This is a genomic window from Microlunatus speluncae, from assembly GCF_009299835.1.
In the GTDB taxonomy this organism is placed as follows: Bacteria; Actinomycetota; Actinomycetes; order Propionibacteriales; family Propionibacteriaceae; genus Microlunatus; species Microlunatus speluncae.
This window is the reverse complement of the sequence record NZ_VKCZ01000013.1, coordinates 1-55554: the sequence shown is the minus strand read 5'-3', so window position 1 is coordinate 55554 and position 55554 is coordinate 1. Positions and strand designations below refer to the sequence as shown.

The window sequence follows — 55554 nt, the reverse complement described above, 5'->3', positions numbered from 1 at the left end:
AGAAGGCCGACGAGGCCAAGATCACCGAGTGCCTGCGCATCCTCGACTTCCTCTCCGCGCCGTTCAGCAGCCAGGAGAACTTCCTGCGCACGTACGGCGTCGAGGGCGCCGATCACACCATCGACGGCGAGCGCCCGGTGCTCACCGAGCGAGGCGAGGCGGAGACCACCAGCCTGTCGCTGCGGTTCGTCGCCGGCGGTCCGGACGTGCTGTTCGCGTCCAACGGCGACCAGACCATGGTCAGGAAGATGCACGACTACCAGAAGGCAGTCTCCGATCACCGGCTCGACAACCCGGTCGCCGGTGTCTACGCCGAATCGGCCGCCAAGATGGCCAGCGTCGAGCAGAAGATCACCGACACCGTCAACGATGTCGTCGTCGGCCGGAAGAACGTCAGCGAACTCGCCGGGCTCGCCGACACCTGGCGCAAGGGCGGCGGCGACAAGCTCCGCGACGAGTATCAGGCAGCCCTGGCAGTGCGGTGACCGGCCGGTTGATCACCGCGACCGCGCCGGGTCAGGTGCGTCCGTTGGCGCGGAGCACAGAGACTGCTCGTACGGTCTCGTAGCCGGACCACTCGAGCTCGGCCGCGGGGGAGTAGCTGGCGAAGTCGACCCGCCAGCCGCCGTCCTCGTGCTGTGCCGCCGCCAGCCGATCAAGATCGGCGTTGATCACGGCGTCGGAGAAGAGCCGTCGCGCCGGCCGCCCGGGCAGTGGGGCGAAGATCAGCGGCCGGATGGCCTCGTCCGGCGAGCCGCCGGCGACCGGCACCACACCGTCCTCCGGAAGGTAGCGGCCGAGCCGCTCCAACAGGGCCGCCGCCTCGGCCGGCCGGCTGTCGCTCAGCGCATCCAGGAACTGGATCGTGAACGCCAGCGCGATCGCGTGCGGGGCGGCGTCCAGCTTCTCGATCTCACCCAGGCAGTACGCGATCGCCCGCTCGATCCAGGCATGATCGGCGACGGCGCGATCATGGACCGCGACCCGCAGTGCCACCCCGACGACGAAAGCCGTGCTGTGCAAGGTGGATTCGGTCGGGTCGGCCTCGACCCAGAACGGCGCGGATCCACGGCCGTCGGCGACCGGGAGGGCGAACGGCAGCCCGCCGTCCGGCAGAGTGACCGACTCCAGCCAGTCGCACAGCTGCGCCGACCGCGGCGTCGTCACCGCCCCGAGTTCGGCCAGCACCTCGAAGGCGTGCAGGGCGCCGCCGGGCTGGCTCTCCGGAGCCCGCAGGTCCGGCTCGAGCCCCCAGCCGTAGCCGCCGTCGGGGTTGCGGTAGCCGTCGAGCGCGGCGAGCACGGCATCCGTCGACCCCCGGCCGAGCAGCAGCTCGAACCGCCGCCGGTCCAGTAGCCGGCCGTGCCGGGTGAGAAAGGATTCGGCCTCGAACAGATCGATGGACATGACTCCAGCCTGGCGCGCCGGAGCCGCCCTGTCATGAACAGATCGGTCAGGAACGGCTCGACTCAGGTCCGGCCGGCCTGGGTGTCGGCCACCGAACGCCGGGCCAGCGGCGGGGTCAGCCGCTCGGCGATCTTGGTCAGGCTGTCGGTCAGCGGCCCCAGGTCCTCCGCGCCCAGGGCGTCGAAGATCAACCGCCGGACCTGCCGCACGTGCCCCGGTGCCGCGTCCTCGATCTTGGTCAGCCCGGCGTCGGTCAGGCTGGCCAGGGTGCCGCGGCCGTCCACCTCGGACGGCGATCGGCGGACCCAGCCGCGCCCCTCGAGCCGCTTGACCACATGCGACATCCGGGACGGGGAGGAGTTGGTCCGGGCGGCGAGCTCGCCCATGGTCAGCGTCCGGTCCCGGCTCTCCGACAGCATCGCCAGCACGTAGTAGTCGATCATCCGCAGCCCGGATTCCTTGCTCAGCAGGGAATCAAGGGTGCCCTCGAGCCTCATCGAGATGTTCATCAGCGCGATCCAGCAATCCTGCTCGCACTCGTCCAGCCACGGCACCGACCCCATGCACCGTGACGATACCCCGAGCGCTACCGCAACGTGCGGTGAACAGCCGCGAGCTCGAGGTAGTGCTTGGCGTTGCCGATCACCTTCTCCACCTCGGCGTCGGTCAGCTCTCGCCGCACCTTGCCGGGCACGCCGGCGACCAGCGAACGCGGTGGGACGATCGTGCCCTCCAGCACCACGGCCCCGGCCGCGACCAGCGAATGCCGGCCGATCACCGCGCCGTTCAGCACGGTCGCGTTCATGCCGATCAAGGTCTCGTCCTCGAGGGTGCAGCCGTGCACCACGGCGGCGTGGCCGACGCTGACTCCGGCACCGATGATCGCCGGGAAGCCGGTGTCGGTGTGCACCACGACGTTGTCCTGCAGATTGCTGCCCGCCCCGAGCCTGATCGCGGCCATGTCGCCGCGCAGCACCGCACCGTAGAACACGCTGGCCTCGGCCTCCAGCGTCACCTCGCCGACCACCGTCGCGTTGGGTGCGACCCAGGCATCGGGATCGAGCTGCGGGGACTTGTCGCCGTAGGCGAGGATCAGCGGACCGGACATGGTGCCCAGGTTAGTGCCGGTCCGGGGACGCTCTCACGCCCCCGGCCCGGACACACCCTCCCTAGACCTGGATCACCGGGGCGATCGTCTTGGTCTTCGCCCCCTCGTACGCGGCGAGGATGATGCCGAGGGCCTCGATCCCCTCCTTCTCGGTGTGCAGCGGCCGGGTCTTGTTGATCAAGGAATCGGCGAAGTGGCCGATCTCGGCGGTGAAGGTGTCGACCTCCTCGAACTCCTCGGTCTTCGACTCGCCGGAGCGCAGCGTGTACGACAGCTCCGACTTGGTCCCGTACAGGGAGCCGAGCTCGCCGACCACCGAGAACCGCTCGGTGACCGACGCCGGGGTGTACGCCCAGCTGGTCACCAGCTGGCCGACGACGCCGTTGTCGAACCTGATCAACACCTGCGCGGAGTCCTCGCCCTCGGCGAAGGTCAGTCGGTGCGTCGACAGCATCGCGGTCGCCTCGACCGGGACGCCGCCGGCCAGGTGCAGCATCAGGTAGGTCGGGTGGTAGCCGGTGTCGATCAGCTCGCCGCCGCCGCTGGTCTTGCTGCTGGCCCGCCAGCCCATGTTGGCCGGGTCGAAGTTGTTGTAGAAGCTGTCGGTGGTCCGGACCTCGTACACCTTGCCGAGGGCGCCGGACTCGATCAGCTCCTTCGCCTTCGCCACGGCGGGCATGAAGAGCTGGTTGTGACCGCTCATCAAGGTGACCCCGGCGGAGGAGACCGCGTCCAGCACCTGACGCGCCTCGTCGGCGTTCAGGCAGAGCGGCTTCTCACACAGGATGTGCTTGCCGGCTCCGGCCGCGGTGAGGATCGCGTCGGCGTGCAGATGGTGCGGCAGGCAGATGTCCACCGCGTCGATGTCGGCCGAGTTGATCATGTCGTGGTAGTCGGCGAACGATTCGGCGCCGAGCTCCTCGGCCCGCTTGGCCAGGGTCTCCGGCACGGCGTCGGCGACCGCCGTGATCTTGATCTTGTCGCTGTGGGTGGCATAGCCGCGGATGTGAGCGGAGGCGATGCCGCCGGCCCCGATCAGGCCGACCTTGATCGTGCTCATGTGATGAACGCTCCTCGGTGAGATCAGTGAGAGTAGGAAACGGAGTTGCCGCTCGCGGCCGCCTCGTTGGCGGCGACGACCAACCGGGTCAGCTCGACGGCCCGGGCCAGGTTGTCGTCGGCCCGCGTCCCGTTGCGGATGTGGTCGACCCACTGGCCGTAGGCGTCCTGGCTGTGCTCGGGCACCTCGTGGCTGGTCCAGTCCCGGCCGGCGGAGACCCGGACGACGTTCTCGGCGTCGTTGTAGATCAGCGCGCCCTCGGTGCCGAACAGCTCGATGCTGAACGGGGTCCGGCTGGCGAAGCCGGCCTCGATCACACCGATCCGCTGGTTCGGATAGCCGACGGTGACCACGGCATGATCATCGACCGGCCGCTTGGTGATCGACCGGTAGGTGGCGCTGACCGTGTCCGGATCGTCGCCGAGGAACAGCTGGGTCAGGTAGACCGGGTGGCAACCGAGGTCGGTCAGCGCGCCGCCGATCGCCGTCGCCGGATCGTAGAACCGCTCCGGCAGCCAGTTGGCGACGGCCCCGTCGTGGGACAGCCGGACCCGGCCGTAGGTCAGCTCGCCCAACGCGCCGGTGGCGAGGATCTCACTGATCTTCGCGGTGTAGCCGTGGTAGAGCCGGGGCAGCGAGACGATCAACTTCACGTTGTTCTCGTCGGCGGCCGCGATGATCTCCTCCGCCTCGGCCACGGTCGGCGCGAGCAACTTCTCGGTGAAGATGTGCTTGCCCGCCCGCGCCGCGGCGACCATCACGTCGCGATGCCGGGTGGTCTCGGTGGTGACGGTGACGGCGTCGATGTCGTCCCTGGCCAGGAGTGCGTCAAGATCATCAGTGAACTCGACGCCGAAGTCCTTCGCGCCGGCCGAGCCGCGCTCGGTGTCGTCGTCGTACACGGCGACGAGTTCGGTGTCAGGATGATTCTGGGTGGAGCGGGAGTAGTCGCCGGCGTGCACGTGCCAGAAGCTCAGCACGGCGACTCTGAGGGGGTTGGCCACGATCGGTTGACCTCGTCTCTGTCGGTCTTGTCAGAACATAGTGTCGACAAACTCCAAGTGTTGGAGTAATTTCACCGTAACGGTCGCTGCTGCGGAACGCACGCCCGTGATCAGGTAGTGGACGCTCTGCGGTCACAGCCGCCTCTGGAGAGGAATTCGATGTCGAATCGGACGGATGTCGTGACGCCCACGGTCGCGCCCGGAACCGGGCCGGGTGACTCGGCGGCCGGTTCGGTCGCCCCCCGGTCACGAAGATCGTGGAGCGCCCGGGACAAGCGCAACCTCCGGCTCGGGCTGACGTTCATCGCCCCCTGGTTGATCGGCGTGACCGTCTTCGTGGCCTATCCGCTGATCTATTCGATCATCATCAGCATGACCCGCTACTCGGGCATGCTGGCGCCGCTCTTCGTCGGGTTCGGCAACTATGTGACGATCTTCACGGATCCGTTGATCAGGACCGCCTCGTTCAACACCCTCTTCTACGCCGGCCTGGCGGTGCCGATCGGACTGGTGGTCGCGATCTTGCTGGCACTGGCGATGAACCGCAACGTGCGCGAGGTCGCGGTCTATCGCACCGCGCTCTACATCCCTTCCCTGGTCCCGGCGTTCGCGCTGAGCTTCATCTTCGTGGTCTTCGTCAACCCGCAGTTCGGCCTGTTCAGCCTGCTCAACAACGCGTTGGGCCGGGAGAGCGTCAACCTGCTGGGCGAGCCGATCTCGGCCAAGGTCGTGATCGTGTTGATGTTGCAATTGGGGGCCGGCAACGCGGCGCTGATCTTCCTGGCCGGGCTGAACAACATCCCGAAGACGTTGTACGAGGCGGCCCGGGTCGACGGGGCCGGGCCCTTCCGGCAGTTCTGGTCGATCACCCTGCCGCTGCTCAGCCCGGCGATCTTGTTCAACCTGATCACCGGCATCTCGGGCGCGCTGCAGGTGTTCACCGAGGCCTACGTCCTGACCAACGGCACCGGCGCGCCCGACAACGGAACCCTGTTCTACATGATGTACCTGTACCAGAACGCCTTCCGCTACGCCTCGCTCGGTTACGCCTCGGCGATGGCCGTGGTGCTGTTCCTGGTCGGGATGCTGCTGGCCGGTCTCGTGTACTGGCTGTCTCGACGATTCGTCAACTACGACACGGCTTCGGGCTGAGAGGAGAGCAGAGATGACGCTGACGACTCAGACCGGTCCCGCGTACGACGAGGGCCGGGAGATCAAGCAGGGCAAGGAACAGACCGGGCTGGCCAAGGACGGCAGCCGGCAACGCTGGTACAGCTCGGTGGTCGCGCGGGTGTTGATGATCGCGATGAGCTGCCTGTTCCTGTTGCCGCTCTACTGGATGATCATCTCGGCGCTGAAGGGCGAGGCCGAACTGGCCCAGTATCCGCCGACGTTCTTCCCGACCGAGCTGCGCTGGGAGAACTTCGTCGACGCGGTGAACGCGATGCCGTTCGCCCGGTTCTTCGTCAACACGGCGGCGATCACGGTGATGTCCGTGGTGTTCTCCGTGGTGTCCAGCTTCATCGTCGCGTACGGCTTCGGCTGCCTGGAGTGGCGCGGCCGGGACAAGGTCTTCTACATCGTGATCGCGACGATGTTCCTGCCGTTCCCGGTGACACTGATCCCGATGTTCGACCTGTACGCCAACCTGGGCTGGGTCAACACCTGGGCGCCGCTGGTGGTGCCGCATCTCTTCGCCGGCGCCTTCTACACGTTCCTGTTGCGGCAGTTCCTGCTGCAGATCCCGCGGGACATGCTGAACGCGGCCCGGGTGGACGGTGCGGGGGAGTGGAAGATCGCGTGGCGGCTCGTCTTCCCGAACGCGCTGCCGGCCCTCACCGCGGTCGCGATCTTCGCCGCCGTCGGCGCCTGGAACGACTTCATGGGGCCGTTGATCTATCTGCAGGACGAGAACGTGCAGACCCTGTCGATCGGCATGCAGAGCTTCCGCCAGACGGAGTCCGAAGACATCCAGTTCAACCAGCTGATGGCCGCCTCGTTCCTGGTGATCGTGCCGCTGGTGATCTTGTTCTTCGTCTTCCAGCGCTACTTCATCCGCGGCATCTCGCTCGGAGGGTTCAAGTGATCGCGACGGCGAACAGACGGATCAGCACCCACGGATCAGGAGGTAGGCGATGAAGCGGCGAGGATTCCTGACCGGGGCGGCCGCGGCCGGTCTGGCCGTGGCCGGCGGCAGCACGCTGTCGGGCTGCACCCGACCGGAACGGGGCGAGAACGAGCTCGTCGTCTGGGGGGTCGGCGGCAGCACCCGCGAGTACGAGGCCGAGGTCGTCGCGGCGTTCCAGAAGGAACACCCGGAGATCAAGATCACGGTGAACAACGTGCCCTCGACCGGCACCGGCGACGCCACCCAGGTGATCACCGCGGTCCGGGCCGGGACCGCCCCCGACCTGTGGTGGATGGACCGCTTCAGCGGCGCGCAGTATGCCGCGCTCGGCCTGCTCGAGCCGATCGACGACCTGATCGAACGCTACGAGGACAGCGACATCCGCGAACAGTACCTGCCGTTCGCGATGAACGAGCTGCGGCTGAACGGCCAGACGTTCGGCCTGCCGACGTCGACCGACACCCGGGTGCTGTACTTCAACAAGAAGGTGCTGCGCGACAACGGGATCGACCTGGACGAGCTGGATCCGGCCAACGGCGCGCCGACGGTGGCCCGGCTGGACGAGCTGAGCGACCAGTTGATCAAGACCGACAACCGGGGCAACTACACCCAGCTCGGGCTGATCCCGTGGGCGGACCAGGGCTCCGGCTACCTGTACGCGCTGGGCAACGGGGCCAGCTTCTTCGACGACGCGACCTGCGGCGTCGACCTGACCGCCAAGCCGACGCTGGACGCGTACGTCTATCTGAACGACTGGACCCGGGAGAAGGACTACAACCGGGTCGACGCGTTCAAGGCCACCTACGAGCCGCCGAACCATCCGCCGGCCCAGACCTCGTTCCTGGGTGGGCAGCAGGGGTTCGTGATCCAGACCAACAACTACCGGACCTCGGTGGAGAAGTACGCGCCGGACCTGGAGCTGGGTTACACCAACCTGCCGGTGTTCGACCCGGCCGACCCGATCTACACCTGGTCCGGCGGATTCTCGCTGGTGATGCCGAAGGGATCGTCGAAATCCAAGGCAGCCTGGGAGTTCATGAAGTTCTACGCCGGCCGGCAGGGCCAGTCGATCATGATCCCGCAGACCGGCGAACTGCCGACCTATCGCGATCTGCTCGGTGATCAGGCCTTCGCCGACGCCTCGTTCTTCATCGATCAGCTGGCCTACTCGACCTCGCGGCCGCCGTTCCCGGTGAGCCAGGTCTGGTGGGAGGCGATGTTTGCCGCCCAGGAGAGCATCAAGCTCGGCTCGGCCTCGCCGGTCGAGGCGCTGCAGGTGGCGCAGGCCCGGGTGGCGCCGCAGATGGATCTCTACTGCCCGTTCCGGATGCCGGAGGGCTTCGGCAAGACCGGCATCTGATCGGCAGGGAATAGTTCGCGGCGCCGCGGCGTCCTACTCTGCTGTGCCCCGTGCTCGGCCGGACGGCCCAGCGGGTTCCACGGAGAGGATGATCATGCGCGCAGTCACGTATTCCGCTTACGGCACGGACAATTCCGGGCTCGAGGTGACCGAGGTCGACCGACCGAAGCTGGCCCCGGGATCGGTGTTGATCGAGGTCCGGGCGGCCGGCGTCAACCCGGTCGACTGGAAGGTGATGGCGGGCGGGCTCGATCCGCTGATCGAGACGGTCTTCCCGGTGATCCCCGGCTGGGACGTGGCCGGCACCGTGGTCGAGGTCGGCCTGGACACGCCGGAATTCGCGGTCGGCGACGAGGTGCTGGCCTACGCCCGTAAGGAAACCCTGCACGCCGGGACCTTCGCCGAGCTGGTCGCGGTGCCGGCCGACTACGTGGCCCGCAAGCCGGCCGGGCTGAGCTGGGAAGAGGCGGCCGGCCTGCCGCTGGCCGGCGGTACCGCGCTGCGCACCTTGGACCGGGTCGGGCTGAGCGAGGGCGAGACCGTACTCATCCACGGCGCCGCCGGTGGCGTCGGCAGCCTGGCCGTGCAGATCGCCGTGGCCCGGGGTGCCCGGGTGATCGGCACCGCCTCGCAGCGCAATCACGACTTCCTGGCCGGCCTCGGCGCCGAGCCGGTCGAGTACGGCGACGGCCTGGCCGACCGGGTGCGTGCCCTGGCCCCGGACGGGGTGGATGCGGTGGCGGACCTGGTCGGCGGCCAGTTGACCACGACCCTGGCCGTCCTCAAGGACGGCGGTCGGCACGCCTCCATCGCCGACGGCTCGGTCGGCGAGCACGGCGGCTCCGTGGTCTGGGTCCGCCCCGACGGCGCCGAAACCGCCCGCCTGGCCGAGCTGGCAGAAGCCGGCCGGCTCAAGGTCGAGATCGCCGGCACCTTCACCCTCGACCGGGTCGGCGAAGCCTTCGACCTCAGCCGCGCCGGCCACACCCGCGGCAAGCTGATCATCGTCCCGTAACCCCACCCCAACCCCGACTTGTCAGACGTAGACCACGTCATAGCGTGGTCTACGTCTGACAAGTCGGGGGTTAGGCGGGGGCGAAGGGGGGACGGGGGTCGAAGCGGGAGGAGAGGTGGCCGGCGCTGCGCCAGAGGCGGGCGACCAGGTCGTGATCTTCATCGGTGATCAGGTTGCCCATCACCCTCAGGGCGATCGTCATCAGGAAACGCGAGCGCATCCCGATCGGGCCGAGCCGTGCCAGCAGTCCGGGGACGGTGATCAGGCCGGCCAGCCGACGGGCGATCGAGAACGGCTTGCCGTAGTGATCACGGAGCAGTGCGGGCCAGGCCCGGTCAAGATCATTGCCGGCGGCCAACAGGTCGGCGATGAACCGTCCGGTCTCCAGGCCGTAGTCGATGCCCTCACCGTTCAACGGATTCACGCAGGCGGCGGCATCGCCGATCAGGGCCCAGTTCGGCCCGGCGACGCCGGACACCGCGCCGCCCATCGGCAGCATCGCCGACCGCGGCTCGGCCAGCTTGTCGCCGAGTTGCCACTCGTCCCGGCGCTGCCGGGCGTAGAACTCCATCAGCGGCTTGAGCTGGACGTTCGCCGGGTGCTTGGCGGTGGCCAGGGTGCCGACGCCGAGATTCACCCGTCCGTTGCCCAGCGGGAAGATCCAGCCGTAGCCGGACAGCAACTCGCCTTGCTCGCCGCGCAACTCGAGGTGGGAGGAGATCCAGTCGTCGTCCCGCCCGGTGTCCAGATAGCTGCGGCCGGCGACGCCGTACGCGGTCTCCCGGTGCCAGGTCCGGCCGAGGATCCGGCCGAGGGGAGACCGTACGCCATCGGCGACCACCAGCCGGCGGCATCGGATCGCCAACCGGCTCCGGTCCGACCGGCTGAAGATCACCTCGGTCACCCGGTCGCCGGCCCGGCCGACCTCGACCGCGCGGGCATCGTCCACCGGGGTCGCTCCGGCGGTCAGCGCGGTCTGCCGAATCCGGTCGTCCAGTTCGGTCCGGGCCACGGCCGATCCGAACGCCGGCAGCGAACCACCGGGCCACGGCAACTCCAGCACCTGCCCGAAGCCGTGTGCGCGGAGGCCCCGGTTGGTGACCCGGGCGCGGGACCAGTCGCCCAGCCCGAGCCGGTCCAGTTCGGCCATCGCCCGCGGCGTCAGGCCGTCGCCGCAGGCCTTGTCCCGCGGAAAGACGGCCGCGTCGGCGAGCACCACGTCGAGGCCGTGTCGGGCGGCCCAGGCCGCCGCCGCCGATCCGGCAGGCCCGGCACCGACGACCAGCACATCGGTCTCGGTCGGCTCGGTCACGAATCGATTGTGCCAGCCGTTCTCCGCCGTCCCGAATCCGGACGCCGGCCCCGGCGGCCGACAGCCTCGGTACTAGGATCGTGATCATGGCGATGCGTGCGTTTTCGACGCTGGGGTGTTCCGGGGCGACCCTGCCGGAGGTGATCACGCTGGCCGCCGAGTCGGGGTGCAGCGGAGTGGAACTGCGGTCCGCGATCGACGAAGTGGTGCATACCGGCCTCGCCGGTGATCATCGCGCGGCGATGCGGGAGGAGCTGGCGGCGGCGGGGCTGCATGTGCTGACAGTGGCTTCCTACGTGCGGATCTGCGGCGAGGAGGAGATGGACGATGATCTTGCCGCGCACCTTCGGTTGGCGGCCGATCTCGGCGCCGACGGAGTCCGGGTCTTCCCGGGCGATCCCGACCGCGACGGTGCCGGCGGGCTGACGCCGGGCGAGTTGAAGGCCCTGGATCGGCTCGAGCCTGGCGCCGAGTTGGCCCGCGAGCTGGGCGTCTCGATCTTCGTCGAACTGCACGATTCCCATTCGGCCGGCGCCCGGCTGGCGCGGCTGATGCGCGCCGTCGACGAGCGGCTCGGCGATCATCCGGTCCGGGTGATCTGGGACGCTGCCCACTCCTGGCGGGCCGGTGAATCCCCGGCCGAGAGCGTCGACCTGCTCCGGCCCTGGATCGCGTACGTCCAGGTCAAGGACACCGATTCGCGCGACGGTTTCCGGCCGGTGTTCCCGGGCACCGGTGACTATCCGGTCGCCTCGCTGATGGCCGTGATGGACCCGTCCTGGGCCCAGTCACTGGAGTGGGAGCGGAAGTGGCATCCCGAGCTCGCTCCGCTGGCCGAGGCGCTGCCGGCGACCTGGGCCTGGCTCGACGCGGCTTCATGACCGGCCGGCCCGGCTTCGAGAGCGCGGCTGCCGATCTTCCGGCCGCGCGGTCCTTTCCCTGGCCGGCCGACGGCCTGCTCTACGGCGGCGACTACAACCCGGAGCAGTGGCCCGAGGAGGTCTGGGCCGAGGATCTGCGGCTGATGACCGAGGCCGGGGTCAACACGGTCAGCCTCGGCATCTTCGCCTGGGGGCTGCTCGAGGTCGACCAGGACCGGTTCGAGTTCGGCTGGCTGGACCGGGTGCTGGACGGGCTGCACGGCGCCGGGATCGCGGCCGCCCTGGCGACGCCGACCGCCGGACCGCCGACGTGGCTGCTGCGTCGCTATCCGGAGGTGCTGACGGTCGACGCGCACGGCCGGCGCAACGGCCCCGGCGCCCGGCTCGGCTGGTGTCCCAGCTCGGCCGTCTTCCGCGACCGGGCGACCAAGATCATCGAGGCTCTTGCCGGCCGGTACGGTGATCATCCGGCGCTCGGGCTGTGGCACGTCAGCAACGAGATCGGCAACGAGAACGCGCGCTGCTACTGCGACGAATCCGAGCGGGCCTTCCAGGGTTGGCTGGAGCGACGGTACGGCAGCGTCGAGAAGCTCAACCAGGCTTGGGGAACGGCCTTCTGGGGCCACCACTTCCGGGAGTTCGCCGAAGTGCCGCTGCCGCGGGCGATCAGCGGCCACCACAACCCGGGCCTGGTGCTGGACTTCCACCGCTTCAGCTCCGACGAGTTGCTCGAGCACTACCGGTTCGAACGGGACCTGCTGCGCGGGCTGACGCCGGACGTGCCGATCACCACCAACTTCATGGTCAAGCCGACCATGGCGCCGGTCGACTACGCCGCCTGGGCGCAGGAGGTCGATCTGGTCGCCAATGATCACTACACGACCGCGGCCGACCCGGACCGGCACTGGTCGCTGGCGATGTCGGCCGACCAGGCCCGCGGCGTCGGCCGGGGCCGGCCCTGGCTGTTGATGGAGCACTCGACCAGCGCGGTGAACTGGCAGCCGCGCAACCGGGCCAAGGAGCCGGGCGAGTTGCTGCGGGACAGCCTGACCCACATCGCCCGCGGCGCCGACGGCGCGATGTTCTTCCAGTGGCGGCAGTCGACCGCCGGGGCCGAGCAGTTCCACTCGGCGATGGTGCCGCACGCCGGCACGGACTCGAAGGTCTGGCGCGAGGTGACCCGGCTGGGGGAGCACCTGGGCGCCCTGGCCGAGCTGCGCGGCAGCACGGTCGAGCCGGCGTCGGTCGCGATCCTGACCGACTATGCATCGCAGTGGGCGCTGACCTCCTGGGGCAAGCCGACCGTCGAGCTCGATCCGCTCGACCTGCCGACCACGCTGCACCGGCTCTGCACCCGGCGGCACCGGCAGGTCGACGTGATCGGTCCGGACGCCGACCTGGCCGGCTACCGGGTGATCATCGTGCCGATGCTGTATCTGGCCTACGACACCCTGGCCGAGCGGCTCACCGCCGCCGCCGAGGCCGGCGCGCACGTCCTGATCACGTACTTCTCCGGGATCACGGACCAGGCCGGTCGGGTGATCACCGGCGGCTATCCGGGCGCCTACCGGGAGCTGCTCGGTGTCCGCAGCGAGGAGCTGCATCCCTTGCTGGCGGGCGAAACCCGGCGACTGGACAACGGCTGGAGTGTGTCCTCCTGGACCGAGCACGTCCACCTGACCGGGGCGACCGCGATCGCCGAATACGCCGACGGCCCGCTGGCCGGGACCCCGGCCCTGACCCGCCGCGCCGTCGGCGCCGGCAGCGCCACCTATCTCGCCACCCGGCCGGCCGATGATCACCTGCAGGTGCTGGTGGACGAGTTGCTCACGCTGGCCGGCGCCGCCCCCGTGGCCGAGGCCGAGGATGATCTTCAGGTCGTCCGACGCCGCATCGGTGACCAGGGCTATCTGTTCGTGATCAACCACGCCGACGCGGCACGCACCGTGACGTCGTCCGGCCTCGACCTGCTGACCGGCCAGCCCCATATCGGCACCATCTCCGTCCCGGCCGGTGGTGTGGTCGTGATCAAGGAAACGAATGTCTGACGCCGGCAGGTTCGTTCCCTAGGCCTGTCGAAGTGCAGGCCAGATGGTGCCTCTGTTTCGGCCTGACGGCCGGAAAGGCGCGCCAAGGACGGGCAGGTCATGGCCGTCGGTGGACTTTGCGGCCGGGCGCCGGTGTGGGTGTCTTTCCCAGGCAACGCTATGACTCGCCCGTCGGCAGGCATCGAGCGGACAGTTTGGGCACTCGAGGCCGAAACTGTGCCCAAAGTGACCACTCGACGGTCGTGGTGTCGCGAAAGCTCTTCGTGCGGGGCGAAACCGGCCATTGCCACGTGGAAACGTCCCGCACGAAGAGCTTTCGCGACAACCAGCCAGGTGCACCCAGCGAGTGGGCCTGAGCCGACAGAGTTCGGTCGCTTGGGGCCAGCCGGCGACTTTCGCCGCCCAACACCGGCGCCCGGCCGCACGACTCAATGGACCGCCGTGACCCGCCCGTCCTTGGCGCGTCTTTCCGGCCGCCAGGTCGCAACCCGACGGGGGCACCCAGGTGGCCGGCCCTTCGACAGGCTCAGGGAACGATCACCCTCCCTCCGACCGGTCGGCCGCGGCCAGCCGCCCGGCCCGAACCGAAGTCGCCACACCACAGATCCAAGATCATCGGTGGACCCGGGCAGGGGACGGAGGCTCAGACGGTCTTGACCAGGCCGCCGTCGATCACCAGTTCGGCGCCGATGGTGCTGCCGGAACGGGGGGAGCAGAGGAGGGCGATCGAGTCGGCGATCTCCTCGGGCCGGGCCAGGCGGCCGGTGGTCAGGGCCATCGACTGCGGCGCGAGCTGGTCGATCACTGTGTCCCGCGACTGCCCGGTCTGCTCGGCGAGCACGTCGGCGGCGCCGCCGGGATCGGTCCACCACGGGGTGAGCACCGGGCCGGGGGTGACGGTGTTGACCCGGATGCCCTGCGGGCCGAACTCCTCGGCCAGGGCCTGGGTCAGGTTCCGCATCGCCGCCTTGGCCGCCCCGTAGTCGACGTTGATCGCCGACGGGACCACGGCATGGGTCGAGGCCACGTTGACGATCGCCCCGCCGCCACCGCGGAGCATGATCGGGATCGCGTCCCGGCACAGCCGGACCACCGAGAGCAGGTTGAATTCGATCATGCCCAGCCAGTCGGCATCGGTTCGATCAAGGAAGCCGAAGACGGGCATGCTGGTCCCCGGCGGCGGGCCGCCGGCGTTGTTGATCACGGCGTCGATCCGGCCGTACTCACGTTCCGCGGCGGCGACGACCTCGGCCGGTCCGTCCGGCTGGGCCAGATCTGCGGCCACGTGGGTGACGCGGGGTCCGAGCCGGTCCAGGTCGGCGTTGCGGCTGCGGGACACGGCGACGACCCGGGCGCCTTCGTCGACCAGGCGGGCGACGGTGGCCAGGCCGATGCCCTTCGAGGCGCCGGTGACGATGATGATCTTGTCGGTCAGTTGGAGATCCATACCCGGCAGACGCCGCGGGACGACGAAATGTGAGCCCATACCTCCGAAACCTTGACGAAATCGATTTCAGCTGATTCGATGGCTGAAGTTGATCAAGAAGCCAGTGCAGGAACTCGGAAGGGAAGGATCGGCGGTGTCCCCCGTGACGCGGACGACCGGCTTCACCACCAACCGACCATCGATCACCCGCCGGCGTGCCCTCGGGCTGCTCGGCGGAGCCGCGGCCGGCACCGGATTGACCGCCTGCTCGCCGGGCGGTCCGGGTGGCGACGAGGTCCAGTTCATGTACTACGGGGACGCGCAGTCGCTGCCCCGCTATCAGAAGCTGTTCGCCGACTTCAATCAGATCCATCCGGAGATCAAACTCAAGGCGTCCAACGTGCCGGCCGACAACTGGGCGGCCTTCGCCAACGCGATCACCACCCGGATCGCCGGCGGCCTCTCGCCGGACGTGGTCGACATCGCGACCGAGGGCCAGCGGATCTTTGCCAGCAAGGGATTGCTGGAACCGCTCGATCCCTACATCGAGCGGGACAAGGCGGAGATCGACGACTTCTTCGCCGATCTCAATCCGTCGCTGAAGGAATACAACCTGCGCTACGGCTCGGCCGAAGGCACGACCACCTACTTCATGCCCGGCGGCTTCAACACGATGGCGCTCTACGTCAACCTCGACACCTTCCGCAAGGCCGGTCTCGAGCCGCCGGACGACGACTGGACCTGGGACGACTTCCGGGCCGCCGGCATCGCCCTGCGGGATCGGCTGGACGCCTTCCTGGTGCCGGTGTCCGAGGCCTACTTCGTCAGCGTGATGCCCTGGCTGACCACCAACGGCGCGTCGACGTTCAACGGGGACTGGACCGTGCCGACCTTCGACAGTGAGCCGGCGATCGAGGCCGCGCGGTTCGCCAAGGCGCTGATCGACGACGGCCTCAGCCCCAAGCCCGGTGGCGAGTTCGACGCCCCGACCCAGCTGGCCCGGGGCAAACTGGCCTGTCTGCCGGCCGGTCGCTGGGTGCTCAGCCAGCTCCAGGACCTGGACATCATCAAGTCGCTGCGGATCCTGCCCTGGCCCCAGCGGGTCGGCCGCGGCACGCCGGTCGGCTGGGACGCCTTCCCGATCATGAAGGAGTCGCGGAAGAAGGAGCAGGCCTGGACCTTCATCAAGTTCCTGGTCTCCCGGCAGTGCAACAGCTTCTTCGCCACCGGCTCGAGCGTGCCGCCGCGACTGTCCGGCGCGACCAGTGCCGAATATCTGGAGAACGCGCCGGAGGGCAGCAAGCTGTTCTTCGAATCGATGGAGTACGCGACGCCGATCCCGTCACCCAACCGCGGGCCGGAGGCGCAGACGATCATCGAGGAAGCCTGGCTGAGCGTCGTCAGCGGCACCCGGGACGTCGTCGACGGGCTCAAGAGCGCCAACGAGCGACTGCGGGGGTTGCTGTGACCGCGATCGGCTCGGCCGCCCGAGCCACGACCGAGGTCCGTCCCGCCGCCCGCGGTGGGCGAGGCCGGAGTCGCTGGCTCGGCTGGGTCTTCGTCAGCCCGGCCCTGCTCTGGTTCCTGATCTTCATAGCCGGCCCGTTCGTCGTGGCGATCGGCTACAGCTTCTTCAACTGGGATCTGATCACGCCGGCCACGTTTGCCGGCGGCGGCAACTACGCCCAGCTGTTCGGCGATCCGATGGTGTGGCGGGCGTTCGGCACCACCTTCCTGTTCGCCTTCGCCTCGGTGGTGACCCACATCATCGGCGGCCTGCTGCTGGCGCTGCTGGCCAACCGGCAGATGAACAGACTCGTCTCCGGCTTCTTCCGCGCCGCGATCTTCTTCCCGTTCCTGATCTCCTGGGCCGCCGTGTCGCTGCTCTGGCGCTACGTGCTCGACCCCGAGTTCGGCTACGTGACGTACTACCTGAACCAGCTCGGAATCACGCCACCGCTGTGGTTCGTCGATCCGGCCTGGGCCCTGCCCGGGATCATCGGCATCGACTTCTGGCACACCATCGGCTACACCTTCGTGATCATGCTGGCCGGGCTGCAGACCGTGCCGGCCCAGCTGACCGAGGCGGCCCGGGTCGACGGTGCCACCCGCTGGCAGGTGTTCTGGAACGTCACCGTGCCGATGATGTCGCCGACCCTGTTCTTCGCCACCGTGATCACCTTCATCGGAGCCTTCCAGATCTTCGACCCGATGAAGATCATCACCAACGGCGGCCCGGACAACTCGACCAAGTCGATCGTGATGTATCTCTACGAGCAGGGCTTCCAGGCCTTCCAGGTCGGCTACGCCTCGGCGATCGCGCTGCTCGTCTTCGTGGTGATCATGCTGGTCACCGCGCTCCAGTTCTGGCTCTCCCGACGCTGGGTGTACGAATCATGACCACCACCGCCTCCACCGCTGCTCCGAGCGCCGGCCGGTCCCGGCGCCGGATCGGCCGGGCCCTGATCAGCCTGCTGCTGGTCCTGCTCGGGCTGATCATGGTCGCGCCGCTGATCTGGCTGGTGGTGACCAGCCTGACCGAGCCGTCGCACGCCTTCGCGCTGCCGCCGAACTGGCTGCCGATCCCGTTCTCCACCGCCAACTACGAGGCGATCGACGACCTGGTGCCGCTGGGCCGGATGGTGCTGAACTCGGTGCTGGTCGCGGCGGCGAGCATCAGCCTGTCGCTGTTGTTCTCGGTGCTGGCGGCGTACGGGTTCTCCCGGTTGCCGTTCCGGGGCAGCCGCGGCCTGATGCTGGTGCTGCTCAGCGCCCTGATGGTCCCGGTGCAGCTGACGATCATCCCGGTCTTCGTGCTGATGCGCGGGCTGGCCCTGGTCGACGACATCGCGGCGCTCTGGCTGCCGACCTTGATCAACGTGTTCCAGATCTTCTTCCTCCGCCAATACTTCAACTCGATCCCGCGGGAGCTGGACGAGGCGGCCCGGGTGGACGGTGCCGGCCACCTGTGGATCCTGTTCCGGATGATCGTGCCGCTGTCCTCGCCGGCGATCGCGGCGCTGGCGATCCTGGCCTTCGAGGCGTCCTGGAACAACTTCTTCGGCGCGCTGATCTTCCTCTCGTCGCCGGAGAACATGACCCTGCCGGTCGGCCTGGTGCTGCTCTCCGACGTGCGCGGCGGCGTCTCGGCGGCGGTGATCTTCGCCGCGATCACCGTCGTCACCCTGCCGGTGCTGATCTTCTTCATCATCTTCCAGAACAAGTTCGTCTCCTCGATCGCCACGGTCGGCATCCGCGGATGAGCCCGGGAGCTTCGATCCCTGAGCCCGTCGAAGGGCGGGCCCGATCGTTGCCTCCGGCCGACGCCGCAGGGGCCCGCGCCACCGCGACGGCCGATTCGCGGCTGCTGGTGCTGCTGCGGCGGGCCGTCTTCGGCGGCTGGCGCGCCCTGCCGGCCCTCGCCGTCGGCACCGCGCTGGTCGGCGCGGCCCAGACCCTGACGATGATCCTGGCTCCCGGCCTGAGCCCGCTCACCCTGGTCGCGATCCTCGTCCTGATCGCTCCGACGGCCGGCCTGGTGGTGCGCGCGGCCGCCCGTACCGTCGCGGGGGAGGAGCCCACGATCGCCGAGCTCTTCCGGTCGGCGCCGCGGGCGATCGGGCGCAGCGTCGCGGTGGCGGCGGTGCCGGTCGGCTTCCTGGCCCTGTTGCTGGCCGCCCGCGAGGTCTGGCAGCGGACCGGTCAGCCGCTGGTCGTGATCCCGTACGGGCTCTGCGGTGCGGCCGTGCTGATCACCCTGCTGACCGTCGTGACCACGCTGCCGCTGAGCCTGCGCCGGACGGACCTGCGGCTGCGGAGGCTCTGGCCGGCGGCCCTGGCGGCGACCGCGCGAAACCCGCTGCCGCCGATCGGAGCGCTCGCCGTCGGCACCATCGGGCACTGGCTCGCGGTGACGCTCTATGCGCCGCTGTGGTGGTTGGTGCCGCTGCCGGTGGCCCTTCTGGCCTCGGTCGCCTCGGCCCTGCTGACCGATCCGGCCGGTGACGAGGACGGGGACTGACGGGCAGGCCGCCCGACGGGGTTCCGCCGACGCCACGTCCGTCGTAGCCTTGTGTGACCTAGCTCACTCACGAGGAGGCCGGCGATGCGTGTATCTGACATTCTGCGGGGCAAGGGATCGGTGGTGGCCACGATCAGGCCGTCCGCGACCGTGGCCGACCTGCTCGGCCGACTGGCCGAGCACAACATCGGCGCGATGGTGGTGCTGGCACCCGAGGGCATGGTGGGCATCGTTTCGGAGCGCGACGTGGTCCGACGGCTGCACGAAGCGGGCGCCGAACTGCTCGACCGGCCGGTGTCGGAGATCATGTCCACCGACGTGGCCAGCTGCGGGCCGGACGATGGCGTGGACCGGCTGAATTCGATCATGACCGAGCGCCGGATCCGGCACCTGCCGGTGCTCAAGGACGACCGGCTGGTCGGCATCGTCAGCATCGGCGACGTGGTCAAGGTCCGGATGCGCGAGCTCGAGGACAGCACCGAGCAGCTCGAGGCCTACATCAGCCACGGCTGACCCGGTGCCGCCTCGGCGGTCGGATCAGTGCAGCACCTTGAGGCCGACCACACAGGCCACGATGCCGAGGATCAGCAGCAGCTTGATCACGGAGAACGGCTCGGTGCCGGTGATCATGGCGTAACCGACGGTGAGTGACGCGCCGATGCCGACCCAGACGGCGTACGCGGTGCCGGTCGGCAGTTCGCGCATTGCGAAGGCCAGGCCGATCATCGACAGCACCAGGCCGACCACGAAGGTGATCGACGGAATGGGTTTGGAGAAGCCTTCGGATTTACCGAGTGCGGTAGCCCAGACGGCTTCGAGGACTCCCGAGATGATCAGAATGATCCACGACATGACAGGCTTTCTTGCGTCGTCTTGTCGCTGGCCGGGTACGACGCACCTCGTCCGGTGCCAGTCAGGCACCTCCAGATTCTCACACCCCCGAACCCCGATCAAATCCGCGCGCCGTCGGCGGCCGGCCAGGGATTCACCCCGCTCGGGAACGGGTTTCCCCCGGTCGGGTGAGGCGACGAGCCCTCCGGCCGGGCGAGGGTCGAGGCATGGCTTCTTCCACACGTCCGGCCCGGCCGGTGGCCGGAATCGGGGCGTTGATCATGATCGCGGTCGGCGGCTGGTGGCTGCTGGCGCCGGCCCAGATCCCGTTCGTCGGCCTGGCCCAGTTGCGGATCAGCGCCCTGCTGCCGAACGACCAGGCCGGATGGCCGTTGCTGCTGGGCGGCATCGCCGGCCTGGTGCTGGTGGCGGTGCTGTCGCGGCTGCCGGTCGTGGTCGGCCAGGTCGCGTCGGCGATGATCGGGATCGGCGTGTTCGCCGCGTACCAGGGCAACGGCACCCTGTCGGCGATCGGCTACGGTCTCGCGGTCTGCGTACCGCTGTTGATCTTGGTCGGGCTCGTCGTCGGCCTGATCAGGATCAGCTGGCTGCGGCTGCCGTTGATCTTGATCACGGTAGCGGTCGCGATCGTCGGAATCCTTGCCGGATATGCGAATCCGGCGACCTGGCAGCGACTGTTGGACAACCTGGCCAAGGTGTTCGGCGGCCCGATCGTGTTCGGCGTGCTGCTCACCCTGGCGGTCTGTTGCGCCTGGCTCTGGCTCGCGGTCACGATCAACCCGGCTCCGTTCAGCCGGCTGTTGGGCTGGGTCACCGCGCACCGGCGGCCGATCACGATCGCCGCCGCCTGCTGTTTCCTGCCGTACGCCGTGATCCGGCTGCTCTGGCTGGCCGGCATCGCGCTGGACGGTCCGCTGTTCGGCGTCGGCGGGCTCGACGGTCCGACCGGGCTCGACCTCGGCACCCGGCTCTGGGGCGCCAGCCTGGGCGTCGCCTCGATCCTCGGCGGGGTGGCGGTGCTCGGGCTGATCCTCCGCTGGGGCGAGACCTTCCCGCGCTGGTTCCCGTTCGTCGGTGACCGCCGGGTGCCGATCCTGCTGGCCGTCGTCCCCGGAACGCTGGCCGGGCTCGCGTTCCTGGCCATGCTGCCGAAGGCGATGACCGAGCTGGTGCAGGAGTTTCCGCGCAGCCTGCTGACCGCCTGGGTGCTGCCGTTCCCGATCTGGGGCCCGTTGTTGATCATGGCCGTGGCCGGCTACCTGGGGCACCGGCTGGCGCAGGACCGGGTCACGCGGGCTGCAGCAGGACGGCCGCGGTAGCGCTCGCCGCCCGGCCCTCGCCCTCCGGCCCGATCCCGTCGTTCGACCGGGCCTTGACCGACACCTGGCCGGGATCGATCCCGAGCGCCCCGGCGAGGTTGAGCTTCATCGCGTCCAGGTGCGGTCGGAGCCGGATCGTCCCGAGCACCACGAAGCTGTCGACCGACGTGACCCGGTAGCCGGCCGCGGCCACCACCGCGGCGAACTCGGCGACGAAGTCGAGGCTGCGCGCATCGTCAGCCGCGGGATCGTCCTCGGGATAGTGCGTCCCGAGATCCCCGTCGGCCAACGCCCCGGCCATCGCGTCCACCAGCGCGTGGCACAGGACGTCCCCGTCGGAATGCGTGTCGAATCCGACCTCGGCCCCGATCTCCACCCCGCCCAGCACCAACCGACACCCCGACACCAACCGATGGATGTCATACCCGAGCCCGATCCGCACCACCCGACCCTAAACCCCGCCGCCGACCGGGAGAGTGGGGCGGTGAACTCGGAAATCCGGTGCGAGGGCTGGTCGGACGGACCACAATGGGCGCGTGCCAGAGCTGATTCGCCCGCTGGAGCGGGTACACCGGTCGTTCGTCGCGGCGATGGAGGAGTTCCGGGCCGAGGGGCGCGGGGCGGCGGACGACCTCTCCATGGTCGGCAGCGAGATCCGCGGTCATGCCGACCGCTGGTCCGATCCGGCCGCTTTCGCCGGCTTCGTGGCGACGTTGCTGGCGGACGCCGAGGAGGAGGCGCCGCGACCCGCCGGCTACGTGCCGGGGACGACGCTCTGGTACGTCGACGGCGACGACTATCTGGGCCGGCTGGCGATCCGGCACCGGCTGACGCCGAAGCTGCTCGAGGTCGGCGGCCACATCGGCTACGACGTCCGCCCCTCGGCCCGGCGGCGCGGCCACGCGACGGCGATGCTCAAGGCCGCGCTGCCGCTGGCGTACGAACTCGGCATCGACTCGGCCCTCGTCACCTGCGACGAGGACAACCTCGCCTCGGCCAAGGTGATCGAACACAACGGCGGGGTGTACGAGGACTCCCGGTCCGGCAAGCGGCGCTACTGGGTGTCGACCAGCCCGTGAGCCGGGCCTGTCGGTCGCCGCTGGCATGATGCCCGGATGATCAAGACCCTCGCTGTCCAGGGTTATCGCTCGCTGCGCGATGTGGTGATCGGCTTCGGCAATCTGACCGTGATCACCGGCGCGAACGGCACGGGGAAATCCAATCTGTACCGGGCGATCCGGCTGTTGGCCGACGCCGGCCGCGGGGAGCTGATCGGCAGCCTGGCCCGCGCCGGTGGGCTCGACTCGGTGCGCTGGGCGGGCCCGGAGACGGTCAGCGCAACGATGCGCGGGGGCCGGGCGCCGATCCAGGGCACGCGGCGCACCGGCCCGGTCCGGCTGCGGCTCGGCGTTTCCGGCGACGGCTTCGGGTACGCGGTCGATCTCGGCCTGCCGACGCCGGCGGAGGCGGGCCGGTTTCCGCTGGACCCGCGGATCAAGGCCGAGGCGATCTGGTCCGGTCCGCTGCTCCGGCCGGCGGCGACGTTGATCGACCGGGCCGGCGGGCTGGCGCGGACTCGGGAAGGCCGCTCCTGGGCCCAACTGTCCTCGTCACTGGGCGGATCGGATTCGGTGCTGGCCGAGCTCGCCGGGGCGTCGCCGGAGATCGGCGCGCTCCGCGAGCGGCTGCGCGACTGGCGCTGCTACGACCAGCTCCGGACCGACCCGGGGGCCCCGGCGCGGGCCGAGCGGATCGCCACCCGGACGCCGATCCTGGCCCACGACGGCTCCGATGTCGCGGCGGCGCTGGCCACGATCGAGGAGATCGGCGACGCGGCCCAGCTGGCGCGGACGATCGCCGAGGCGTTCGACGGGTCAGAGCTGGAGTTCGGCGACAGCGGCGCCGGCCTGTCGCTGCGGCTGCGGCAGCCGGGGATGCTGCGGCCGCTGACCGCCGCCGAGTTGTCCGACGGCACGCTGCGCTATCTCATCCTGGTCGCCGCCCTGCTGACGCCGCGGCCACCGGAGCTGCTGGTGCTGAACGAGCCGGAGTCCAGCCTGCATCCCGACCTCTATCCGAGCCTGGCCCGACTGATCGTGGCGGCGGCCCGGTCGACGCAGGTGATCATCGTCAGCCACGCGGCCGACCTGGTGCAGCGGATCGAGCGGGCCGAGGCCGACGACCTGGTCCGGATCGAGTTGATCAAGGAATTCGGTGAGACCGTGATCAACGGCCAGGGCCGGCTGGACCGGCCGGCCTGGAACTGGCCGAGCCGGTGATCAGGCTCGACCGGTGACCCGGCCCACGGCCAACTGAAACAGATAGGCCTTCGTCACCCGACCGTCGTAATGATCATCGATCAGCGATCGGATGCAGCCGAGCAGCCCGTTCCGCTGCTCGTCGGGCGTGGCCAGATGATCCGAATACGTCAGCAGCAGATCGAGGTATTCCTCTGTGTGGTAAGGAATCTCGCGTACGCTGCGGCCGGTGCCGACCGGCTCGAAGAAGCCGCCGGGAGTCAGGTCGAAGTCATCGGCGACCGCCGCCGCCGGGGTCAGCCGGAACCCCGGCCGGGTGTTCTCCGGCTGCCACCGCTCGTAGCAGCGCTGTGCGTCGATGAAGAACCGGCTGCTGCCGCCCTCGACGTGGCCGGTGTTGATGATCGCCAGGGATCCGCTGGGCCGCAGCGCCGCCGCCGTCCTGGCGAACCGGATCGCCGGGTCGATCCAGTGGAACGACGTCGCCGCGACCACCGCCGCGAACGGCTCGGCCGGCAACGGCCAACTCTCGAAGGCGCCGGTGATCACTTCGACCTCGGGCAGGTTGCTCCGGGTCAGGGCCGCGAGCTCGGCCGACAACTCGACCGCGGTCACCGCATAGCCGCGTTCCAGCAGCGACCGGGTCAACTGTCCGGTGCCGCAGCCGATCTCCAGCACCCGATCACCGGGGGAGAGGGCGGCCAGCTCGGCCAGCCGATCGAGGATCGCGGGCGGGTAGCCCGGCCGGACCCGGTCGTACCGCTCGCCCGCTGTCGCGAAGGTCTGGCGGAGTCGCTCCCGGTCGGCGTCTGATCGCATCCGGCCACCCTAATGTCGTGGGTCAGCGAGCGAACGGGAAGATCGCCGAGGTCCAGCCGAGGTAGCGGCCGAGGTCCTCGTGGTCGATGACGCCGATCCGGCCGTTGACGCCCGGGCCGATCACCTCACCGTCGCCGAGACCACTGCGGACGGTGATCGTTTCGCCGACCCGGAACCAGGCCAGTGCCCCCCGGGGCGGCGCCCCGTCGGACAGCAGATCATGACCGCGGAACCAGTCGAAGGCTTCGGAGCAGTGTCGCCAACCGGCCTCGCCGGCATAGCCGAACGCCAGCCGCTGGAACCGCAGCGCCCAACCCTCCCAGGCACTGCTGCCGATCCGGTCGAGCTGCCAGCGCAGCGCTTCCTCGACCGAACGTGGCGTTGTTTCGGTGATCATCACCGCGCTCCCCCGATCTCTCCTTGGGCAGGTTGGCTGGTTGCTCGGCGCCCCGCAGAGCAATTCCCCTGAGCTTCCCGCATGATGCCTAACCTGGACCGGAGCCGTACATTTCCCGCATATCTCGGTGACCCGCGACGGCCCCGGAGGAGACTATCGGGAAGCGGCCTCGGCCGCGATCTCCTGCAGCCGCCGTTCGACCCGCTCGGCTTCCGCGAGCATCCCGCAGACCTGCCACTGCCGGGCGCTGCGGCGGAGCAGCCGGCCCGCCTCGGCCCGTCGGCCGGCCTGCAGGCTCACCTGGCCGAGAGATTCCAGGATGAGCGCCTGATCGTCCAGTTCGCCGGCCCGCTCGGCCGAGGCGAGCGCGCGGTTCAGTTCGCGGCGGGCACCGGCCAGGTCGCCGGCCTTGGTCAGCACGATGCCGAGGTCGACCCGCAGCTGCGTCGCGCAGCGATCGTCGCTCAGCGAGTCGAAGATCGCCAGCGCCTCCTTCATCGCGGCCAGCCGGGCCGACAGGTCGTTCCGGGCGTTGTGCACCCCGGCCAGCCGCCGGAGCAGCGTCGCGACCCGGTGCCGGTCGCCGACCTTCGCGGCCAGGTCCCGGGCCCGCAGCAGCCAGGATTCGGCCTCGGCCGGGTGATTTCCGGCCAGCTGGATGGCCGCCACGGCGCTCATCGCGGTCGCCAGCAGGTTGTTCTCGCCGGAGGCGCGGAAGCAGTCCAGGGCCGCCTTCGCGTGCTGACCGGCGACGTCGAGGACGCCGAGCATGCGGTGCGTGGTGGCCAGGCCGATCTCGGTCACCCCGACGCCGGTCAGGTGATCCAGTCCCTCGAACAGGGCCCGCGCGCGGCGGAAGTGCTCGGCGCCGCTGCCGAAGTCGCCGCGATAGAGATCGATCTGGGCCAGGTCGCGCAGCACGGTGGCCTCGCCCAGCGGATCGTCCAGGCCGTTGGCCGACGGCAGCACCGCGGTGAGGGTCCGGTGCCACAGCTGGGTGTGCCCGCGCAGATCGAAGTACGCCGACCAGGTGCAAACCAGCCGCCAGGCGAGGTCGTCGGCGCGATGCCGTTGCGCGGTGGCGATCAGGTCGATCAGGCGTCCCTGCTCGCCGCCGAACCAGTCCTCCGGTGGGCCGTCGGCCGGCGGTTCCGGAGCGCCGTCGGGCACCGGGAAGGCCACGCCGAGGAACTCGAAGGGCAGTGCGGCGACGGCCTGCCGGGCTCGTACCAGCCAGCCGAGCAGCACCCGCCGCACGCCGGCGGACGCCTCGCCCGGCACCGCCGCACCCCATTCCCGGGCATGCCAGCGCAGCAGATCGTGCATCCGGTATTCGATCGGGCCGCCGCGGGCCGGGCCGGCCAGTTGCAGCAGGTTCTCCTCCAGCAGGTTGTCGGCGGTCGCGGTCGACCCGCTGGCCAGCTCGATCACCCAACCGGGAAATTCGGTCGCCTCCAGCGCACCGAGCACCCGATAGCCGATCGCGTCCGCCGCCACCAGCGAGCGGGCGCTCAGATCGGCGCTGGACCGGAAGGCCGTCTCGCCCAGGGTCAGCTCGTTCAGCGCCTGGTTGGGGTCGGACAGCCGGCGTACCAGCTCGGTGACGGTCAGGTCGGGCCGCCGGCTCAGCCGGGCCGCGGCGATCCGCAGCGCGAGCGGGTGCCGGCCGCAGGCCGCGGCCAGCTGCCGGCGGCCGCCCGGCTCCTGGCCCGGTGCGATCTCCTCGATCAGGGCCTCGGCGTCGGCCGGTTCCAGCTCGCCCAGCTCCAGCGACCTGATGCCGGCGATCTCGGTCAGCCGGCGGCGGCTGGTCAGCAGGGTGACCGAGTCGCCGGTGCCCGGCAGCAGTTCGGTGACCTGGCTCGCCGTACCGACGTCGTCGATGATCAACAACACCCGCCGGCTGGCCAGCTCGGAGCGGAGCAGGGCGGCCGCGCGATCCAGCCGTTCCGGAGCGCCCTGGACGCCGAGCGCGGCGAGGGCCTCCGAGACCGCATAGCCGGGGTCGACCAGCCGGTCACCGTGCAGGCTGAGGAAGATCTGGCCGTCCGGGAACGAGTCCCGCGCCAGGTGCCCGATCCGGATCGCCAGCGCGGTCTTGCCGATCCCCGGCGGGCCGGAGATGGCGGCAACCAACGGCCGGTCGGCGGTCCGGGTGCGCAGCGCGTCCACCAGCTCGGTCAGCTGGTCGGTGCGGCCGGTGAAGTGCGCGACGTCCATCGGCAGCTGGGTCGGCACCTCGCGCCGGGGCGCCAGGTCGGGCTCGTCCGCGTCCGCCCGCTCCGGCTCCCCACTGTCCCGGCCGCCCCGCCCGTCGGGGTGGGCGGCGCCTTGGTGGACGTACGGAGCGGAGGAGCCGGCCGGATCGGGCGGGGCCGGCGCCTCGTACGGCGAGGAAGGGGACCGTCGGGCCACGGTCCGGGCCGGCCGACGGGCCGGGGTCGCCCGGGCCTGGGCGGCCAGCGCCGCGAACTCCTCGCCCGGCGCGACCCCCAGCTCCTCGGCGAACAGGGTTTCGCCCTCCTGGGCGGCGGAGCGGGCGAAGCTCGGCTGGTCGGCGGCGAGCAGGCACCGCAGCAGCAGGCACCAGAGATCCTCGTTGTACGGGTCCCGGTCCAGGGCCTCGCGGACCAGCTGGGCCGCGCGGCGCGGATCACCGTGCTCGGTCTGCAGCCCGATCGCGTCCTCGAGCATCTCGGCCCGGGTCAGGTCCCAGCGGGTCAGCTGCGGTTGCCAGGACAGGCACACCGGCACGTCCTCCAGCAGCGAGCCGCGCCACAGATCGAGGGCGGTGTCCAGCAGCACCAGTGCGCTGGGGAAGTCGCCGACGGTGGTCAGGTGCCTGATCTCGGATCGCATCGCCTCGACCCGCGAGGTGTCGACGTCGTCGGTGCCGACCATCAGCGCGTACCCGCCGGGTCGGGTCTCGATGGTCGCGGCCACGCCGCGCTGCTGCAGGGTGGTGCGGAGCTTGCGGATGTAGCTGCGCAGGTTCGCGCCGGCGGACCCCGGCGGCTCACCGTCCCACAGGCTGTCGGCCATGTGGTCGGTGGAGACGAAGCGGTTGGCGTGCAGCAGCAGCAAGCCCAGAAGTTGGCGCGGCTTGGTGCCCGGAATGAAGCGCGCCGCCGCTTCACCGGTGATCAGCATCGGACCGAGGATCTGGAAGATCACGCCATTCGTATCCTTCTCCGCCGGTCCTGATTCGCCTCCGACATGCCTCATTCTGACCCTACCGATAGCCGAACGGGGGAATCGGGCGCCCGGATATCGCATCTCGAGGAGCCGATGTACGACGGATGTACAGGCGCCGGGATACCTTCACCACGGCTGCTGAACCGGACCGGGAACCCGAATCCGGAGCGGCGGACCAGGAGGTCGATCGAGGCGCGAAAGCAGCTTCGTCGACATCATCATTCTTCCGCGGTCGGGGAATGCGGGCCCCGACCGCGGTATTTTTGTGCCGTCCGAAATTCTGCGCGACGCGTTGACAATCTCAGAAGGCCCCACCTACGGTGGGCTCGTCAACCGGCATGCTCGATTTGCCAGCAGGATCGCTCGGGGGAGCAGTGACACGGAAAGTGCTGTGCCCCGGGCCGAACCGACAGGACGGGGTATGAATCAGGCGCTTCCCTGCGGAATCGCCAGTTCGATCTCTTCACGATCGTGGCGCCACGGGCCACTCGCGGTGGTCGCGGGTGCTCTCCTCCTCTTCGGCTTCACGGCCACACCGGCCGTCGCCGACCCCGGGGGTTCGGGGGTCGTCAAGGGCTATGTGTACGCCGACGCGGGCAACGACGGCTATTTCGATGTCGACGAGGCTCCGGTCGCGGGCATCGAGATCACCCTCGAATCCGGTGGGGTGAAGATTGGCACGGTGCAGACCGATGATGCGGGGCAATTCGCCTTCGAGGGTCTCCGGCCGGGCACTTATCGGGTTTCCGAACACCAGCCGAAGCAATATCGAGACGGCGCGGAGTATGCCGGAATCGGCGGCGTCCTGGTCAATGACGATGAAATCGAGATCTCCCTCGGGCCGGGCGGGATTTCCAGCGGACATCTGTTCGGCGAGATTCCGGCCGAGCCCGGCGTCAGCAATCCCGACTTCCCGGTCGTCGTGGCCGGCCAGGCGCTGGTCTTCGACCCGCTGGCCAACGACGGCGTGCTGGAGTCCGACGCCGCCTTCAACCCCGGCACCGTGCGCCTGCTCGACCCGGCCACGGGGGTTCCGGGGACGGAGTTGTTCGTTCCGGGCGAGGCGCGCTACCGGGTGATCGAGGACGGCCGGGTCGAGATCCGGCCCGAGCCGGGCTTCCTCGGCTGGGCCGCCGAGCTCGGCTACGAGGCGACCACCTACGACGGCCGCCACTCGACGTCGGTGATCGGCGTGGAGGTACGGGAGCGGCTCACCGGCGCCGGTGCCGGCCGTCGCGCGATGCCTTCCTGACCTGCAATTCCGGCGTCCGATCGAGGGTCAATTCCCACCCCTCATTTGCCGTCACCCCGGTGACAATTCACGGCGCAACGTCGGTGTGTTTGCGGTCGAATTCGGCGGCCCGGTTCTTGATCCAATCTTGAGAATCCCCTGAGCCAATACGAACGACCCACTGACCGTGGCGCGGCAAACTATTTGTTGTCGGGCCGGGTGTGGCCGGCGTCGTAGACCCGCAGCTGCGATGTGCCTGTGCCGCCCCGGCCTGACCATTCTCTTACAAGGAACATTGCCTGATCGAACCTGATCAGCGGTCAGCGAGGGAGAAGGTGCCCCAGACCCCATCGTTACCGCGCGGAGCCGGACGCCGAGAGCGTGCCGGGGACTCCGAGGTTATGCGGGACGATGAGCGAAGGATCGGGCAACGGGGTGAAGATGACCACTGCTGGAATTGAGCCTGACCCCGCGGAGCCGTTCGCACCACCGACGGCGACCCCTCGACGCGCGACGAGTGGCGGCGGATCCACCTCCAACACGGTGCCCGGTCCGGCCAAGCCGCGGCGGGCCAAGGATCCGAACGGCGGACCGAGCCAGAAGTCGGGGCCGGCGCTGCTGCAGTTGACCGCAGAGGTCGGCGGCGACGCGACCGTGGTCTGGCAGTTCGTCAGCGACTACCTCGATCTGCTGGATCACCGGATGGCCGCGGTGGAGACGGCGATCACCGCCGGTAACGCCGAACGCGCCGAGGTCGCGCTGCTCAGCCTGGAGAGCACCAGTCTGATGGTCGGTGCCGACGCGATCGTGCGGGCGGTGCGACCGATCCGGGTGGCGGTCGGCCAAGGAGACTTCGGCTCGGCTCGGGACAGGCTGGCCGCGCTGCGGCGGGCCCGGACCACAGACCGGTCACGACTGGAGCGGGCGCGGGACGACCACGGTTCGGCCGACTGATCCGTCGGGCCGCCGTCAGGACTGGTGCGTGGCGAGCCGATAGCCGACGCCGCGCACCGTCTCGATGAAACGCGGCGCGTTGACCGGGTCGTTGAGCTTGCGCCGGACGTTGGCCAGGTGCACTTCGACCGCCCGGCGATCGGACTCGCTGACGTACCCGCCCATCGAGTGATCACCGCGCAACTCGAGTGACAGCGTGTCCTTGGAGACCACCCGCCGCTTGCCGTTCATGATCGCCTGCAACAGATCGAACTCGCTCCGGGTCAGGGTCACCGGCTCGCCGTCCAGCTCGCACAACCGCATCTCCGGATGGATCCGCAGCCCGTTGTGGCTGAGCCACCCGTCGTCCTCGGGCGCCGTGTCCGCCGAAGTGGCGGCCGGCGCCTCGAGGTCGTCGGGGGCCGAGTCGAGTGACCCCGGCGACTCCTGCCCGTACGCGATCCGCCGGCGCATCATCGCCTCGACCCGGGCCCGCAACTCCCTCGGCCGGAACGGCTTCGTGAGGTAGTCGTCGGCCCCGGCGTCGAGACCCATCAACGTGTCCACCTCTTCTGTCCGCGCGGACAGAATGATGATGTACGTGTCGCTGAAGTGCCGGATCTGCCGGGCCACCTCGAACCCGTCGATCCCCGGCAGACTGATGTCCAGGGTCGTCAGGATCGGCTGCTGGTCCCGTACCGCGGCGACACCCTCGGCACCCTCCGAGAAGGCATGCGTCGTGAAACCCGCTTGGCTGAGGATGGCCTCCAGCAGGTTCCGGATGTCGGCGTCGTCCTCGATGATCACCGCCACGCGATCTGACATGGCCATACCGTATCTAACCGGCTGCCGAACTTGTCGACGGATCGAGTGCCGCCGCGAGATCGACCGTGTAGTAGGTCTGCGAATCGACGACGTTCACGACGGCCGGAGCCTGTCGCTTCATGAACCGTTCGAGGTTGTCGGCGAACCGGACCTCGTCGCGGTTGTACGCGCACACGTCGTAGCCGCAGATGCCTCCGGCCTCCGACAAGGTCGTCACCACCGCCGACGCCATCGCCGCGAACGCCCGGAGCTGCCGGCGCCCGGGATCGGCGAGGGCGAAGCCCAGATAGAACAGGGCATCCCGGGCGGCGTGCTGAGGGAAGCGGGCGCGGTAGTACTCCGGACTGATCCAGGGCACCGTTTCCAGCTCCCTGGTCAGCGTGCTCAGCCCGACCGGCTCGTCATCCTCCCAGGCCACGTACTTGTCGACCCGGGGATCGACCATCTCGGCACTGAACTCGTCGTCCGTCAGCACTTGACGCGCCGCGGAGAGAGTCCGCAGCGGATCGAAGGCCCGGCGATACAGGCTGCGGAACCGCTCGAGTGTCGGCCCATCAACTTCTGCTTCCACCGTCACGGTCACCGCATCGGCCACAAGCCGCCTCCGATTCAGAGCTGGGCCAACGACTGGGATGCGTAGGCAGCCACGACAATGGCGCAGACCGGGTGGTCGACGCAACGTGCCGAACTGAGGAGCCTCCCGCGATGGGGGAATTCGCCGAGCCGGTTGCGGGTCAGATCGGCCACGCTGGCCCGGAGGTCACGCTCGACCAGCGCCTGCGAGATGCCGCTGTGCTCGACGAAGATCCCGGATCCGGCCAGCTCACCGGGCCCCGAGGCCGGTTGCCCCGGCACGAACTCCTCCCGCTGCGCCCAGGCCACGCCGGCCCAGGCCTCCTCTCCCGGCGTGCTGGCGTAGGAGTCGGCGTACACGCAGTAGAGGACGTCGCCGATGCCACCCTTCAGCTGCTCGTTCCCGGTCACCTCTCGTACGACGCCGCGAGGAGGGATCACCGACGATAATCGGATCAGGTTGAAATCGGCGACGCCGGCGTCACGTAACGCCGCATCGAAGGCGGAGAGTCGAGTAAGGCCAATCCCCCGGCCGGCGCTGATTCGAATTTCGAACGCGCCGACATTGTCCTGCGTCATGTCGTCCCTTCGCGGTTCCGCACGGCCGATCGCATGCGGGTGCAGGTCGGCCCGTGAGAGTGCGGTTTCTATCGCGGCCCATTCTTCCCGAGTCGCGCCGCCAGTGCTGCATTGGAGCGACTTGGGTTATGGATTGGTCATCGATGCATCGAGAGCCCTTCGCGGGCGCGGTTCGTCCTCGTCATCCCCCCTGTCGTCGATCTCGCGGTCGGCGGCCCGGGCCGGGCTCGCCGGAGTCAGGTCGAGCAACTCGATCACGCTGTCCTCGAGTTGTTGGGCGGTGACATTACCCCTGGTCAGGAACACGGCCCGGCCGTCGGCCCAGGGCGCGTACTCGGAACCGTCGAGTTCGGTGTCGCTGTAGCCGACCACACCGGGTACGGCGATCGCGTGCTGCCGGAGCGCGGTGAGCAGGTGTGCGCCCTGATCATCGCGCAGCTGGACGTCGAACACGATCAGATCGGGCCGAGCCCGCTGGCAGAACTCGAGAGCCCCCGCCACCGATCTCGCCTGCTGGACTGTCAGTCCACGGCGCTCCAACAACGTCGTGATACCGGCCGAGAGCACCTCGTCGTCCTCGACGAGCAAGACGAGGTTCCCGGTGTCCAAGCCGATCAGGGCCGATCTGACGGCGTGCGCGAGTCGCTCCTCGTCGATCGGCTTCACCAGCCACTCGGAGACCTTGGCCGCGAGGTTCGGGTGCCCGCTCGGGCTCAGCCCGGAGACGACGACGATCGGCAACAAACGGGTCGCGGCGTGGCGGCCGAGGGTGGCGATGACATCTGCTCCGGAGGTGCCGGGCATGGCCAGATCGACGACCACCACTGCGGGTGGGTCGGACAAGGCGCGCTCGATCGCCTGGCGGCCATCGCTGACGCCGACCGCACGGTAGCCACGAGCCTCGAGCAGACCGCACATCACCTCGACCGCGTAGTCGTCGTCGTCGCAGACCAGGACGGTCGGTTGGTCGCCGCTGCCCTCGGGCTCGGACCGCTCGGCGCGCGGCAGGGTGAAGGTGAAGACGGTCCCGTGCTGGGGATCGCTGCGGGCCCAGATCCGGCCCCCGAGCCGCTCGACGATGCTGCGGCAGATGGCCAGTCCCAGACCGCTCCCGCCCTTGTCCCGGGAATCGGAGGAGTCGACCTGTTCGAACCGGTTGAAGATGCTTTCCAGTCGGTCCGGCGGGATCCCGCGCCCGTGGTCGGTGATGCTGAACTCGACGAACCCTCCGCGAGGCACCGCCGCGATCGTCACCCCGTTGCCGGCGTTGGAGAACTTCACCGCGTTGCTGATCAAGTTGATCAACGCCTGCAGCACCCGGTCGGCGTCGGCCGTGACCACACCGTCGGCTCGGGTGATCTGCAGGACGATGTGCGATTCGGCGGCCAGTTGGTCGACCTGCTGCACCGCCGCGGTGATCAGGTCCGCCGCCCGGTGCCGGCCGATCTCCATCGGAATCGATCCGGACTCGTAACGCTCGATGTCGAGGATGTCGTTGATCAACCGGGTCAGTCGTTCGCAACTCTCCTGTGCGATCGCCAGCAGGTGATCGGCCCGTTCGGGAAGCGTGCCGAGGGCGCCGCCGGCGAGCAACCCGAGAGAACCGCGGATCGAGGTCAGCGGCGTCCGCAGTTCGTGGCTCACCATGGAAACGAACTCGTTCTTGATCCGGTCGACCTCGCGCCGTTGGGTGATGTCGCGGAACACCACCACGGCACCGCTCGTGGTGGAGCCGGGTCCGGTAGCCGCGGATCCCCCCACGGTCAGCGGGGTCGCGGTCACTTCGACCGGGAACTGGCGGCCGTCGGCCCGGACATAGTTGTCCTCCTCCGAGATCGCCGCGAACCCGTCGCGTACCGCCTCGGTGATGTAGCACTGGTTCTCCGGCGTCGGAGAGCCATCCGAATGCCGGGCGTGAAACGTGTGATGCGCGCTGCGGCCGATCAGTTCGGCGGGTGGGAAACCCAGCACTCGGGCCGCGGCCGGGTTGACGAAGGTGATGCGTCCGCTGGTGTCGACCCCGTAGATGCCGTCGCCGACGGATTTCAGCAATAACTCACTTCGTTCGGTCAGCCGACGCAGGTCCCGGGTGCGTTCGGCGACACGTCGTTCCAGCCCCTGGCGTAGGGCGTTGTTGTCGACGATCAACAGGATCTGTCGAACGGCGACGGTGATCAGAACGATCAACCAGAGAACGTTGGCCAGCGGGCTCACTTCACCGAACAGTCCGACGACCGCGGCAGCGATGAAGACCGTGAACATGATCACGGTGCCGGCTACCGGTGAGGCTTCCCGGGCCGGTCCCGTGGCCGGGGAGGTAGCGGCGGCCGGATGCCGGGCGGCCAGTGCGAACAAGAAATAGCCGGCGACCCAGCCAAGATCGGCGATCGTGCCGAATCTGAAGGCCTGTTGCGCACTGAGCACCGCGAAGGAGAGATCGGAGACCGCGTAGAGCGTGAACCCGAGCCCGACCAGGAGCAGAGCAGGACGATCATCGACGCCGCTGCGCATGATCAACAACACGGCCAGGGTCGCGGCGACGACGTCCGCGATCGGCAACGCAAGCGCGGTCACGTCGGTGATCGCCAGGATCGACTGCCGGACCAGCAGCGGCGGGTAGACGACGACGGCGGTGAGGAAGAGAATCGATCCGCCGACGACGACCCCGTCCAGGATCATGCGAGCCAGGTCGGTGTGCCGGCGGCGGGCCGACGGGAAGCTGATCATGGCCAGGATGCCGCAGAGCAGCCCGACCAACAGTCCGATGTCGCCGAAGTCGGTGGCGGGCCGGGGCTGATCGGTGACCAGTTGGGAGTAGAAGTTCGCGCCGAGGCCGATCAGCGCACCCACGGCGAGCAACAACCAAGCCCGGGACCGGCGTTCGTGCCGGTTGCGGATGCCGCGCTGGCCACAGCTCAGCACGACGACGAGACCGCCGACGGACAGCATCAACTGGCTGCACAGCTGGCGAGTGGCTTGGGGAAGCGGGCTGGAGAGCAGCACTCCGCTGCCGAGGAGAGCGACGGCCGCGAGCAGGCACCAGACGATGAAAGCGGTAAAACCGCGCGGGCGGGACTGCCGGGAAATCGATCCGGGGTCCCCAGCCGACTCCGTCATGCTCGGACGCTATCATCGCCCGAAGTGTGCTTTCAGGTCGTATCAGCGACCGCAGCGGCGGCAGCGCCGGATTCTCAGGCCCCTCTGGTGTGGTTAATGGGAGGCGCTACGATGGCCCCCGACTGTGTACCTGCGGGCACGTGATTCAACTTCGGTCGCAGTTGGGCGGCGCTGGTGCGCCGGAAACTGCTGAACGGCGACTGGACGGGGCGGTTGGAGGCGACGCTATGGGCATGGAAAGCCGACGCGGGAAACAACGTACGTTGCGCCGCGGGGGCTGAGCATCCCTATGGCAGACCGTCACATCCTCGTCGTGGACGACGACAGCTCCATCCGGGAGGTCGCACACCTGGCGTTGGAGCTGGTGGCAGGTTGGCGGGTGACCACCGCGGCTTCGGGCACAGAGGGGTGGCAGCGGGCGCTTTCGGACCGGCCGGATGCCATGCTGCTCGACGTCATGATGCCGGGGATGGATGGACTCACCGCTCTGCGCCGGTTGCGTGACGATCCCGTCACCCGGGACATTCCGGTGATCCTGCTGACCGCGAAGGTGGGCGGCATCGAGCAGCAGAAGGGCGAGGACGGCCCGCCCGCGGGCGTGATCGCCAAACCGTTCGATCCGATGACGTTGGCCGATGAGGTCGCCGCCCTGCTGGGATGGCAGCGATGAGCGACCCGTCCGGCGTGCCCGATCCGACGACCGAGGCCGTGTTCAACTCGATCAGCGCCCAGGCGCAGGAGACGAACCGGATCCGGGTCACCGCGCTGGATCAGCTCATCCAGGAGTTGCCCGAGGACGGGTCGGCCGCGGACGGCCGGCGTCGGGCCAAGGACCTCGCCCATCAGATCGCCGGCTCGGCCGGCACCTTCGGCAACGCCCGTGCTTCCGAGCTGGCTCGTGAGATGGAGCAGTTGCTGACCGGCGAAATCGATGCCACCGCGGCGTCGGAGTTGCGGACGCGGGTCGCGGCGTTGCTCGAGGCGCTCGGCTAGCCGTCCGTTTCAGGCTCAGTCGGAGCCGCGGGGGACGACGAAGTCGGACAGGACGGCCGTGCCCGGGTGGGCTTCGGACCAGTCCAGGTCGGTCTGCAGGATCGCCAGGCCGCTGGTCGGATATTTGGTCTCCAGTCGGGTCCAGGCCTTCTTCTGGCCGCGTCGGTCGGCGAGCAGCCGGGCCAGCTCGGGCAGGCCGGGGGAGTGGCCGATCAGGAGGGCCGTCTCCGCGTCCTCCGGGAGGCGCCGGACCAGCTTGGCCAGGGCGCCGGCCCAGGCTTCGTAGATCCGGTCGTCGTAGCGCACCTCTCGCGCCACGGCGCCGCCGAGGACCGCCCGCTCCCAGGTCTGCCGGGCCCGGGTGGCCGTGGAGCAGATGACGATGTCCGGCTTGTAGCCGTTTCCGGCCAGGAATTCGCCGAGGGCGACCCCGTCCCGCCGGCCGCGACCGGACAGCGGACGATCATGATCGTCGACCTCGAGACCCCACTTCGACTTCGCGTGCCTGGCCAGCAGCAGCGTTCGCCGAGGTGGATCGTTCGGCGGTGTCATGGTCCGAGATTAGGCGCCGAAAGCGAGGCCAAGGTTACGGCCAGAAGACCGCAGGGTGGCCACTCGCTCAGGCCGGTCCAAGTTTCCGGAGGGCGTACGCCGCGAGCCTCAGCGCCAGCCCTGCGGCAGTTCCGCAGCCGTCGGTACGTGGCCGCCGGCCAGCCGGTGCTGCTCCCGCGCTCGCCGCTCCGCGATCACCGCGGCCAGGAACTCCCTCGCCGGCAGCAGCACCGGCGGGGCCGGGGCGGTGCGGGCCGCGACCTGTCGGGCCAGCTCCTGGGCCAGCTGTTCCTTCGGGTACGGCAGCAGGTCGTCGTAGCGCTGCACCAGCTGCCGGGACGCCGTGACCAGCTCGTCGGGCAGGCCGCTCAGCTGCAACTGGGAGGTCCAGTCGGCCAGCTCGCGCGGCACCGGCGGGATCGCCGGCGGGCGGCGGGGGGATCGGACCCGCACCATCAGGGTGCCGGCCACCAGGTCGCCGATCCGCTTGGACTGCCGGTTGATCGAGGCGCAGATCAGCCCGCCGCAGAAGCCGGTCCAGGGCGCGAAATCGGCGAACCAGAAGGTCAGCCCGCGCAGCAGCGCCTGCCGGAACCGGATCGGGCCGCCGTCGTCGCGGACCACCCGCAGGCCCAGCGCCCAGCTGCCGAGGGTGCGGCCGCGGGTCGCGGTCTCGCAGCCGATCGGATAACCGAAGGCGATGATGATCGATCCGATCATGGTCATCGTCTGCTCCCGGTACTCGTACCCACCGGCGACGACGGAGATCACGTAGCCGAACAGCGACGAGGCGAGCGTGATCAGGGCGATGTCGATCACCGCCGCGAGCAGCATGCTCGGCACCCGGGCCGGACGCAGGTCCAGCAGCACCGCGTCTCCGGTCACGATCTGGCTCACGGGCCCAGTCTTGCATCACTCGGTGCACCGGTCCGGGCCGACGACTCCGGGAGTCAATAGTCTGGCCCGATGGACCTGGACTCCTACATCCTGCGGCACAGCCGGCAGTGGGACCGGCTGGCGTCTCTGACCGACCGGCCCGGCCGGCTGACCGGGGCCGAGGCGGACGAGCTGGTCGATCTGTATCAGCGGGTGGCGACCCATCTGTCGGTGGTCCGCAGCACGGGCTCGGACGCCGTGCTCGAGGCCCGGCTGTCCTCCCTGGTGGTCCGGGCGCGGGCCACGGTCACCGGCACCACCGTGCCGCTGTGGCGCTCGATCGGCCGGTTCTTCACCGTCGTGTTCCCGGCCGCGGTCTATCGGGCCCGCTGGTGGTGGGGGATCACCGCGGTGATCAACATCGTCGTCGCGACGCTGGTCGCCTGGCGGGTGATCAACACACCCGGGCTGGCGGAATCCTTGCTCAGCGACGAGCAGGCCAAGCAGTTGGTGGACTATGAGTTCGCCCAGTACTACTTCGAGAATCCGGCCTTCGACTTCTTCCTGCACGTCTGGCTGAACAACGCGCGGGTGACGGCCAGCTGCCTGCTGCTCGGGATCTTGATCGTTCCGGTGTTGATCTTGCTCTGGAACAACATCGCCAACGTCGGACTGATCGCCGGCTACATGATCGAGGCCGGCCGCGCCGACATCTTCTGGGGGCTGCTGCTGCCGCACGGGATGCTCGAGCTGACCGTGGTCTTCGTCGGCGCCGGGGCCGGGCTCCGGCTCGGCTGGGCCTGGATCGCGCCCGGCCGGCGCAGCCGTACCCAGGCGTTGGCCGTGGAGGGACGCGCGGCCGGCGCGATCGCCCTCGGGCTCGCCGTCTGGCTGCTGATCTCGGGCCTGCTCGAGGGCTTCATCACGCCCTCACCGCTGCCCGCCTGGGCCCGGCTGGCGATCGGCGGCGCGGCGCTGGCGGGCTTCCTGGTGTACGTGTTCACCCTCGGCCGCTGGGCCGCCAACGCCGGTGAGACCGGAGACGTCAGCGGCGAGGAACTGATCGCCGAAGTCCCGGCCGAAGTCCCCTGACCCGACCCAGAACCGACTTGTCAGAACTGAGTTGTGTCCTGGCACAACTCAGTTCTGACAACTCGGGTACGTCTTGAGGGTTATTCGTCTTTGGGAGGGTTGTCGTCGCGGAGGCTCTCCCAGATCTCCTTGCATTCGGGGCAGACCGGGAAGCGCTGCGGGTCGCGGCTCGGCACCCAGACCTTGCCGCAGAGGGCGACCACCGGGGTGCCCATCACCATCGCCTCGGTCAGCTTGTCCTTCGGTACGTAGTGCGAGAAACGTTCGTGATCGCCTTCCTCGGGCCGGAAATCGGTCCGTTCATCGACGATCGTCTCCGCTCCGGGACTCAGTTGCTGGCTCACCTGGGTCAGTCTAGGAGACGGCTGAGGTAGCTGTCGGAGGGAAACCCCATTGACCTCGACCGCGGTTGAGGTGATGAAGTTGCCCGGTGAACGCGGAGCCGACCGAAACCGACCAGGGCCGCCAGTCGGCGACTCAGCCGCCCGCGGTCTCCCGGCGGGCGCTGGCGATCGGGATCTGCACGGTGGTGGTGGCGGTCGCGTTCGAGGCGATCGCGGTCGCGACCGCGATGCCGGCCGCGGCCCGGGAGCTCAACGGGATCTCGGTGTACGCGTGGGCGTTCTCGCTGTTCCTGATCGGGATGCTGCTCGCCACCGTGGTCGCCGGCCGGATCTGCGACCGGATCGGGCCCGGCTGGCCGTTCCTGGCGGGAGTAGCGCTGTTCACGGTCGGGATCGTCGTCGCGGCCACGTCGCTGTCGATGGGGCAGTTGATCGGCGGCCGGTTGATCCAGGGCCTGGGCGGCGGGGTGATGAACGTCGCCTCGTTCGTCTGCATCGCCCAGGTGTTCGACGAGCGGACCCGGCCGCGGATGTTCACCTACATCTCGACCGCGTGGGTGGTGCCGTCGTTCGTCGGGCCGCCGATCTCGGCCTGGCTGACCGAGAACCTCAGCTGGCACTGGGTGTTCTGGAGTGTGCTGCCCTTGGTAGCGGTCGGCCTGATCATCGTGCTGCCGACGCTGCGGGCCCTGATCCGGGCCCGGGCCGCGGCACCGCCGCCGGATCCGGCCGCCGACGCGGAGCGGCAGCGACCAGCACCGCTCTGGGCGGCGGGCCTGGTCGCGGTCTCCGCGGCCGCGATCCAGCTGGCCGGGCAACGGCTGGACTGGCTGTCGGTCCCGCTCGTGATCGCCGGCCTGGCCGGGCTCGGCTTCAGCCTGCCCCGGCTGATGCCGCCGGGGTTCCTCCGGCTGCGCCGCGGGCTGCCGATGGTGATCATGGTCCGCGGCCTGTTGCCCGGCGCGTTCTTCGGTGCCGAGGTGTTCGTACCGCTGATGTTGGTGGAGCAGCGCGGCGTGGACCTGTTCTGGGCCGGGGCGGTCCTCACCTGCGGGGCGGTCGGCTGGTCGACCGGGGCCTGGCTCCAGTCCCGGCCGTGGATCGAGCTGCCCCGCAACCGGCTGATCTCGCTCGGCACGATCTGTGTCGCCGCCGGCCTCATGCTGGTCGCGAGCACCGCGCTGCTGCCGCAACTGTGGGTCGGTCTGGTCGCCGTCGGCTGGGTGATCGGCGGGTTCGGGATGGGCCTCGGCATCGCGTCCACCTCGATCGCGGCGATGGCGCTGTCCCGAGACGACGAGCAGGGGCGGAACGCGTCCTCGCTGCAGCTCGGTGATTCGCTCGGCGCGGCCCTGTTCGCCGGGGTCAGCGGAACGATCTTCGCCGCCCTGCACCCGACCGGCGATGAACGCGTGATCTTCGGCACAGTGATGGCCGCGATGGTGATCGTCGCCCTGCTCGGGGTAGCCGGCTCGACCCGGATGGGGCGTCCCCGGAAAGTCTGATCACTCGTCTAAACTCTCGCCGGTGACAGCCGGACAACCCGATATCAAGGCCACCGGTCTTCCGCCGGCGTTCCCGGATCGGGCGGCCTGGGGCACGGTCAAGCAACTGCGGGCCTGGCAGGCGGCGGCGCTGACGCAGTACTTCGAGACTCAGCCCAAGGACTTCCTCGCGGTGGCCACGCCCGGTGCCGGCAAGACGTCGTTCGCGCTCACCTTGGCCGCCAACCTGCTGGACCGGCGGATCATCGACCGGATCATCATCGTCGCCCCGACCGAGCACCTGAAGACCCAGTGGGCCGAGGCGGCCGACAAGATCAACATCGCGATCGACCCGAACTTCGGGGTCAAGCAGGGCAAGACCAGCCGCGACTTCGTCGGCATCGCCCTCACCTACGCCGGGGTTGCGCAGAACACGCTGGGCCTGCGGATCCGGACCGAGGCGTTCAACACCTTGGTGATCTTGGACGAGGTGCACCACGCCGGCGACGCGCTGAGCTGGGGCGAGGGGGTGCGGGAGGCCTTCGAGCCGGCGACCCGGCGGCTGATGCTGACCGGGACGCCGTTCCGGTCCGACGCCAACCCGATCCCGTTCGTCACCTACGAGCCCGAGGCCGGCGGCGGTCACCGGTCGCGGGCCGATTATTCGTACGGGTACGCGCCGGCGCTGGCCGACGGGATCGTCCGGCCGGTGCTGTTCCTGGCCTATTCCGGCGACCTGCACTGGCGGACCAGCGCCGGTGACGAGGTCGCGGCCCGGCTCGGCGAGCCGATGACCCGGGACCTGGCCGGCCAGGCGCTGCGGACCGCGCTGGATCCCGAGGGCGCCTGGATCCCCAGCGTGCTCCGGGCGGCCGACACCCGGCTGACCGAGGTCCGCGAGCACGTACCGGATGCCGGTGGGCTGGTGATCGCCAGTGATCAGAACTCGGCGCGGTCGTACGCCGAGATCCTGCACGCCATCACCAAGAAGAAGCCGACCGTCGTCCTCAGCGACGACCCCAAGGCGAGCAAGAAGATCACCAAGTTCGCCGAGAGCGACGATCGCTGGATGGTCGCGGTGCGGATGGTGTCGGAGGGTGTGGACGTGCCCCGGCTCGCCGTCGGCGTGTATGCGACGTCGATCGCGACGCCGCTGTTCTTCGCCCAGGCCGTCGGCCGGTTCGTCCGGGCCCGGGCCCGGGGTGAGACCGCGTCGGTGTTCCTGCCCAGCGTGCCGCACCTGCTCCTCTTCGCGGCCGAGATGGAGCGGGAACGTGATCACGTCCTGAAGGCGCCGGCGACGCCGGACGAGTCCGACCTGCTGGACCTGGCCGAGCAGACCGAGACCGAGCCGGACGGTGACGCCGACGAGGAGCGGGGCGGGTTCGCCGCGCTGGAGAGCAACGCCGACTTCGACCGGGTCGTCTTCGACGGCGGCGAGTTCGGCATCACCGCCTCGGCGGGCAGCGAGGAGGAGCTGGACTACCTCGGCATCCCGGGCCTGCTGGAGCCGGATCAGGTCCGCGATCTGCTCCGCCGCCGGCAGGCCGAACACGTCGCCCGCGGTCCGCGGACGGCGCCGCCGGAGCTGAGCACCCACGCCCGGCTGCGGGAGCTGCGCAAGGAGTTGAACGGCCTGGTCGCCGCCTGGCACCACCGGACCAACCGGCCGCACGGCGTGATCCACACCGAGCTGCGCACCGCCAGCGGCGGCCCGCCCAGCGCGATGGCCAGCGCTGAGGAACTGCAACAACGGATCGACCTGATCCGCGACTGGGCCATCACCGGCCGTTCCTGACCCTCGGCGCAAGGGATTAGGGTCGAGGGGTCGGCGAGAGGAGTGGTCGTGGCTGAGGTGAAGATCACCAAGGAGCTGCTGGTTGATCATTTCGGGCGGATCCGGGAGCTCGTCAGTGAGCTGACCGAGGGTTTGTCGGAGGAGACTTCGACCTATCGTCTCGATCCCGGGGCTAACACGATCGGCTGGCTGATCTGGCATCAGGCCCGGGTCCAGGATGATCATCTGGCCGACGCCGCCGGCACCGAGCAGGTCTGGCCGCAATGGCGGGACCGGTTCGGGCTGCCGTTCGGTCCGGACGCGACCGGCTACGGCCAGAGCAGCGACGACGTCGCCGCGGTCCGGGTCCCGGCCGAGCTGCTGGACGGCTATCACGCCGCCGTGCACGAAGCGACGCTGCGCTATCTGGACCGGCTCGACGCCGCCGAGCTCGAGCGGGTCGTCGACACCAACTGGAATCCGCCGGTGACCGTGTCCGTACGCCTGGTCAGCGTGATCGGCGACTGCCTGCAACACCTCGGCCAGGCCGCGCTGATCCGCGGCGTCGCCGATCGCGCCGGCCACCCGTAGCGACAAACGCGGCAGTTCCACTCATCCGCGGCAGTTGCAACTGCCGCGGATGGTCGGAACTGCCGCGTTTGTGCGCCCGGGGTGGGCTTGGGGGTTAGTAGGGTCCGGGGGTGAGTCAGAATTCGCGACCGGGTTGGGCGGTGATCGGGCCGGTGCTCGCGGTGCTGGCCGCCGGGTCGGCCGGTGCCCTGGCCGCTCAGCTCGCCCCGCTCTGGCAGAGCGACCTGGACACGAACGCGTCCTGGCCGGCGCTGGTGGTCGCACTGCTGCTGGCCGGCGTGATCGGGGTCGTCGTCGGCCGGCGGGCACCGGTGGCCACGTTGCCGATCGCCCTCGTGGTGAGCGCGGTGGGGTCCCTGATCGGCATGCTGGCGCCGGAACCGCGGGTGCTGCTGGTGGCCTTGGCCGGGCTCGGGCTCGGCGCCGGCCTCGCCCTCGGCACCGCGATCGCGCTGGCCGTACGGTCGCCCGGCCCTGCTCTGGCGTGGATCCTGCTGGGCGTGGCCGTCGTCGTCGGCGCCGCGGCCGGCTGGCTGATCGGCCTGGTGATCGGCACCGGGTGGGGATTTCGGCCGGGCTTCCTGATCGCGGCCGTCGGCGCCTGCCTGGCCCTGCCCGTCGTCCTCGTACTGGAGATCATCGTCCTGGTCCGCCGCCGCTGACGCCGGCCGACTCGGTCGAGCGCTCCCTTGTCCGGCCGTCGATGTAAAGCTAAGCTTGACACGTGCAAGATACGTTGACAGCGTTACTGCGCGAACTCCAGGACCGCACCGAGGCGTTGCGCGTCGTTCCGGTGCTCGGCGACCCGAACGATCGCACCCGCCTGATCCGGGGCGCGATCGGCATCCGGGACTCGGCCGAGCGGGCCGTCGCCGCGGCGATCCAGCAGGCGCGGCGCGACGGGACGAGTTGGCAGGCCATCGGTGACGCCCTGGGGGTCACCCGGCAGGCCGCGTTCCAGCGCTACGGCAAGCCCATCGATCCACGAACAGGAGCCCCGATGAACACCACCCCACTGCCCGCGGCCGGCGGGCTGGCCGCGACCGTGATCGACGACCTCGCCGCCGGCAACTGGTCCGCGGTCACCGCCCGCTTCGATCCGACGATGACCGGGGCGCTCTCGGCCGACGGCCTCAGCGCGGCCTGGGCGCAGATCGTCGGCCGGGCGGGAGCGTACGAGAGCCGCGGCGAGCCCACCGCGGTGCGCACCGCCGACGTCACGATCACCGACACGCCACTCGCGTTCGAGGCCGGGGACTTCACCGCCCGGGTCAGTTTCCGCGACGACCGGACGATCGCCGGGCTGTACCTTCTCGACGCAGAACCCGGCTGAGCCGGCGGTCCGAGCCCGGTCCTGCCCGCCGCCCGGTCGTCACCAGCAAGGTCGTTCGGCCGAGCTCTCTACAGGCGGCCGTTGGATCGATCCTGATCTTGCCCGTCGGGCTCGCTCCGGAGATCAACTTCCGGGCCCGCCGCCGCTGACCCTGAGCCTGGGTCCGCGGTCGGCACGATGATCATCCGGGTCTGGGTGATGATCCGGCGGACCGGGCGATCCCACTCCTGGGCCGGCAGTTCGCTCAGCAGCTCGTCGTCGTTGATCATGGTCCAGACCTCGGCGTCGGCCGGCAGCGGGGACAGGGCGCGGTCGTACCAGCCGGCGCCGCGACCCAACCGCTGTCCGGCCGGATCGGCCGCCAGCGACGGGCAGATGATCACCTCGGCCTGGCTCAACGCCGCGGCGTCGAGGACCGGGCCGGTCGGCTCCAGGATCGACTTGCGGCCGGTCCGCAGCCCGTCCGGGCCGGAATACCAGGCCCAGCGGGGTTCGCCGAGCAGCCGGCCGGCGCCGTCGGTCAGCACCGGCAGCAGGACCTCCACGCCCTGCGCGGCGAGCCAGCCGACGAGCTGCAGCGTGCCCGGCTCGGCGGCGGCGGAGAGGTAGCAGGCCAGGCGGTCCAGCGGGCCGCGGCTGAGCAGGGCCTGCTGGACCAGCCCGAACCGGGCCTCGTCGTCGGCCTGCCGTTGCTCGGCCGGCCGGGAGTCCCGGCGCAGCAGCACGGCGTTGCGCAGCAGCGATTTGGCACCGTCGAGCGCCTCGGCATCGGAAGGCATCGCGTCAGTCTATGCAGACCTGTCAGAACTGAGTTGTGTCATGGCACAACTCAGTTCTGACAAGTCGGCGGAGGGGGGGGCGCCGAGTTCCGCGCCTACCCCAGTTGACGGGGCACTAGTGTGTTGGCCATGCCACTGTTCGGTCGGAAGAGGAAGGACGAGCCGGAATTCGTCGCCGAGCCGCCGGCGCCGCTCGCCGACCCGCCGCAGGTCGACGAGAACGGGTTGCGGTCGATGGCCGATCACCGCGACTACCTGCTCGGTCAGGTCGAGGAACTGCCGCCGTTCGGGCAGCAGTTGCTGGACGCCGTCGGGCTGAGCCTGTGTGAGGACATCGTCGCCGCGGTCAGCCTGCCCGGCTTCGACAACTCGGCGATGGACGGCTACGCGGTGATGGCCGAGGACGTCGCCGCGGCGAGCGAGGACAGACCGGTGATCTTGCCCGTCGTCGGTGAGATCCCGGCGGGACAGGCGGCGCGGCATCCGCTGTCCCCGGGCACCGCGATGAAGATCATGACCGGGGCGCCGCTGCCGGATCAGGCCGACGCGATCGTGCCGTACGAGAGCACCGATCGCGGGGCCGACGACGTCAAGATCTTTCAGCCGACCGAGCGCGGCCGGCACGTCCGGCGGACCGGCGAGGACGTGTCCGCCGGCGAGCTGGTGCTGGCCTCCGGCGACCGGCTCGACCCGCGCCGGATCGGCCTGCTGGCCGCGGTCGGCAAGGACAAGGTGCTGGTCCGGCCCCGGCCCCGGGTGGTCGTGCTCGCCACCGGCTCGGAGCTGGTCGACCCGGGGCTGGAGTTGCCCAGCCCGCAGCACATCTTCGACTCCAACTCGTTCCTGCTCGCCGCGGCGGCGAAGGCGGCCGGGGCCCAGGTGTTCCGGGTCGGCCTGGTCGGCGACGACCCGGCGCAGGTCCGGCAGGTGATCTCCGATCAGCTGATCCGGGCCGATCTGCTGCTCACCTCCGGCGGGGTCAGCCAGGGTGATCACGACGTGATCAAGGACGTGATGCCGGAGCTCGGCTCGACCGACTTCTGCCAGGTCGCCATGCAACCGGGCAAGCCACAGGGCTTCGGGCTGATCGGCGACGACCGGACCCCGATGATCATGGTGCCGGGCAATCCGGTCAGCGCGTTCGTCTCGTTCGAGGCGTTCGTCCGGCCGGTGATCCGCAAGCTGATGGGCGTGACTCCGTACACCCGGACCGCATTCCGCTGCCGGGCCCGGACCGCGATCAGCGGGACCTTCGGCCGGATGAACTTCGCCCGCGGCCTGGTCACTCTCGACACCGACGGCGAGCGGCAGGTCGAGCTCGCCGGCGGCCACGGATCGCATCTGATCGGCGACCTGTCCCGGTCGAACGCCCTGGTGATCGTGCCGCGCGACGTCGAGGTGATCCCGGCCGGCCACGAGGTCGACGTCTGGTTGCTGGACGATGACGACTGACGGCTCGGGTCCGGACGCCGGCCTGACCCATCTGAACGCGAGCGGCGAAGCCCGGATGGTCGACGTCTCGGCCAAGCCGGTCACCGCCCGCACGGCCACGGCCGGCGGCCTGGTCCGGCTCTGCGCCGCGGCGGTGGCGACGCTGCGCGACGGGACGGTGCCCAAGGGCGATGCCTTGGCGGTGGCCCGGATCGCCGGGATCCAGGGCGCCAAACGGACGCCGGACCTGATCCCGCTCTGCCACCCGCTCGCGATCAGCGGGGTCGACGTCGACTGCGCGGTCGTCGACGAGGGCGTACGGATCACGGCGACGGTCCGGACCACGGACCGGACCGGGGTCGAGATGGAGGCGCTGACCGCGGTGGCCGTGGCCGGCCTGACCATGATCGACATGATCAAGGCGATCGACCGCTCGGCGATGATCACCGACGTGGCGGTGCTGGCCAAGGCCGGCGGCCGGAGCGGGACGTTCGCCCGGGACGACGTCGAGCGGGCCGACGCGGAGCCGGGGGACCGGTGACGGACGAGGCGCGGCCGACGGCGGCGGTCGTCACGGTGTCCACCCGGGCGGCGGCGGGCGACTACGCCGACCGGTCGGGGCCGATCATCGCCGAGTCCCTGCGTGAGCTGGAGTTCGAGGTCACGGGCCCGTACGTGGTCGCCGACGGCCTCCCGGTCGGGGAGATCCTGCGCGAGCTGGTCTTCCAGGCCGCGGTCGATGTGGTGATCACGACCGGTGGCACCGGGATCAACCCGACCGACCAGACGCCGGAGCAGACCCGCGGCCTGCTCACCGCCGAGCTGCCGCAACTGGCCGCCGCGATCGCCCGCTACGGTGTCGATCACGGAGTGCCGACAGCCGTGCTCAGCCGGGGCCTGGCCGGCGTCGCCTCCCGGACCTTGATCATCAATCTCCCTGGATCCAGCGGCGGGGCGCGGGACGGGATGGCCGTACTGAAGGAGGTGCTGCCGCATGCCGTCAGCCAGCTACGAGGCTCCGATCACCGGGCCGGTGACCAGCGGACCAGTGAGCAGCGAGGCAGTGACGCCGGCGCCGGGGACGGCTGAGGTGCCCGACCTCGAGTGGCCGCAGCCGGCGGGTCCGTCGATCCTCTACCGGCATCGCTGGCCGGTCTCGCTCAGCCACGGCCCGGTCCAGCTGCGGCCGATGCGGATGCGTGACCGGGCCGCCTGGGACCGGGTCCGACGCGCCAACCAGGAGTGGCTGAAGCCGTGGGACGCGACCCGGCCGCCCGGGGCGGAGGAGCGGCCGTCCTCCTACAGCGCGCTGGTCCGGATGCTGCAACGCCAGGCCCGGCAAGGCCGGATGCTGCCCTGGTTCGTCACGTACGACTTCGCCGCCGAACGGGAGGCCGAGGGGCTGCGGCCGACCGGCGGACCCCAGCTGGCCGGACAACTGACCGTCAGCGGGATCGTCGGCGGGTCCGCCTCCTGCGGCCAGATCGGCTACTGGATCGACCAGCGGCTGGCCGGCCGCGGCATCATCCCGACCGCGGTGGCGCTGGCCACCGACTACTGCTTCGCGGTGATGCGGCTGCACCGGATCGAGATCGCCATCCGGCCGGAGAACGAGCGCAGCCTGCGGGTGGTGGAGAAACTGGGCTTCCGGCCGGAGGGGCTGCGGCCGCGCTATCTGCACATCGACGGCGACTGGCGTGATCATCTTGTCTTCGCGCTGAACGCCGAGGAGGTGCCCGGCGGGATGCTCAAGCGCTGGTTGGCCAGTCGCAAAAATGATCATGGTGCCGCTTGACGCGTCAATGATTCTTCGCGACACACCGCCGGAGGTCGGACCTCTCGTGGTGATCTGACCGTAACGTCAGCGTGTGGGCACGACTGGCATCATCTTCGGCGCCATCGCGGTGGCGTGGTTGATCTATCTCGTCCCCATGTTTCTCAAGCGGGAGGACGACCACGAGGTCGACGGTGAGGATCCGGCGAACCGCTTCTCCGATTCGATCCGGATCATCCGGCAGGGCATGGCCCCACTGCTTGATCAGGATCTGGCCGAGATCCCCTCGATCGAGGTGTCGACGCCGCTGACCCGGCGGGCGGCGCTGGCCGACCTGCGCCGGCTGGAGCGACTGGCCGCGCGGCGGCGGTTGCGGGTGCTGGTGTCGCTGATGATGATCACCTCGGCGGTCGTCTCGATCTGCGCCTTCGGCCTGATCCCGTGGTGGTCGGTGGCGATCCCCGGCGGCCTGCTGGTCGGCTTCGTCGTGGTGGCCCGGATCAGCGTCCGCGGCATGCGCCGGGATCTGGATACGCGATTCCAGTCGATCAAGCGCGGCGGCAGCAACGAGAGCACGATCTTCCTCAGCCCGAAGCTGCAGCGGACCCCGGACGAGGCGACCGGCGCGCTGGCGCTGGGCGAGGCGGCCCAGCAGTCGAAGCCGGGCGGGCTGTGGGACCCGGTGCCGATCACGATGCCGACCTACGTCTCCAAGCCGCTCGCGCCGCGCACCGTACGGACCATCGACCTGTCCAGCCCGGACGTCACCAGCTCCGCCCGCCAGTCCGTACCGGTGACCGCGGATGCTCCCACCGCCGACGCCCCCGAGACCGGCGAATCCGACGAGGACGGCAAGGGCGACAAGCGCGCCGCCTCCGCCTGACCCCGGTCAGATGACCTGGACCGTGATGGTGGTGTTGTCGCAGCCGCCGGCCAGGTCTTCCATCGCAGCTTTCTCGGCGCTGTCGACGGCCAGGCTCCAGCGGATCTTCGCCGCGACGAACTCCCGCAGATAGCGGCACTGCTGCTGCGCGGGCAGCCATTCGGCGACGTCCTGATCGCCCTTCGCCTGATTCACGTTGTCGGTGACGCCGACCAGGGTGCGGTGGTCGCCGAGATCGTTGGCGTACGACTGCCGCCGGCTCGCCGGCCACCGGTAGGCGCCGGAATCCCAGGCCTCGGCCAGCGGGACCAGGTGGTCGATGTCGACGTCCGACGTCTGGGTGTGCGAGACGCCGTCGTAGTAGGAGAACCAGCGGCCGCCGCTGAGCGAGCAACCGGAGCCGACGGTCGGCGGGTCGTCGGCCTCCTCGATCAGCACCTCGTCGCGGGCATCGCAGCCGTCGCCGTCGGCGTCGACCCAGTGGACGAACTTGTCCCGGTCGTAGCCGTCGCGATGCTCGGTCGCGACGCCGAGGTGAGCGATCGCGGAATTCAGCGGGGCCGAGTAGCTCGCGGCGGCCGCCGCCTCGCCGGTCGAGGCCAGCGTGGCGAACAAGGCGGCGAGCAGGGCCGCCAGGGCGACCAGGCCGTGCAGGAGAGTGCGTACGCGGGTCCGGGTCATGGCGGGAGACCTCTCGTGGGGGGATCACGAACTCGTACCGTTCCCCACTCAACCCCAGCTCGACGCCGAGGGCAACGACCACGAGGCGACGCCGGGATGAACCGGTTCGAAGCACCGCGCGGCTGATGATAAAGTCTGCGTGCTGGTAGCGGCCCGAGGCCGTATCCGGGGCTATAGCTCAGTTGGTAGAGCGTCGCGTTCGCAATGCGAAGGTCAGGGGTTCGAATCCCCTTAGCTCCACCCGATTCCGACGACCCTGCTCACCCCCGATCCGTGGGTCGGGTGTTCAGGCAAGATCAACTCGGCCCACGACACTGGTTCGTCGTCGGTCAAGAACCTGTTTCGAACCCGACCGAACCGGTGGACCAGTCGAGGAGCAGAAGGCCGGTCGAGATGGCCAGGGTGAGGCCGACGGCAATCAGGGCGAGCCGGACCGGGATGCGGAGTTTTCGGCGGGCGACGCCGAGCACGGTCAGTGCCACGCCGGCGGCCGTGAGGATCGCCGGGCCGAGCACGAGGGTCAGGCCGGCCAGGGCGACGACGGCCACGATCGTGGTGACCGGCCACCAGCGGGTGGTCCGGGGCGGCTGACTCGGCATGGGCATCTCCTCGATCCCCGAGTGTACGGGCTGGTCAGACGTTGATCAGCGACACCGGGATGCCCCGCCAGGTCCAGCCCGAGGTGGGTTCCCAGGTGCCGGCGCCTGCCAGATAGGCCTCCAGTTGTCGTCGCGCATCGGTGCCGGCGAAGTCCACCCGGATGTGGGCGCGGTCGGGGCACGGATCGAGCGACCAGGCGCCGGCGTCGTAGATGTCGTCGCGAATCAGGAACGGGTTCTCCCGGGCCAGCTCGGCCTGAACCGTCGACTTCAGCGGCGAGTCGGTGCAGCCACGCAGCGACGGCACATTCCCGTAGAGCTCCGACTGGACCGCGAGCTGCAGGCGTTGCGGGCCGCCGGCCACGACGAACACCGTCGTGGCGATCGCGGCCAACAGGCCCAGCGCCAGCACCAGGCGGAGCCGGCGATTGCCACTCTTCACGACGCTCAGCCCGGACGCTGGCCCTGGCCGGGACCGGTCGCCCCCGGGTGCGGCGGATGGGGGTGCTGGGGGTGCGGCTGCTGGGGGTGCGGCTGCTGCGGGTGCGGCTGCTGGGGGTGCGGCTGCTGTGGGTACGGGGGACGCGGGAGCGGGGTGCTGGTCTTACGGCGGCTCAGGACGATCAGCAGGATCACCCCGGCGATCACGGCCGGGACGACGATGATGAGGAAGATCAGTTCGATCGGCCCGAGCGGGAAGGCGAGGGGGATCACAGGATTCCTTGTCGGTCGGTCCGATTCGGCGGACATCGTGGACGTGGCAGCGAGCGAACCGAGGATAACAGCGTTATAGCTCACGCTAGGCTCAGGGCGAAATCCCTGACCGGAGGAGACCACCGCCCGCCATGACCAAGGACAACCGCCGACGTGCGCTCGATCGCCTCGTGCTGCCGATCGTGATCGGGCTGGCCCTGAGCGGGTGCGCTCTGTTGAGCACCGACCCCGAGTACGGCGGGCCGCCGGCTCCGGAGCTCCGGCTCGAGAAGATCTGGGACAGCGGGGCGAGCGGGATCGAGCACGCAAGCTACGCCCTGGTGCTCGGCGAGACGGTGGTCCTGACGGAGGTCCCGACCGAGAGCGACAAGCGTCCCGGTCGCACGGAGCAGTCGGTGGCGGCCGTGGACGCCGCCACCGGTGAGCTCCGGTGGCGCGTCGACCACGACACGCCGCTGGCTCCCGTCATCGCCGGCACGGGTCTCACCCGGGCGCGGCCCGACGTCGAGTACTTCTACAACCACGATTCGCGGGGCGGGGCGGCGAAGGCGGCCGGCGGGATCGTCGCGGTGCCTTACTCGCAGGCCGCGAGCGCCGCGCCCGGCGAGGGCTACACCGACGGCTGGGCCATCGTCGGGTTGAGCCTCGCCGACGGCAAGCCGCGCTGGGCCTACCCCGCGATTCCCCAACTCCCGGTCGGCGATCCCCGTGCCCGCCCCGACACCTTGGCCAAGGTGGTCGCGGTGACCGGTTCGGCGGTCGTGATCAACCTCGAGGCACCGGGTGGCGGGTTCGCCGATTCGGATGGCGCCGGGAGACCGGCCACCACCATCGCGCTCGACTCGCAGACCGGCACCGAACTCTGGTCCACCGATGACCTGCTCGCCCTCGCGGCCGTGGACGACTCGATCATCGCGCGATCGGACTCGGGCGATCAGGCCGGTCGCCCCGTCGTCCTCGATGCCCGCACCGGGAAGACCCGCTGGACCGGAGCCGGCCCGGCCTACCTGGCCGCCGTGTGTGACACCCACGCCGTCTTCGTCGCCGACGGATCGGGCTACGAAGCCGTCGAGTTGCGCACCTCGGCCAGCACCAAGATCAAGGCGACCGGCCGGCTGGTCTGCGATCACGGAATGCTCGCCTGGCTCACTGACAGCGATCTTCGTACCCGCGTGATCAGCACGGAGCAGACCGAGCGCGGAGCGGTCGACCTCGACCCGGGCTCGGAAGTCCACATCAAGGTCGAGGTCGAGGCCGCGGTCAACGGCTACCTCTGGGGCGCCGAGTGGTACGAACTCAGCCCGACCGAGCATCCCGATGAGTGGATCACGTTCGCGTTGGACCGCACCGGAGCGAAACGCGCCCGGCTGCCGGGCCGGCACCTGCTCGCCGTGTCCGACCGATTCCTCGTCGCCACCACCGCCGGCCAGAGTGACGACGGCCATCCCTTCGAGGTCTACAAGATCAACTGACCGGGCGAGCCTGCTCGGGGTGGCCCGCGCCCGGTCGGTTGACGTTGACCGGTGGGAGCAGGGCAGCGAGACTGGCGCGACATCACTTCGCCGGGTCGAGGAGTTCTCATGGGCTGGTTGCGCAGGGTTTCGAAGCGGGCAGCGTTTCTGGCGGTGGCCGGGGTGCTGATCGTCGGGCTGGTGATCACCCAGTCGGCCGGACCGTCGACCGCGGTGCCCGGAGCGCTGTTGCCGGAACAGCTGGACACGTTGCTGAACGACCCGCGCTACGACGGTTCTCAGGTCGCGCTGGTGGTCCGGGACGCGGCGACCGGCGAAACGCTGTACGAGCGGAACGGGGATCAGCGGATGCTGCCCGCCTCCAACACCAAGCTGTTCAGCTCGGCCGCGGCGATGGACGTCCTCGGGCCCTCGTACCGGTTCCACACCGACGTGCTGGCCACCGCGCCGGTCCGCGGCGGCACCCTGCGCGGCGACCTCTTCCTCAAGGGGTACGGCGATCCCACCACCCTGGAGTCCGACTACGTGGGGCTGGCCAAGGAGTTGCGGGCGGCGGGAATCCGGCGGGTGCACGGTGACCTGGTCGCCGACGACTCGTACTTCGATGACGTCCGGCTCGGCGACAGCTGGGCCTGGGACGACGAGTCGGCCTACTATGCGGCCCAGATCTCGGCCCTGACCCTGGCCCCGAACACCGATTACGACTCGGGCACCGCCATCGTGGAGCGCGGGCCCGGGGCCGAGGTCGGTGCGCCGGTGCAGCTCAAGCTGGTCCCGGCGAACGGCGTGCTCGAGTTGATCAACACCGCGAAGACCGGCCCGGCCGGGTCGGCCAACACGCTGCGGATCGCCCGCGACCACGGCAGCAACCTCGTCCGGGTGACCGGCTCGGTGCCGCTCGGCGCGGCGTCGGGGCAGACCTGGGTGACCGTGTGGGAGCCGGAGCTCTATGCCGCCGACGTGTTCCGGCGGGCGCTCGAGGCGGAGGGCATCAAGATCAACGGCAAGATCACGAACTCGGCCACGCCGGCCGGAGCACGGAAGCTCGCCGACGACCAGTCGATGCCGGTGGGTGAGCTGATGACACCGTTCCTCAAGCTCTCCAACAACATGCACGCCGAGACTCTGGTCAAGGCGATGGGGGCGGTTGCCGAGGCGGACGGCAGCTGGCCGACCGGGCTGGGCGTCGTGGCCGACTATGCCAAGGGCGTCGGCGTGGACACCGCCCGGATCCGGCTCTCCGACGGCTCCGGCCTTTCCCGCAAGGTGAATCTGACCGCGGACAGCATCACCGACCTGCTGATCGGAGTGCGGCAGGAGCCGTGGTGGCAGCAGTGGCACGACGCGCTGCCGGTCGCCGGGAATCCGGAGCGGCTGGTCGGCGGCACCCTGCGGTCGCGGATGCTGGACACCCCGGCCGCGGACAACCTGCGCGGCAAGACCGGCTCGCTGACCGGCGTCACCGCGCTGTCCGGCTATGTCACGACTCAGGACGACCGGCTGCTGGTCTTCTCCATGATCAGCAACAACTACCTGGTCAGCCCGCGTCCGGTCGAGGACGCAGTCGGTGTCACCCTCGCCTCCTGGTCGGACCAGGCTCCGGCAAAGGTGACACCGGGGACGCTGCGTAGTGATCAGCCGAGCTGTGAACTCGAGTGGGTCAAGGCCTGTTGATCAAGGTCTTGTCGATCAGGCCGCCGCGCCGACCGGGACGCGGTGGTCGACCTCCGGCTGATCATCGGCCACGGTGCCGGCTTCGGCGGCGGCCTGGCTCCGGTAGCGATCGCTGAGCGCCCGGTAGTGCTTGGTGGTCAACGCGTAGGCAGTCAACTGCAGGCCGCCGACGCCCATCACCACGAATACCAGGGCGATGCCGCGCTCCGGTCCGGTGCCGAACCAGTCGCCGATCAGCCGGGCGCCGGCGCCGTCGGTCATGAACGGCATGAACACGAACTGGGCCAGCGGACTGATCAGGAACGCGGTCAGCGGTGAGGCGGACTGCTCCACGCTCTGGGCGAAGCCGAAGACCCGGCCCTGCCGCTCATACGGCACCACCTTCTGCAACACGGCCTGCTCCGAGGCTTCGGCGAACGGCATCAGCAGCATGAAGATCGCCATCCCGCCCAGCAACAGGATGACCGACGCCTGCAGCGGGAAGATGATCGTCACCGTCCACAGGGCCAGGTTGATCATCAACAGCAGCCGCACCGGGTTGGAGCTCAGCCCGGTCTTGGTGATCAACAGGCCGCCGATGATCGTCAGCGTGCTCAGGGCGCCGAGGGCCAGGCCCCACGTCTGGACCGACATCATGGACAGGCCGTACGGGTCCATCAGCGCCATGAAGCCGCCGAACAGGAAGTTGTTGATCGTGGTGAAGATGATCAAGGCGAACAGCCCCCGGGTCTGACCGACGATGCGGATGGTGCCCCGCAGATCGAGCTTCTTGTCCGCCGGGGTCGCAGCCACGGCGGCCAGCCGCTCCGGGACCCGTACGGTCTGCAGGTGCACCAGCGAGGCCGCCAGCACCACCACCGCCAGCACCAGCATCCCCAGCAGGCCGGTGGCGCCGACCAGCAGGCCGCTGATCACCGAACTGACCAGGAACGAGACGCCCGAGGTGGTGCCGACCAGGCCGTTGGCCTTGCCCCGCCGCGCCTCGTCGAAGAGCGCGGTGACCACGGTCGGCAGGGCGATAGTGCGCAGATTGCCGACGATCATCCCGGCCATCAGCAGCACCACCAGCACCCAGACCCGGGGGTCCGTCGCGTTCTGCCACGCCACGGCCGGGGTGGCCAGGTAGAAGACCAGCCCGACCGCGTACAGGCCGAGCGAGATCGCCGCGGAAGCCTGCATCACGCTCTTCTTGCGGTGATGATCCACGATGCCGCCGAAGAAGATCCCGGTGCCCGCCGTGCTGATCAGGTAGATGCCGGCGATGATTCCGGTCGCGAAGACCGACTTCGTCTGCAGGTAGACGAAGAAGGTGACCGCGAACCACATCGAGAGGTTGATCACCGACACCGGGAGCACGTTCGCCAGCAGTCGCAGGAACGTCCGCACGGCCGGGTCGGCCGGGCTCAGCTTCGCCGCGGCTGCCGCGGACGGTCCGCCGGTGGCTTGGTCGGTGCCGGTGGTGCTCATGTCGGGCTCCTGGTCTCGATACAATCACTATGATGACAATAGTTAAATTAATCGCTATGATGATAGTAGTCAAGCCCTCGCGGAGGTGATTTCGGTGAAGCGATCGAGTGGCAAGTCGCACTGCCCGATCAACTACGGTCTGGAGACGTTCGGAGATCCCTGGACGCTGC

57 protein-coding genes, 1 tRNA gene and 1 riboswitch (1 of these 59 only partly in view) are annotated in these 55554 nt (G+C 69.6%); of the genes, 33 read left to right on the top strand and 25 right to left on the bottom strand.

Features of this window, described 5'->3' with window-relative positions; translation table 11 throughout:
- A protein-coding gene (locus tag FNH24_RS16500; RefSeq protein WP_152363311.1) for a type 2 periplasmic-binding domain-containing protein crosses the window boundary here: on the top strand, positions 1-485 show its end. It extends 1156 nt beyond the left edge of the window; only the last 485 of its 1641 coding nucleotides appear in the window; its start codon lies beyond the left edge, outside the window; its stop codon occupies positions 483-485.
- 31 nt (positions 486-516) lie between these two features.
- Here FNH24_RS16500 and FNH24_RS16495 read toward each other — a convergent pair whose 3' ends face one another.
- The 5 genes from FNH24_RS16495 to FNH24_RS16475 form a co-directional block, all read right to left on the bottom strand.
- Positions 517-1407, bottom strand: coding sequence for a prenyltransferase/squalene oxidase repeat-containing protein (locus FNH24_RS16495; protein WP_152363310.1), 891 nt, complete (start codon positions 1405-1407; stop codon positions 517-519).
- Positions 1408-1469: 62 nt separating this feature from the next.
- On the bottom strand, positions 1470-1970 hold the full coding sequence (locus FNH24_RS16490; protein WP_152363309.1) for a MarR family winged helix-turn-helix transcriptional regulator: 501 nt from the start codon (positions 1968-1970) through the stop codon (positions 1470-1472).
- Between the two features lie 23 nt (positions 1971-1993).
- Positions 1994-2515: a gamma carbonic anhydrase family protein gene (locus tag FNH24_RS16485; protein ID WP_152363308.1), complete on the bottom strand. Its 522-nt coding sequence runs from the start codon at positions 2513-2515 to the stop codon at positions 1994-1996.
- Between the two features lie 61 nt (positions 2516-2576).
- Positions 2577-3575 carry a Gfo/Idh/MocA family protein gene (locus FNH24_RS16480; protein WP_152363307.1) on the bottom strand — a complete coding sequence of 333 codons (999 nt, stop codon included), beginning with the start codon at positions 3573-3575 and terminating at the stop codon, positions 2577-2579.
- A 23-nt stretch (positions 3576-3598) separates the two neighbouring features.
- The gene (locus tag FNH24_RS16475) at positions 3599-4579 is read right to left on the bottom strand and encodes a Gfo/Idh/MocA family protein (protein ID WP_152363306.1); all 981 of its coding nucleotides are present in this window, start codon (positions 4577-4579) and stop codon (positions 3599-3601) included.
- 159 nt (positions 4580-4738) lie between these two features.
- Here FNH24_RS16475 and FNH24_RS16470 point away from each other — a divergent pair, with 159 nt between their 5' ends.
- From FNH24_RS16470 to FNH24_RS16455, 4 genes are all read left to right on the top strand, one after another.
- On the top strand, positions 4739-5731 hold the full coding sequence (locus FNH24_RS16470; RefSeq protein WP_152363305.1) for a carbohydrate ABC transporter permease: 993 nt from the start codon (positions 4739-4741) through the stop codon (positions 5729-5731).
- 13 nt (positions 5732-5744) lie between these two features.
- Complete coding sequence (locus FNH24_RS16465) at positions 5745-6665, top strand: carbohydrate ABC transporter permease (RefSeq protein WP_152363304.1); 921 nt, start codon at positions 5745-5747, stop codon at positions 6663-6665.
- Positions 6666-6714: 49 nt separating this feature from the next.
- Positions 6715-8067 carry an ABC transporter substrate-binding protein gene (locus FNH24_RS16460; RefSeq protein WP_152363303.1) on the top strand — a complete coding sequence of 451 codons (1353 nt, stop codon included), beginning with the start codon at positions 6715-6717 and terminating at the stop codon, positions 8065-8067.
- A 94-nt stretch (positions 8068-8161) separates the two neighbouring features.
- The gene (locus tag FNH24_RS16455) at positions 8162-9082 is read left to right on the top strand and encodes an NADP-dependent oxidoreductase (RefSeq protein WP_152363302.1); all 921 of its coding nucleotides are present in this window, start codon (positions 8162-8164) and stop codon (positions 9080-9082) included.
- Positions 9083-9152: 70 nt separating this feature from the next.
- Here the strand turns inward: FNH24_RS16455 and FNH24_RS16450 are convergent, their stop codons facing one another.
- Positions 9153-10394, bottom strand: coding sequence for a geranylgeranyl reductase family protein (locus FNH24_RS16450; RefSeq protein ID WP_152363301.1), 1242 nt, complete (start codon positions 10392-10394; stop codon positions 9153-9155).
- Between the two features lie 86 nt (positions 10395-10480).
- Between FNH24_RS16450 and FNH24_RS16445 the strand changes: the two genes are divergently transcribed.
- Entirely contained in the window at positions 10481-11275 is a 795-nt protein-coding gene (locus tag FNH24_RS16445; protein ID WP_152363300.1) for a sugar phosphate isomerase/epimerase family protein, read from the top strand.
- Complete coding sequence (locus FNH24_RS16440) at positions 11272-13323, top strand: beta-galactosidase (protein WP_152363299.1); 2052 nt, start codon at positions 11272-11274, stop codon at positions 13321-13323. The genes FNH24_RS16445 and FNH24_RS16440 overlap by 4 nt, the downstream gene beginning before the upstream one ends.
- Before the next feature lie 643 nt (positions 13324-13966).
- Here FNH24_RS16440 and FNH24_RS16435 read toward each other — a convergent pair.
- On the bottom strand, positions 13967-14770 hold the full coding sequence (locus tag FNH24_RS16435) for an SDR family NAD(P)-dependent oxidoreductase (protein WP_152363298.1): 804 nt from the start codon (positions 14768-14770) through the stop codon (positions 13967-13969).
- 133 nt (positions 14771-14903) lie between these two features.
- Here FNH24_RS16435 and FNH24_RS16430 point away from each other — a divergent pair, with 133 nt between their 5' ends.
- From FNH24_RS16430 to FNH24_RS16410, 5 genes are all read left to right on the top strand, one after another.
- The gene (locus FNH24_RS16430) at positions 14904-16217 is read left to right on the top strand and encodes an ABC transporter substrate-binding protein (protein WP_152363297.1); all 1314 of its coding nucleotides are present in this window, start codon (positions 14904-14906) and stop codon (positions 16215-16217) included.
- Positions 16214-17149, top strand: coding sequence for a carbohydrate ABC transporter permease (locus tag FNH24_RS16425; protein ID WP_152363296.1), 936 nt, complete (start codon positions 16214-16216; stop codon positions 17147-17149). Before FNH24_RS16430 ends, FNH24_RS16425 begins: the two co-directional genes overlap by 4 nt.
- Entirely contained in the window at positions 17146-18012 is an 867-nt protein-coding gene (locus FNH24_RS16420; protein ID WP_152363295.1) for a carbohydrate ABC transporter permease, read from the top strand. The genes FNH24_RS16425 and FNH24_RS16420 overlap by 4 nt, the downstream gene beginning before the upstream one ends.
- The gene (locus tag FNH24_RS16415; protein WP_152363294.1) at positions 18009-18770 is read left to right on the top strand and encodes a hypothetical protein; all 762 of its coding nucleotides are present in this window, start codon (positions 18009-18011) and stop codon (positions 18768-18770) included. The genes FNH24_RS16420 and FNH24_RS16415 overlap by 4 nt, the downstream gene beginning before the upstream one ends.
- Before the next feature lie 84 nt (positions 18771-18854).
- A complete protein-coding gene (locus FNH24_RS16410; protein ID WP_152363293.1) occupies positions 18855-19283 on the top strand; it encodes a CBS domain-containing protein in 429 nt (142 codons plus the stop codon).
- A 24-nt stretch (positions 19284-19307) separates the two neighbouring features.
- Here FNH24_RS16410 and FNH24_RS16405 read toward each other — a convergent pair whose 3' ends face one another.
- Positions 19308-19622, bottom strand: a complete 315-nt coding sequence (locus tag FNH24_RS16405; RefSeq protein WP_152363292.1) for a DMT family transporter — start codon at positions 19620-19622, stop codon at positions 19308-19310.
- A gap of 10 nt (positions 19623-19632) precedes the next feature.
- Positions 19633-19694: riboswitch (guanidine-III (ykkC-III) riboswitch) on the bottom strand.
- 134 nt (positions 19695-19828) lie between these two features.
- Between FNH24_RS16405 and FNH24_RS16400 the strand changes: the two genes are divergently transcribed.
- On the top strand, positions 19829-20941 hold the full coding sequence (locus tag FNH24_RS16400) for a hypothetical protein (protein WP_152363291.1): 1113 nt from the start codon (positions 19829-19831) through the stop codon (positions 20939-20941).
- Here the strand turns inward: FNH24_RS16400 and ispF are convergent.
- Entirely contained in the window at positions 20910-21383 is a 474-nt protein-coding gene (gene ispF, locus FNH24_RS16395; RefSeq protein WP_217428272.1) for a 2-C-methyl-D-erythritol 2,4-cyclodiphosphate synthase, read from the bottom strand. The genes FNH24_RS16400 and ispF overlap by 32 nt on opposite strands.
- 94 nt (positions 21384-21477) lie before the next feature.
- Here ispF and FNH24_RS16390 point away from each other — a divergent pair, with 94 nt between their 5' ends.
- On the top strand, positions 21478-22020 hold the full coding sequence (locus tag FNH24_RS16390; RefSeq protein WP_152363289.1) for a GNAT family N-acetyltransferase: 543 nt from the start codon (positions 21478-21480) through the stop codon (positions 22018-22020).
- Between the two features lie 36 nt (positions 22021-22056).
- Positions 22057-23220: an AAA family ATPase gene (locus tag FNH24_RS16385; protein ID WP_152363288.1), complete on the top strand. Its 1164-nt coding sequence runs from the start codon at positions 22057-22059 to the stop codon at positions 23218-23220.
- Here FNH24_RS16385 and FNH24_RS16380 read toward each other — a convergent pair whose 3' ends face one another.
- The 3 genes from FNH24_RS16380 to FNH24_RS16370 form a co-directional block, all read right to left on the bottom strand.
- Positions 23221-24018 carry a class I SAM-dependent methyltransferase gene (locus tag FNH24_RS16380; RefSeq protein ID WP_152363287.1) on the bottom strand — a complete coding sequence of 266 codons (798 nt, stop codon included), beginning with the start codon at positions 24016-24018 and terminating at the stop codon, positions 23221-23223.
- Positions 24019-24040: 22 nt separating this feature from the next.
- The gene (locus FNH24_RS16375; RefSeq protein ID WP_152363286.1) at positions 24041-24415 is read right to left on the bottom strand and encodes a hypothetical protein; all 375 of its coding nucleotides are present in this window, start codon (positions 24413-24415) and stop codon (positions 24041-24043) included.
- 153 nt (positions 24416-24568) lie between these two features.
- A complete protein-coding gene (locus FNH24_RS16370) occupies positions 24569-27589 on the bottom strand; it encodes an AfsR/SARP family transcriptional regulator (protein WP_161606161.1) in 3021 nt (1006 codons plus the stop codon).
- 286 nt (positions 27590-27875) lie between these two features.
- Between FNH24_RS16370 and FNH24_RS16365 the strand changes: the two genes are divergently transcribed.
- Positions 27876-28862, top strand: a complete 987-nt coding sequence (locus FNH24_RS16365; RefSeq protein WP_152363284.1) for an SdrD B-like domain-containing protein — start codon at positions 27876-27878, stop codon at positions 28860-28862.
- Between the two features lie 420 nt (positions 28863-29282).
- Complete coding sequence (locus FNH24_RS16360) at positions 29283-29795, top strand: hypothetical protein (protein ID WP_152363283.1); 513 nt, start codon at positions 29283-29285, stop codon at positions 29793-29795.
- Positions 29796-29810: 15 nt separating this feature from the next.
- Here FNH24_RS16360 and FNH24_RS16355 read toward each other — a convergent pair whose 3' ends face one another.
- From FNH24_RS16355 to FNH24_RS16340, 4 genes are all read right to left on the bottom strand, one after another.
- Entirely contained in the window at positions 29811-30599 is a 789-nt protein-coding gene (locus FNH24_RS16355; protein ID WP_152363282.1) for a response regulator transcription factor, read from the bottom strand.
- A 13-nt stretch (positions 30600-30612) separates the two neighbouring features.
- Positions 30613-31194, bottom strand: coding sequence for a hypothetical protein (locus tag FNH24_RS16350; RefSeq protein WP_152363281.1), 582 nt, complete (start codon positions 31192-31194; stop codon positions 30613-30615).
- Between the two features lie 14 nt (positions 31195-31208).
- Positions 31209-31751, bottom strand: coding sequence for a pyruvoyl-dependent arginine decarboxylase (locus FNH24_RS16345; RefSeq protein WP_152363280.1), 543 nt, complete (start codon positions 31749-31751; stop codon positions 31209-31211).
- Between the two features lie 126 nt (positions 31752-31877).
- Positions 31878-34868: an ATP-binding protein gene (locus tag FNH24_RS16340; protein WP_152363279.1), complete on the bottom strand. Its 2991-nt coding sequence runs from the start codon at positions 34866-34868 to the stop codon at positions 31878-31880.
- Between the two features lie 313 nt (positions 34869-35181).
- Here FNH24_RS16340 and FNH24_RS16335 point away from each other — a divergent pair, with 313 nt between their 5' ends.
- Both FNH24_RS16335 and FNH24_RS16330 read left to right on the top strand, forming a co-directional pair.
- Positions 35182-35538 carry a response regulator gene (locus FNH24_RS16335; RefSeq protein WP_246186931.1) on the top strand — a complete coding sequence of 119 codons (357 nt, stop codon included), beginning with the start codon at positions 35182-35184 and terminating at the stop codon, positions 35536-35538.
- The gene (locus FNH24_RS16330) at positions 35535-35861 is read left to right on the top strand and encodes an Hpt domain-containing protein (RefSeq protein WP_161606160.1); all 327 of its coding nucleotides are present in this window, start codon (positions 35535-35537) and stop codon (positions 35859-35861) included. The genes FNH24_RS16335 and FNH24_RS16330 overlap by 4 nt, the downstream gene beginning before the upstream one ends.
- A gap of 15 nt (positions 35862-35876) precedes the next feature.
- Here the strand turns inward: FNH24_RS16330 and FNH24_RS16325 are convergent, their stop codons facing one another.
- Positions 35877-36413: a SixA phosphatase family protein gene (locus FNH24_RS16325; RefSeq protein WP_152363276.1), complete on the bottom strand. Its 537-nt coding sequence runs from the start codon at positions 36411-36413 to the stop codon at positions 35877-35879.
- A gap of 108 nt (positions 36414-36521) precedes the next feature.
- On the bottom strand, positions 36522-37310 hold the full coding sequence (locus tag FNH24_RS16320) for an RDD family protein (protein ID WP_152363275.1): 789 nt from the start codon (positions 37308-37310) through the stop codon (positions 36522-36524).
- A 69-nt stretch (positions 37311-37379) separates the two neighbouring features.
- Between FNH24_RS16320 and FNH24_RS16315 the strand changes: the two genes are divergently transcribed.
- Positions 37380-38381, top strand: a complete 1002-nt coding sequence (locus FNH24_RS16315; RefSeq protein WP_152363274.1) for a stage II sporulation protein M — start codon at positions 37380-37382, stop codon at positions 38379-38381.
- 80 nt (positions 38382-38461) lie between these two features.
- Here FNH24_RS16315 and FNH24_RS16310 read toward each other — a convergent pair whose 3' ends face one another.
- Complete coding sequence (locus FNH24_RS16310) at positions 38462-38725, bottom strand: DUF3039 domain-containing protein (protein ID WP_152363273.1); 264 nt, start codon at positions 38723-38725, stop codon at positions 38462-38464.
- An 86-nt stretch (positions 38726-38811) separates the two neighbouring features.
- Between FNH24_RS16310 and FNH24_RS16305 the strand changes: the two genes are divergently transcribed.
- From FNH24_RS16305 to FNH24_RS16285, 5 genes are all read left to right on the top strand, one after another.
- Positions 38812-40230 (top strand): MFS transporter, encoded by a 1419-nt coding sequence (locus FNH24_RS16305; RefSeq protein ID WP_152363272.1) that lies wholly within the window; start codon positions 38812-38814, stop codon positions 40228-40230.
- 22 nt (positions 40231-40252) lie between these two features.
- The gene (locus tag FNH24_RS16300) at positions 40253-42007 is read left to right on the top strand and encodes a DEAD/DEAH box helicase (protein ID WP_425486897.1); all 1755 of its coding nucleotides are present in this window, start codon (positions 40253-40255) and stop codon (positions 42005-42007) included.
- 48 nt (positions 42008-42055) lie between these two features.
- A complete protein-coding gene (locus FNH24_RS16295) occupies positions 42056-42577 on the top strand; it encodes a mycothiol transferase (RefSeq protein WP_217428270.1) in 522 nt (173 codons plus the stop codon).
- A 110-nt stretch (positions 42578-42687) separates the two neighbouring features.
- Positions 42688-43239: a hypothetical protein gene (locus FNH24_RS16290; RefSeq protein ID WP_152363271.1), complete on the top strand. Its 552-nt coding sequence runs from the start codon at positions 42688-42690 to the stop codon at positions 43237-43239.
- A gap of 62 nt (positions 43240-43301) precedes the next feature.
- On the top strand, positions 43302-43910 hold the full coding sequence (locus tag FNH24_RS16285) for a DUF3887 domain-containing protein (protein WP_217428269.1): 609 nt from the start codon (positions 43302-43304) through the stop codon (positions 43908-43910).
- Between the two features lie 68 nt (positions 43911-43978).
- On the opposite strand, the gene FNH24_RS16280 is transcribed toward FNH24_RS16285, so the two are convergent.
- Positions 43979-44689, bottom strand: coding sequence for a 5-formyltetrahydrofolate cyclo-ligase (locus FNH24_RS16280; RefSeq protein WP_152363270.1), 711 nt, complete (start codon positions 44687-44689; stop codon positions 43979-43981).
- 129 nt (positions 44690-44818) lie between these two features.
- On the opposite strand from FNH24_RS16280, the gene glp reads away from it, so the two are divergent.
- The 5 genes from glp (at position 44819) to sepX (ending at position 48777) form a co-directional block, all read left to right on the top strand.
- A complete protein-coding gene (gene glp / locus FNH24_RS16275) occupies positions 44819-46141 on the top strand; it encodes a molybdotransferase-like divisome protein Glp (RefSeq protein WP_152363269.1) in 1323 nt (440 codons plus the stop codon).
- Positions 46131-46661, top strand: a complete 531-nt coding sequence (moaC, locus tag FNH24_RS16270; protein ID WP_152363268.1) for a cyclic pyranopterin monophosphate synthase MoaC — start codon at positions 46131-46133, stop codon at positions 46659-46661. Before glp ends, moaC begins: the two co-directional genes overlap by 11 nt.
- On the top strand, positions 46658-47209 hold the full coding sequence (locus FNH24_RS16265) for a MogA/MoaB family molybdenum cofactor biosynthesis protein (RefSeq protein WP_152363267.1): 552 nt from the start codon (positions 46658-46660) through the stop codon (positions 47207-47209). The genes moaC and FNH24_RS16265 overlap by 4 nt, the downstream gene beginning before the upstream one ends.
- 100 nt (positions 47210-47309) lie before the next feature.
- Positions 47310-47915, top strand: coding sequence for a GNAT family N-acetyltransferase (locus FNH24_RS16260; RefSeq protein WP_152363374.1), 606 nt, complete (start codon positions 47310-47312; stop codon positions 47913-47915).
- Positions 47916-47988: 73 nt separating this feature from the next.
- Positions 47989-48777: a divisome protein SepX/GlpR gene (gene sepX / locus FNH24_RS16255; RefSeq protein WP_152363266.1), complete on the top strand. Its 789-nt coding sequence runs from the start codon at positions 47989-47991 to the stop codon at positions 48775-48777.
- A 6-nt stretch (positions 48778-48783) separates the two neighbouring features.
- Here sepX and FNH24_RS16250 read toward each other — a convergent pair whose 3' ends face one another.
- Positions 48784-49458, bottom strand: coding sequence for an HNH endonuclease family protein (locus FNH24_RS16250; protein WP_152363265.1), 675 nt, complete (start codon positions 49456-49458; stop codon positions 48784-48786).
- Positions 49459-49625: 167 nt separating this feature from the next.
- Here FNH24_RS16250 and FNH24_RS16245 point away from each other — a divergent pair.
- Positions 49626-49698 (top strand) — tRNA-Ala (locus FNH24_RS16245).
- 89 nt (positions 49699-49787) lie between these two features.
- Here FNH24_RS16245 and FNH24_RS16240 read toward each other — a convergent pair.
- The 3 genes from FNH24_RS16240 to FNH24_RS31485 are packed head-to-tail and all read right to left on the bottom strand — an operon-like array spanning position 49788 to position 50771.
- Positions 49788-50057 (bottom strand): hypothetical protein, encoded by a 270-nt coding sequence (locus FNH24_RS16240; protein WP_152363264.1) that lies wholly within the window; start codon positions 50055-50057, stop codon positions 49788-49790.
- 34 nt (positions 50058-50091) lie between these two features.
- The gene (locus FNH24_RS16235) at positions 50092-50499 is read right to left on the bottom strand and encodes a hypothetical protein (RefSeq protein WP_161606159.1); all 408 of its coding nucleotides are present in this window, start codon (positions 50497-50499) and stop codon (positions 50092-50094) included.
- 5 nt (positions 50500-50504) lie between these two features.
- Positions 50505-50771: a hypothetical protein gene (locus FNH24_RS31485; RefSeq protein WP_161606158.1), complete on the bottom strand. Its 267-nt coding sequence runs from the start codon at positions 50769-50771 to the stop codon at positions 50505-50507.
- A gap of 131 nt (positions 50772-50902) precedes the next feature.
- On the opposite strand from FNH24_RS31485, the gene FNH24_RS16225 reads away from it, so the two are divergent.
- Positions 50903-52243: an outer membrane protein assembly factor BamB family protein gene (locus tag FNH24_RS16225; RefSeq protein WP_152363261.1), complete on the top strand. Its 1341-nt coding sequence runs from the start codon at positions 50903-50905 to the stop codon at positions 52241-52243.
- A gap of 108 nt (positions 52244-52351) precedes the next feature.
- The gene (gene dacB, locus FNH24_RS16220) at positions 52352-53917 is read left to right on the top strand and encodes a D-alanyl-D-alanine carboxypeptidase/D-alanyl-D-alanine endopeptidase (RefSeq protein WP_152363260.1); all 1566 of its coding nucleotides are present in this window, start codon (positions 52352-52354) and stop codon (positions 53915-53917) included.
- A gap of 15 nt (positions 53918-53932) precedes the next feature.
- On the opposite strand, the gene FNH24_RS16215 is transcribed toward dacB, so the two are convergent.
- Positions 53933-55384, bottom strand: coding sequence for an MFS transporter (locus tag FNH24_RS16215; RefSeq protein ID WP_152363259.1), 1452 nt, complete (start codon positions 55382-55384; stop codon positions 53933-53935).
- Positions 55385-55554: the final 170 nt, after the last annotated feature.

Coding starts and splice junctions, on each gene's coding strand:
- FNH24_RS16460 (WP_152363303.1), top strand. CDS start 6,715: ATGAAGCGGCGAGGATTCCTGACCGGGGCGGCCGCGGCCGGTCTGGCC.
- FNH24_RS16400 (WP_152363291.1), top strand. CDS start 19,829: ATGGCTTCTTCCACACGTCCGGCCCGGCCGGTGGCCGGAATCGGGGCG.
- FNH24_RS16495 (WP_152363310.1), bottom strand. CDS start 1,407: ATGTCCATCGATCTGTTCGAGGCCGAATCCTTTCTCACCCGGCACGGC.
- FNH24_RS16465 (WP_152363304.1), top strand. CDS start 5,745: ATGACGCTGACGACTCAGACCGGTCCCGCGTACGACGAGGGCCGGGAG.
- FNH24_RS16420 (WP_152363295.1), top strand. CDS start 17,146: ATGACCACCACCGCCTCCACCGCTGCTCCGAGCGCCGGCCGGTCCCGG.
- FNH24_RS16325 (WP_152363276.1), bottom strand. CDS start 36,413: ATGACACCGCCGAACGATCCACCTCGGCGAACGCTGCTGCTGGCCAGG.
- FNH24_RS16470 (WP_152363305.1), top strand. CDS start 4,739: ATGTCGAATCGGACGGATGTCGTGACGCCCACGGTCGCGCCCGGAACC.
- FNH24_RS16345 (WP_152363280.1), bottom strand. CDS start 31,751: ATGACGCAGGACAATGTCGGCGCGTTCGAAATTCGAATCAGCGCCGGC.
- FNH24_RS16410 (WP_152363293.1), top strand. CDS start 18,855: ATGCGTGTATCTGACATTCTGCGGGGCAAGGGATCGGTGGTGGCCACG.
- dacB (WP_152363260.1), top strand. CDS start 52,352: ATGGGCTGGTTGCGCAGGGTTTCGAAGCGGGCAGCGTTTCTGGCGGTG.
- FNH24_RS16315 (WP_152363274.1), top strand. CDS start 37,380: ATGGACCTGGACTCCTACATCCTGCGGCACAGCCGGCAGTGGGACCGG.
- FNH24_RS16240 (WP_152363264.1), bottom strand. CDS start 50,057: ATGCCGAGTCAGCCGCCCCGGACCACCCGCTGGTGGCCGGTCACCACG.
- FNH24_RS16355 (WP_152363282.1), bottom strand. CDS start 30,599: ATGTCAGATCGCGTGGCGGTGATCATCGAGGACGACGCCGACATCCGG.
- FNH24_RS16490 (WP_152363309.1), bottom strand. CDS start 1,970: ATGGGGTCGGTGCCGTGGCTGGACGAGTGCGAGCAGGATTGCTGGATC.
- FNH24_RS16440 (WP_152363299.1), top strand. CDS start 11,272: ATGACCGGCCGGCCCGGCTTCGAGAGCGCGGCTGCCGATCTTCCGGCC.
- FNH24_RS16445 (WP_152363300.1), top strand. CDS start 10,481: ATGGCGATGCGTGCGTTTTCGACGCTGGGGTGTTCCGGGGCGACCCTG.
- FNH24_RS16215 (WP_152363259.1), bottom strand. CDS start 55,384: ATGAGCACCACCGGCACCGACCAAGCCACCGGCGGACCGTCCGCGGCA.
- FNH24_RS16435 (WP_152363298.1), bottom strand. CDS start 14,770: ATGGATCTCCAACTGACCGACAAGATCATCATCGTCACCGGCGCCTCG.
- FNH24_RS16330 (WP_161606160.1), top strand. CDS start 35,535: ATGAGCGACCCGTCCGGCGTGCCCGATCCGACGACCGAGGCCGTGTTC.
- FNH24_RS16480 (WP_152363307.1), bottom strand. CDS start 3,575: ATGAGCACGATCAAGGTCGGCCTGATCGGGGCCGGCGGCATCGCCTCC.
- FNH24_RS16260 (WP_152363374.1), top strand. CDS start 47,310: ATGCGGATGCGTGACCGGGCCGCCTGGGACCGGGTCCGACGCGCCAAC.
- FNH24_RS16250 (WP_152363265.1), bottom strand. CDS start 49,458: ATGACCCGGACCCGCGTACGCACTCTCCTGCACGGCCTGGTCGCCCTG.
- FNH24_RS16360 (WP_152363283.1), top strand. CDS start 29,283: ATGACCACTGCTGGAATTGAGCCTGACCCCGCGGAGCCGTTCGCACCA.
- FNH24_RS16485 (WP_152363308.1), bottom strand. CDS start 2,515: ATGTCCGGTCCGCTGATCCTCGCCTACGGCGACAAGTCCCCGCAGCTC.
- FNH24_RS16405 (WP_152363292.1), bottom strand. CDS start 19,622: ATGTCGTGGATCATTCTGATCATCTCGGGAGTCCTCGAAGCCGTCTGG.
- FNH24_RS16375 (WP_152363286.1), bottom strand. CDS start 24,415: ATGATCACCGAAACAACGCCACGTTCGGTCGAGGAAGCGCTGCGCTGG.
- FNH24_RS16280 (WP_152363270.1), bottom strand. CDS start 44,689: ATGCCTTCCGATGCCGAGGCGCTCGACGGTGCCAAATCGCTGCTGCGC.
- FNH24_RS16225 (WP_152363261.1), top strand. CDS start 50,903: ATGACCAAGGACAACCGCCGACGTGCGCTCGATCGCCTCGTGCTGCCG.
- moaC (WP_152363268.1), top strand. CDS start 46,131: ATGACGACTGACGGCTCGGGTCCGGACGCCGGCCTGACCCATCTGAAC.
- glp (WP_152363269.1), top strand. CDS start 44,819: ATGCCACTGTTCGGTCGGAAGAGGAAGGACGAGCCGGAATTCGTCGCC.
- FNH24_RS16415 (WP_152363294.1), top strand. CDS start 18,009: ATGAGCCCGGGAGCTTCGATCCCTGAGCCCGTCGAAGGGCGGGCCCGA.
- FNH24_RS16340 (WP_152363279.1), bottom strand. CDS start 34,868: ATGACGGAGTCGGCTGGGGACCCCGGATCGATTTCCCGGCAGTCCCGC.
- FNH24_RS16455 (WP_152363302.1), top strand. CDS start 8,162: ATGCGCGCAGTCACGTATTCCGCTTACGGCACGGACAATTCCGGGCTC.
- FNH24_RS16385 (WP_152363288.1), top strand. CDS start 22,057: ATGATCAAGACCCTCGCTGTCCAGGGTTATCGCTCGCTGCGCGATGTG.
- FNH24_RS16380 (WP_152363287.1), bottom strand. CDS start 24,018: ATGCGATCAGACGCCGACCGGGAGCGACTCCGCCAGACCTTCGCGACA.